The 57,671-nt window shown below is 54.1% G+C and carries 50 protein-coding genes, 1 tRNA gene and 1 pseudogene; 20 read left to right on the top strand and 32 right to left on the bottom strand.

The genetic code is table 11. The annotated features are described in order from the left end of the window. The first annotated feature begins 1,180 nt into the window (after positions 1 to 1,180). On the top strand, positions 1,181 to 2,377 hold the full coding sequence (locus IDM48_RS11485; protein ID WP_202939937.1) for a GmrSD restriction endonuclease domain-containing protein: 1,197 nt from the start codon (positions 1,181 to 1,183) through the stop codon (positions 2,375 to 2,377). Positions 2,378 to 2,529: 152 nt separating this feature from the next. Here IDM48_RS11485 and IDM48_RS11480 read toward each other — a convergent pair whose 3' ends face one another. Next, positions 2,530 to 3,171, bottom strand: coding sequence for a hypothetical protein (locus IDM48_RS11480; protein WP_202939936.1), 642 nt, complete (start codon positions 3,169 to 3,171; stop codon positions 2,530 to 2,532). 334 nt (positions 3,172 to 3,505) lie between these two features. On the opposite strand from IDM48_RS11480, the gene IDM48_RS11475 reads away from it, so the two are divergent. Next, positions 3,506 to 4,186, top strand: a complete 681-nt coding sequence (locus IDM48_RS11475) for a DMT family transporter (protein ID WP_274382304.1) — start codon at positions 3,506 to 3,508, stop codon at positions 4,184 to 4,186. A gap of 211 nt (positions 4,187 to 4,397) precedes the next feature. Here the strand turns inward: IDM48_RS11475 and IDM48_RS11470 are convergent, their stop codons facing one another. From IDM48_RS11470 to IDM48_RS11450, 5 genes are all read right to left on the bottom strand, one after another. Next, complete coding sequence (locus IDM48_RS11470; protein ID WP_202939934.1) at positions 4,398 to 4,694, bottom strand: hypothetical protein; 297 nt, start codon at positions 4,692 to 4,694, stop codon at positions 4,398 to 4,400. Between the two features lie 11 nt (positions 4,695 to 4,705). After that, positions 4,706 to 5,350, bottom strand: a complete 645-nt coding sequence (locus tag IDM48_RS11465) for an AAA family ATPase (RefSeq protein WP_202939933.1) — start codon at positions 5,348 to 5,350, stop codon at positions 4,706 to 4,708. A gap of 68 nt (positions 5,351 to 5,418) precedes the next feature. Beyond that, positions 5,419 to 6,603 carry a hypothetical protein gene (locus IDM48_RS11460; protein WP_202939932.1) on the bottom strand — a complete coding sequence of 395 codons (1,185 nt, stop codon included), beginning with the start codon at positions 6,601 to 6,603 and terminating at the stop codon, positions 5,419 to 5,421. Between the two features lie 155 nt (positions 6,604 to 6,758). Next, positions 6,759 to 6,962, bottom strand: a complete 204-nt coding sequence (locus IDM48_RS11455) for a hypothetical protein (RefSeq protein ID WP_202939931.1) — start codon at positions 6,960 to 6,962, stop codon at positions 6,759 to 6,761. A 609-nt stretch (positions 6,963 to 7,571) separates the two neighbouring features. Further along, positions 7,572 to 7,940 carry an ArsR/SmtB family transcription factor gene (locus IDM48_RS11450; RefSeq protein WP_202939930.1) on the bottom strand — a complete coding sequence of 123 codons (369 nt, stop codon included), beginning with the start codon at positions 7,938 to 7,940 and terminating at the stop codon, positions 7,572 to 7,574. A 110-nt stretch (positions 7,941 to 8,050) separates the two neighbouring features. Between IDM48_RS11450 and IDM48_RS11445 the strand changes: the two genes are divergently transcribed. From IDM48_RS11445 to IDM48_RS11395, 11 genes are all read left to right on the top strand, one after another. Continuing rightward, positions 8,051 to 9,148, top strand: a complete 1,098-nt coding sequence (locus IDM48_RS11445; protein ID WP_202939929.1) for a transglycosylase SLT domain-containing protein — start codon at positions 8,051 to 8,053, stop codon at positions 9,146 to 9,148. Between the two features lie 16 nt (positions 9,149 to 9,164). Continuing rightward, the gene (locus IDM48_RS11440) at positions 9,165 to 9,797 is read left to right on the top strand and encodes a hypothetical protein (RefSeq protein WP_202939928.1); all 633 of its coding nucleotides are present in this window, start codon (positions 9,165 to 9,167) and stop codon (positions 9,795 to 9,797) included. A gap of 35 nt (positions 9,798 to 9,832) precedes the next feature. Further along, entirely contained in the window at positions 9,833 to 11,002 is a 1,170-nt protein-coding gene (locus IDM48_RS11435; protein WP_202939927.1) for a MinD/ParA family ATP-binding protein, read from the top strand. Positions 11,003 to 11,036: 34 nt separating this feature from the next. After that, positions 11,037 to 11,399 carry a hypothetical protein gene (locus tag IDM48_RS11430; RefSeq protein WP_202939926.1) on the top strand — a complete coding sequence of 121 codons (363 nt, stop codon included), beginning with the start codon at positions 11,037 to 11,039 and terminating at the stop codon, positions 11,397 to 11,399. 65 nt (positions 11,400 to 11,464) lie between these two features. Then, positions 11,465 to 12,319 carry a hypothetical protein gene (locus tag IDM48_RS11425; protein WP_202939925.1) on the top strand — a complete coding sequence of 285 codons (855 nt, stop codon included), beginning with the start codon at positions 11,465 to 11,467 and terminating at the stop codon, positions 12,317 to 12,319. Positions 12,320 to 12,322: 3 nt separating this feature from the next. Then, positions 12,323 to 14,515 (top strand): hypothetical protein, encoded by a 2,193-nt coding sequence (locus IDM48_RS11420; protein WP_202939924.1) that lies wholly within the window; start codon positions 12,323 to 12,325, stop codon positions 14,513 to 14,515. Positions 14,516 to 14,521: 6 nt separating this feature from the next. Further along, on the top strand, positions 14,522 to 16,267 hold the full coding sequence (locus IDM48_RS11415; protein WP_202939923.1) for an SCO6880 family protein: 1,746 nt from the start codon (positions 14,522 to 14,524) through the stop codon (positions 16,265 to 16,267). A 16-nt stretch (positions 16,268 to 16,283) separates the two neighbouring features. Next, a complete protein-coding gene (locus IDM48_RS11410; RefSeq protein WP_202939922.1) occupies positions 16,284 to 17,963 on the top strand; it encodes an ATP/GTP-binding protein in 1,680 nt (559 codons plus the stop codon). Between the two features lie 22 nt (positions 17,964 to 17,985). After that, complete coding sequence (locus tag IDM48_RS11405; RefSeq protein WP_202939921.1) at positions 17,986 to 19,863, top strand: type IV secretory system conjugative DNA transfer family protein; 1,878 nt, start codon at positions 17,986 to 17,988, stop codon at positions 19,861 to 19,863. Positions 19,864 to 19,881: 18 nt separating this feature from the next. Then, positions 19,882 to 20,601 (top strand): DUF4913 domain-containing protein, encoded by a 720-nt coding sequence (locus IDM48_RS11400; protein WP_202939920.1) that lies wholly within the window; start codon positions 19,882 to 19,884, stop codon positions 20,599 to 20,601. 66 nt (positions 20,602 to 20,667) lie between these two features. Continuing rightward, on the top strand, positions 20,668 to 20,997 hold the full coding sequence (locus IDM48_RS11395; RefSeq protein ID WP_202939919.1) for a hypothetical protein: 330 nt from the start codon (positions 20,668 to 20,670) through the stop codon (positions 20,995 to 20,997). Positions 20,998 to 21,068: 71 nt separating this feature from the next. Here the strand turns inward: IDM48_RS11395 and mobF are convergent, their stop codons facing one another. Both mobF and IDM48_RS11385 read right to left on the bottom strand, forming a co-directional pair. Further along, on the bottom strand, positions 21,069 to 26,354 hold the full coding sequence (gene mobF, locus IDM48_RS11390; protein WP_202939951.1) for a MobF family relaxase: 5,286 nt from the start codon (positions 26,352 to 26,354) through the stop codon (positions 21,069 to 21,071). 691 nt (positions 26,355 to 27,045) lie between these two features. Beyond that, complete coding sequence (locus IDM48_RS11385) at positions 27,046 to 27,582, bottom strand: hypothetical protein (protein ID WP_202939950.1); 537 nt, start codon at positions 27,580 to 27,582, stop codon at positions 27,046 to 27,048. Between the two features lie 586 nt (positions 27,583 to 28,168). On the opposite strand from IDM48_RS11385, the gene IDM48_RS11380 reads away from it, so the two are divergent. Together IDM48_RS11380 and IDM48_RS11375 are read left to right on the top strand one after the other, a co-directional pair. After that, positions 28,169 to 28,534 carry a hypothetical protein gene (locus IDM48_RS11380; protein WP_202939949.1) on the top strand — a complete coding sequence of 122 codons (366 nt, stop codon included), beginning with the start codon at positions 28,169 to 28,171 and terminating at the stop codon, positions 28,532 to 28,534. Positions 28,535 to 28,598: 64 nt separating this feature from the next. After that, the gene (locus IDM48_RS11375) at positions 28,599 to 29,342 is read left to right on the top strand and encodes a hypothetical protein (RefSeq protein ID WP_202939948.1); all 744 of its coding nucleotides are present in this window, start codon (positions 28,599 to 28,601) and stop codon (positions 29,340 to 29,342) included. Between the two features lie 5 nt (positions 29,343 to 29,347). Here IDM48_RS11375 and IDM48_RS11370 read toward each other — a convergent pair whose 3' ends face one another. The 5 genes and pseudogenes from IDM48_RS11370 to IDM48_RS11775 all read right to left on the bottom strand — a co-directional run bounded on the left by IDM48_RS11370 (position 29,348) and on the right by IDM48_RS11775 (position 35,554). Beyond that, the gene (locus IDM48_RS11370; protein ID WP_202939947.1) at positions 29,348 to 29,827 is read right to left on the bottom strand and encodes an HNH endonuclease; all 480 of its coding nucleotides are present in this window, start codon (positions 29,825 to 29,827) and stop codon (positions 29,348 to 29,350) included. Positions 29,828 to 29,836: 9 nt separating this feature from the next. Further along, a complete protein-coding gene (locus IDM48_RS11365; protein ID WP_202939946.1) occupies positions 29,837 to 30,124 on the bottom strand; it encodes a hypothetical protein in 288 nt (95 codons plus the stop codon). An 87-nt stretch (positions 30,125 to 30,211) separates the two neighbouring features. Further along, on the bottom strand, positions 30,212 to 33,703 hold the full coding sequence (locus tag IDM48_RS11360) for an Eco57I restriction-modification methylase domain-containing protein (protein WP_202939945.1): 3,492 nt from the start codon (positions 33,701 to 33,703) through the stop codon (positions 30,212 to 30,214). Positions 33,704 to 34,293: 590 nt separating this feature from the next. Continuing rightward, complete coding sequence (locus IDM48_RS11355) at positions 34,294 to 35,214, bottom strand: IS3 family transposase (protein WP_310886190.1); 921 nt, start codon at positions 35,212 to 35,214, stop codon at positions 34,294 to 34,296. A 120-nt stretch (positions 35,215 to 35,334) separates the two neighbouring features. Further along, a pseudogene (locus IDM48_RS11775) lies at positions 35,335 to 35,554 on the bottom strand (hypothetical protein). 62 nt (positions 35,555 to 35,616) lie between these two features. Here IDM48_RS11775 and IDM48_RS11350 point away from each other — a divergent pair. Next, positions 35,617 to 37,161: a type ISP restriction/modification enzyme gene (locus IDM48_RS11350; protein ID WP_202939944.1), complete on the top strand. Its 1,545-nt coding sequence runs from the start codon at positions 35,617 to 35,619 to the stop codon at positions 37,159 to 37,161. Between the two features lie 69 nt (positions 37,162 to 37,230). Then, positions 37,231 to 37,467 carry an antitoxin gene (locus tag IDM48_RS11345; protein WP_144691027.1) on the top strand — a complete coding sequence of 79 codons (237 nt, stop codon included), beginning with the start codon at positions 37,231 to 37,233 and terminating at the stop codon, positions 37,465 to 37,467. Positions 37,468 to 38,019: 552 nt separating this feature from the next. Here the strand turns inward: IDM48_RS11345 and IDM48_RS11340 are convergent. After that, the gene (locus IDM48_RS11340) at positions 38,020 to 38,970 is read right to left on the bottom strand and encodes a replication protein RepA (RefSeq protein WP_099299418.1); all 951 of its coding nucleotides are present in this window, start codon (positions 38,968 to 38,970) and stop codon (positions 38,020 to 38,022) included. A gap of 111 nt (positions 38,971 to 39,081) precedes the next feature. Between IDM48_RS11340 and IDM48_RS11335 the strand changes: the two genes are divergently transcribed. Continuing rightward, on the top strand, positions 39,082 to 39,225 hold the full coding sequence (locus IDM48_RS11335; protein WP_202939943.1) for a hypothetical protein: 144 nt from the start codon (positions 39,082 to 39,084) through the stop codon (positions 39,223 to 39,225). 65 nt (positions 39,226 to 39,290) lie between these two features. Here the strand turns inward: IDM48_RS11335 and trxA are convergent, their stop codons facing one another. From trxA to IDM48_RS11245, 18 genes are all read right to left on the bottom strand, one after another. Next, a complete protein-coding gene (trxA, locus tag IDM48_RS11330; protein ID WP_099299417.1) occupies positions 39,291 to 39,614 on the bottom strand; it encodes a thioredoxin in 324 nt (107 codons plus the stop codon). A 94-nt stretch (positions 39,615 to 39,708) separates the two neighbouring features. Further along, the gene (locus tag IDM48_RS11325; RefSeq protein ID WP_180965366.1) at positions 39,709 to 40,323 is read right to left on the bottom strand and encodes a CueP family metal-binding protein; all 615 of its coding nucleotides are present in this window, start codon (positions 40,321 to 40,323) and stop codon (positions 39,709 to 39,711) included. Positions 40,324 to 40,443: 120 nt separating this feature from the next. Beyond that, on the bottom strand, positions 40,444 to 41,385 hold the full coding sequence (locus tag IDM48_RS11320) for a cation diffusion facilitator family transporter (RefSeq protein ID WP_151148006.1): 942 nt from the start codon (positions 41,383 to 41,385) through the stop codon (positions 40,444 to 40,446). A gap of 2 nt (positions 41,386 to 41,387) precedes the next feature. Continuing rightward, a complete protein-coding gene (locus tag IDM48_RS11315) occupies positions 41,388 to 41,771 on the bottom strand; it encodes an ArsR/SmtB family transcription factor (protein ID WP_228008270.1) in 384 nt (127 codons plus the stop codon). A gap of 146 nt (positions 41,772 to 41,917) precedes the next feature. Next, a tRNA-Cys gene (locus IDM48_RS11310) sits at positions 41,918 to 41,991 on the bottom strand. Positions 41,992 to 42,006: 15 nt separating this feature from the next. After that, the gene (locus tag IDM48_RS11305) at positions 42,007 to 42,525 is read right to left on the bottom strand and encodes a carboxymuconolactone decarboxylase family protein (protein WP_202939942.1); all 519 of its coding nucleotides are present in this window, start codon (positions 42,523 to 42,525) and stop codon (positions 42,007 to 42,009) included. Between the two features lie 234 nt (positions 42,526 to 42,759). After that, on the bottom strand, positions 42,760 to 43,164 hold the full coding sequence (locus tag IDM48_RS11300) for a DUF8185 domain-containing protein (protein WP_473938815.1): 405 nt from the start codon (positions 43,162 to 43,164) through the stop codon (positions 42,760 to 42,762). A gap of 333 nt (positions 43,165 to 43,497) precedes the next feature. Then, a complete protein-coding gene (locus IDM48_RS11295; RefSeq protein ID WP_070478524.1) occupies positions 43,498 to 43,803 on the bottom strand; it encodes a metal-sensitive transcriptional regulator in 306 nt (101 codons plus the stop codon). A 10-nt stretch (positions 43,804 to 43,813) separates the two neighbouring features. Next, the gene (locus tag IDM48_RS11290; RefSeq protein WP_070478523.1) at positions 43,814 to 46,051 is read right to left on the bottom strand and encodes a heavy metal translocating P-type ATPase; all 2,238 of its coding nucleotides are present in this window, start codon (positions 46,049 to 46,051) and stop codon (positions 43,814 to 43,816) included. 63 nt (positions 46,052 to 46,114) lie between these two features. Next, on the bottom strand, positions 46,115 to 46,723 hold the full coding sequence (locus tag IDM48_RS11285; protein WP_070478521.1) for a YdhK family protein: 609 nt from the start codon (positions 46,721 to 46,723) through the stop codon (positions 46,115 to 46,117). Positions 46,724 to 46,820: 97 nt separating this feature from the next. After that, on the bottom strand, positions 46,821 to 47,150 hold the full coding sequence (fdxA, locus tag IDM48_RS11280; protein ID WP_070478519.1) for a ferredoxin: 330 nt from the start codon (positions 47,148 to 47,150) through the stop codon (positions 46,821 to 46,823). 89 nt (positions 47,151 to 47,239) lie between these two features. Further along, the gene (locus IDM48_RS11275) at positions 47,240 to 48,424 is read right to left on the bottom strand and encodes an MFS transporter (protein WP_144690930.1); all 1,185 of its coding nucleotides are present in this window, start codon (positions 48,422 to 48,424) and stop codon (positions 47,240 to 47,242) included. A 3-nt stretch (positions 48,425 to 48,427) separates the two neighbouring features. Then, on the bottom strand, positions 48,428 to 49,573 hold the full coding sequence (locus IDM48_RS11270; protein ID WP_070478515.1) for an FAD-dependent oxidoreductase: 1,146 nt from the start codon (positions 49,571 to 49,573) through the stop codon (positions 48,428 to 48,430). Positions 49,574 to 49,620: 47 nt separating this feature from the next. Further along, a complete protein-coding gene (locus IDM48_RS11265; protein WP_083290896.1) occupies positions 49,621 to 49,974 on the bottom strand; it encodes a metal-sensitive transcriptional regulator in 354 nt (117 codons plus the stop codon). Between the two features lie 67 nt (positions 49,975 to 50,041). Next, positions 50,042 to 50,293 carry a YHS domain-containing protein gene (locus IDM48_RS11260; RefSeq protein WP_070478513.1) on the bottom strand — a complete coding sequence of 84 codons (252 nt, stop codon included), beginning with the start codon at positions 50,291 to 50,293 and terminating at the stop codon, positions 50,042 to 50,044. Positions 50,294 to 50,376: 83 nt separating this feature from the next. After that, positions 50,377 to 52,647 (bottom strand): heavy metal translocating P-type ATPase, encoded by a 2,271-nt coding sequence (locus IDM48_RS11255; RefSeq protein WP_070478511.1) that lies wholly within the window; start codon positions 52,645 to 52,647, stop codon positions 50,377 to 50,379. Positions 52,648 to 52,694: 47 nt separating this feature from the next. Next, positions 52,695 to 53,636, bottom strand: coding sequence for a hypothetical protein (locus IDM48_RS11250; protein ID WP_070478510.1), 942 nt, complete (start codon positions 53,634 to 53,636; stop codon positions 52,695 to 52,697). Further along, complete coding sequence (locus IDM48_RS11245) at positions 53,636 to 53,845, bottom strand: heavy-metal-associated domain-containing protein (protein WP_070478508.1); 210 nt, start codon at positions 53,843 to 53,845, stop codon at positions 53,636 to 53,638. The genes IDM48_RS11250 and IDM48_RS11245 overlap by 1 nt, the downstream gene beginning before the upstream one ends. A 374-nt stretch (positions 53,846 to 54,219) precedes the next feature. On the opposite strand from IDM48_RS11245, the gene IDM48_RS11240 reads away from it, so the two are divergent. Continuing rightward, positions 54,220 to 54,489, top strand: a complete 270-nt coding sequence (locus tag IDM48_RS11240) for a hypothetical protein (protein ID WP_136649424.1) — start codon at positions 54,220 to 54,222, stop codon at positions 54,487 to 54,489. A 682-nt stretch (positions 54,490 to 55,171) separates the two neighbouring features. Next, positions 55,172 to 56,653: a replication initiation protein gene (locus tag IDM48_RS11235; RefSeq protein ID WP_168615670.1), complete on the top strand. Its 1,482-nt coding sequence runs from the start codon at positions 55,172 to 55,174 to the stop codon at positions 56,651 to 56,653. Positions 56,654 to 57,671 lie beyond the last annotated feature (1,018 nt).

Here is a 57,671-nt window from a genome sequence, read left to right as displayed (position 1 = left end):
ACAGGGTAAAGAGCCGCGACAGGTTCTCGGTTAGTGATTTTAAAGAAGTATCTCAGACCGTGTTTACCTCATCCGCAGTATGAGGAAGCTTCGGGGTCCCCTGTTCTTCCATTAATGTCCTATTATCGGGTAGCTTCTTTGAAGTATTTAGAACACGATTCTGGGGTTAATTCTTGAGGCAAACTCCCTGTAAGGGTCATAAATCATCATATTATTCGATAAAGAACTAATACGTGTCGGATCTAATCTGACCATTGGACATCTTGCGGATTTTTGCAGAATTAACCCAAGAAATTTATTTCTTGAGGCAAGATTTACTCACCCACCCACCGCTCTCGGGCAAAACAATAACCCCGGCGATATACGCACAAGCGCAGGGAACGACCCGGGGTTTTCATAGCTAACTGTAATACTAGAAAACATGTAAAACAACCAGCATCTCACCACCCTCGAACACTGGTTTTCTGCGCCCAGACTCAGCAAATACTCTCACCACCCAGACCCTGAGCAGCTTTACATTTACAATGCCCGGATCACCAAAGAACTTCTTGTCGACATCGGGCACCTAGAGGTGCTTCTTCGCAACGCCATTGACCGCGCCCTCAGTGCCACCTACGGAGTCGGCTGGTTCTTATCCACACGCATCCCGCTAACACACCAAGCGCAAAAATCAATCACAAAAGCCCGCCAACGAACCCACCACACAATGAACCCTCCAGCTCTTCCAGGAAAAATCATTGCGGATTTATCCTTTGATTTTTGGCGATTTCTCTTTACCCGCACTTATCAAAGTACGGTATGGCCTAAAGTCTTAGCTTCTCTCACTCACAAGGTTTCTCGGGAAGATTTTGAATACCACTTAGAGAGGATTTACAAGATGCGCAACCGTTGCGCTCACCATGAACCGTTAATCCGATTAGATGTGCAACGTGAGAAAAGGCAAACACTAGCGGTTTTGGATTCCATCCATACAATAGCGAAGCTGATTGCCCCTGGTGCCGCGGATTGGATTGCAGCGCATTCAACGGTTACAGCGAGTTTGGCCAAAAGACCCTAAACACCTCACTTGTTAGCGAAGGCTCGGACACTCACACGTGTCTGTAAAGACTAGACGATTCACTATAATAGAAAGGCTCTCTACAAAATATGGATTGATATCCCCTTATTAGATAAGTACTTCATGCCTTCTCTCAAACTCCCCCAGACCAAGGTCAAACTCCCCCAAAACAAAGTAGCAAAAGGTGGAGTTCTCTCCTGCCTGGGATGCCTAGGAATCATCGTCCTCTTCTTTGCCCTAGCTATCATCGTTGGCATCGTCCAAGCCATCACAGGCAACGCTCCTGAGACCACCAACTCGGCAACTACCCCCTCGCCCACCGCTTCCCTCAGTACCTCAGCTACCCCCTCGGCAACACCCACGCCTTCCCCAACCACCACCAGCGCAACGCCTACCCCCACTACTTCCAGCCCCACCCCCACAGCCGTACCCCTGGCCGATGAGAAAAACACCGCAGCGGTGCCAAGATCAGACACCACACAATCCTCCGATGCCCAGACAGCCCTGGACACCCTAGAAACTCTTGAAGTAAAAGGGCGAGCACCGAAAACGGGTTACTCACGCGAACAGTTCGGGGCAGCCTGGGCAGATGTAGACCATAACGGGTGCGATACCCGAAACGACATCCTCCGCAGAGACCTCACCAGCATCACCGTCAAACCTGGAACCCACGGCTGCAAGGTGATGACTGGAGTACTCGATGACCCGTACACCGCAACCACCATCGATTTTCAGCAAGGAAAAAACACCTCCAGCGCAATCCAAATTGACCACGTGGTCGCTTTATCAGATGCATGGCAAACCGGTGCTCAAGATCTCTCAGTAACCGATCGGGAGCAGCTGGCTAATGATCCAGTGAACCTGCTTGCAGTGGATGGGCCGGCGAACCAGCAAAAGAGCGATGCAGATGCAGCAACTTGGTTGCCTTCAAACAAGGATTACCGGTGCACCTATGTCAGCAAACAGATTGATGTGAAAGCTAAGTATCGCCTGTGGGTCAAGCAGGCTGAAAAAGATGCGATGATTCAGGTTCTCGGTAACTGTGGTGCGACTCTACCTGAAAAAACTCAGGATCCTACCCCAGCAGCGGAAGAACCTACCCAGGCGCCGGTGCAACAGGCTACTACTCCGGCGTATGTTGCCCCTCCTGCGGAACAGGCACCAGCCCCGCAGGTACCGGCTCAGCAAGCACCTGCTACTGCTGTATTTGCGAGTTGTGCTGAGGCACGGGCTGCTGGGGCTGCCCCGCTGTATGCAGGTAGCCCTGGTTATTCTTCTAAGCTAGACCGCGATGGCGACGGCGTCGCATGTGAAAAGTAAATAAATAAAGAAGAGACCCTCTCCCTAAGTTTTAGAGAGAGGGCCTCTTACTATCTTTGGTGAGCATGCGTTCGTAGAACATATCAAGTGCAATTGACCTGTAGGTGGGTTATCAACTTCAGCTATACACAAAAATGCTAAGATACAGCCCACTACCCGTTCTGGGGAATCATCGAAGGATCAGTTTCGCCCCAATTACCTTCCGGAGTTACCAGAAAAGTACCTAGAGTCCCAGAACCTCCACCCTGACGTATAGAGTTTGACCGAGCCACCACTACATACTGACCAGGTGCTCCTTGAGCGTCTGGGAGAATCTGAGTGACAGCGGCTGTAATATCTGGATTGTTTTGGAATTTTTGTTCCAGAAGATATTCAGCAGCTTCTTGCTCATTATGCACAACGATGGGGTAGGTGGGTATAGGAGGGCAGGTTTCAATCGGTTCTACCCCTGGGCCACCTTGAGGATTGCACCATGAAGGATGAGCTACTGGCTCAGTAGCTTGCACTGAAGGCTCAGCGGCCTGCGTTGGTGTTGCAGAAGGCTGCGATTCACCTTGAGGGGAGTTTTCCGGAGTTGGAGAGGGCGTAGTAGCAGATGGGCTCGCGGTTGAAGACGGTGAAGGTGTTGCCTGTGATGACGCGGCTTGCGTCGGTGAGGCAGTAGCAGAAGCCGATACTGCGCTGTTCGTCGGTTGAGTATCTTTCGAGTCCGTTTTTTCTTGATTGTTACTACCGCATCCGGTGAATAGAGCAAGAAGAGCAGCTGCGGAGACAGCTTTTAGTGCATGTTTCATATGATTTTCTGAGCGGGTTGATAACTAGGTTGATGCTCTTCGAACTTACCTTCCATCAGAGACATGACTAAAGCCAATACAGTGATATTTCTGGAAATGACACCCAGACTCTGACTGTGGGGTAGTTCTTTCACGAACTAGGCCATACACATTTATTCTTTGCCTGTTGCTAGAGAAGGAGACACTTTCATGTGATTTCACATCACATCATGTGATATGAAATCACATGAAAACTTCTCCCTGCGCACTTGCCGTCTTTTTCACTTCCGAGCAACACGATGCGCACTTCACTCACACTTAAAATTAGCCAACCACCGCCTTCAACACCCTCACCATCTCAGGCTTCTTCATCCTTGTCTACATCTCCGGAAGCAGATTGCCTAGCAGCATCGCCTTCATGATCATGGCACTCTCCCCCATAGCCACCATGGCCATGGCCCACCTGCTCCTGAAAGAAAAAATAACGCTCCGAGCCCTCAACGGAGGAACCCTCGGACTACTGGGAGTATTCACCCTGCTAGGCGGAACAACAGGGCACCTAGACCTTATCGGTATTCTTGCAGCAGGAACTGGCATGCTCTCCTCAGCACTGGGGTTTATCCTGACTCGCCGATGGAAACCACCAGTAGGAGCAACAACATTCACCGCATGGCAACTCACATTTGGCGGGATGCCCACTTTGCCAATTGCGCTATGCACCGAAGGTGTTATGCCACCCCAGCCTTTGGCTACTACTGCAAGTTTTGCCTATATTATTTTGTTCGCTAGCATTATCGCCTACGCATGTTGGTGTACTGGAGTACCTCAGCTCCCAGACAGCAGTGTCAGCATTATTGGCCTGCTCAATCGTTTGACGGGTCTTTTACTAGGTACGGCTTTAGCGGATGAGCCGTTTTCACTGTTGCAACTTGGTGGGTGCACAGCATTCCTTGCCCGGGTCTTTCTTGGGATGAATTCTCCGCAACAACATCCTGCCCCCGTCTCTCTACTTCTTGCGCGAAGCAAGCGACGGTGATGCTATTTTGATTTATTTTCAGCCCATAGTCACTGTACTTGCAAATAAATTGCTCACAGAAGAAGAACAGCAACCCTGCGCTTACACAGCTTGAGTGGTCATGTAACCATCTCTAATAAGGTCATCTCAATGGTGAATCTTGTCAATACAACGAGCCAATATTCGAATATACGATTTAATGTGATATCGCATCATGTGATTTGATATCACATCACATTGGAACACTATCTCCGAATTCTTCTTCCAAGACTTCCAAGAGATATTTCTGGATTAACTTGTTCTGAGATATTCCATGTTTTTCAGCTGCGTATTTAATCAACCTATGTTGAGATTCTGTCCCTCGCAGGGTGTACAGAGGATAGTTTCGTCCTTCAGCACGTTTTTTCAAACGTTCTTCCGCAGATAGTCTCTCCAGGTTTTCCTGGGATGGTGATGGGGCGTCCGCTCCATTGATGAATGCTTCTACTGCTTGATCTTTCTTATCACTATTAGGTAGACGTAAAGCCATGGGGATTATCCTTAGAGATTAATGATTTCTTGTGCGAGTAGTTGTACCTCAGCTTTCGCCTTAGAGTCTTTAGACTCAACCACAGAAAGACCTTCGCTAGTAGTTCTATGAAAAACTGATCTCCTATGAATAACGGTCTCCGCAATCTTCATGTTCGGCGAATCAATCATTCCCAAAAAATTCTTAGCATCCCGAACATCCTGGCTATGGGCATGAGTAGGGGCTTTAGTCAGAACGGTGAGAGTCGTTAGTTTCTCATTTATTTCACTCACCATGTCAACAACTTGAAAAAAATCAAAAGTTGCTTCCAGGTCGGCCTGCTCGGCTGAAGTCGGAACAAGCAATACGTCTGCAACAGTCATGGCAGAGCGTAATTCTTTAGAGTCTTTACCCGCTGTATCTACTAGAACAATGTCATAGTTGTGGGATGCTTCTTTAAGGGTTGCACCTAAGACCCCGTCTTTCCGCACAGTAATAACAGGATCTTTATCCGTAAGTTCTTCTCTTGCATTTGCCCAACGTGAGCAGGTGCGGATACTAGGGTCTGCTTCAATAACTTGGATACTTTTCCCTAGTTGTTGAAATGCTACAGCTAGGTTATACACCAAGGTAGATTTTCCTACCCCACCTTTTTGATGACCAACACAGATAATCATATTTTCCCCTTTCACATCACATCACATCACATCACATGATGTCGTATCACATTATATATTGTAAATCTTTATGAGAATAATTCTGGGTATTGGTGCTTCGCCCGTGCCTCACCCAACAAAGCAACCTTAATACGGCGTTTCACTTCAACCGATGGACCAGCTACTTTCTTGGAAGGCTTCTGTGTAAGCAGAGCGCCAGAGGAAGAGTGGCTTTCTTGATACTGGCGATTCTCCACTGCGGTGCGGGATTCTAGAATTGACTCTTCTCGAACCCAAGCGTCCATACGCAAAGTAAGCCACTTCTTTACTGACCGCATTCCCGCAGCACCACGAGTGTTATAGGCACTGTTATCAGCTCTGTACTCCAGAGCGTAGAGAACATCTCTCACTGTCCAACCTGCTTCAAAGAAAGGTTGAACTACACCTGTAATAGCAGTGGCACTGAGAGAACGAAGATCAAAACAATGATGCTGAAGCACCCGCACAAGATGGGTTATTGCCTGTTGCTTCGCTTTGAGAGTGGGATATGAATCTTGCAGGCCTTGTCTCTTCTTCTCCAGGGCTCCTTGATGGGAATAAGCGTAGAGAGCATAGCGTTGTTTGCAGAACTGATCGAAAAGACCTTCGCGGATAGCGCGGTAATAGGAAATTTTTTCGTCCCTTAAAGGTGAAGGGCAGTCAGTTATAAAGAGGTACCCGTTTTCATCGTAAAAAGACTCATCGGCGTCTGGGGTAGCTGATGGGGGAGTGGGTACGGTGAGGCCGTAAACGGGTGCGAGGTTTTTCTTCTCTTGCCGTTGAGGGGCCATGGCGGCACTACGTCCGGATGCGATAACAGTGAGTAGCTGGTGCTCTTTGAGAAGTCGTAAACAGCGTTGCACGCTACTGATGCTAGTGGTGGCTAACTGAGCTAATGCACTCCATGTAATGCGAAGGGTTCCCGTATCAGGGTTGAAAGCGTAGGAGAGTGCCTCGCATACCTTGTCGAAAGTGTCCTGAAAGTCTGCTCTGCGGTGAGAGATATCAATGTAATCTCGTATTGCTTGGAGCCATTGGGCGGGGGAGCAGGTGTAGGTGTGGTCCTCTGGTAGGGCTGCAAGTCGTGCTGCGGTGGAGTTTTCCCATTGAATGGGTTGTGTTGCCGGTCGTTTGACGTGGTTTTTGCGGGCGCGTTCTTGTTTTTGGGTGCACTTGATGTGATGTTGTGCTGATGTACTTGCACCGTGTGGGGGTGTTGCTGGTATGCTAGACACCAAGAACACCTCCTGGTGGAGATGAATGGGAATTCATTTCTTCCTTGTGTGGGAGGGTTTCTTGCTAAGAATCCTGGAAAGCGGCGAAACTTTGGCCAGGGTTCACATAGTCTTTTGAGCGGGATAGCGTCGGGAAACGTTATCCCGCTCGACTTTTAAGTATTCATTTTTGTGTCTTCGGGGAGTTCAAGCCCTGGGATTTCTAACGTCTTAGCCAGTAAAGAAGCTACGAAGAAAGATTGGGAGACTCCGCGTTTGTGTGCTTCTTCTGCGAGGGCACGTTTCAACTCGGGAGTCAATCTGATTAACAGTTTCTCCGTACCTAAGGCTGGAGAAATTCTCCGTACTACTTCCGACATGATTAATACTGTATCTTAAGAACGATATCGCTACAAAGCTCTGAGCGGAAAAATTTTTAAAAGGCTTTTTATATTGCGTTACAAGCTGGCAATGACAGCCTCTATCCAACAAGGTTTGATCAAATTTCATCAACCGTTGACCGGGTGGATCCTCACCTGCAGATAGCATCATTTTCCTTCAATTCAGAGCTATTTGCTAAGGAAAATCAACTGGGTGCGTTTCTCGCTGGGGTGTCCAGAAAGTTTGTCCCCTAATCAAAATTACTGGAGAAGAAGAGGATTTTCCTGTGTTACTCTGACTGCGCATGGCGTAGAAAAACCCTGTTATTGCGGGAACAATAACAGGGTTCAGTGCCGTTTGTGATTATGTATAGTACAACGACAGGAAATTATGTTACACCGATATTTTGTTAAATTCCTCGGGATATTTGCTAGTCAAAGAACGTCGATATTTTACTTATCAATCAACATGTGTTGAATCTCTAGCTGAATGCCGTATCTTGCGCGTCAGTGGGCGGTAGTTTGCAACTGCCGAATAGGTTGAGGTTGTGCATCCACTATTGTCCCCACTTTGGGTGCGGGTGTGCATCTAATAGTTATTGTTTGAGGCTATTGGGTGCGTTTTCGATAGCTACGACTGTCTACCGCTGGAAGCGTAGTTTGGGTTTTGGTGGGTATAGAAAATCCGCGCCGATAATCATCTAGAACGGATAGTAGGTCATCTACGGCATTTGAATTGAGAGAGTATCTGACGGGTCTTCCTGTCCCCCTGAGGGTGGTGGAGGTGACCAGCTTGTGGTCTATCAATGTTGCCATTTGGCGAGTTAGTGCTTCTTCGCCAACTCCTAATGCTTTAGCGATATCGGCTCTATTATCTTTACCTAGCGATAACTGGCGGATGATGCCCAGGCGCAAAGTATTCCCAAAAATGAGTGTGGCATCTCGTATCGCCTGTGATTGGTCGGGGATCTGAATCATTTTAGGCACCTAGTTATTATTTCAAAAAAACACAATAGTGTTATGAAAGTGTAAATCATGCTTTAATAACACTAAACTATAAATAATTGCCGAGAGGAGGACGCACCAAGGTGGGCAATGCAACCAAGACCAGCACCATCATCATTGGATCTACCATCGCGCTCTTTCTAGGCGTCGGCACCCTCTGGCAACCGCCCCAAGAAACCCCCGTAGCGTGCAACGACACCACCATCAACGCAGCCAACAACAAAACCGGGAACACCATCAACGTCCCCGACGAATACAAAGAACCCATCAAAAAAGCCGCCCAAACCGCCGGTCTCCCCGAATCCACCGTCGCCGCACAAATCCAAGCAGAATCACAATTCGACCGCATGGCAGGCTCACCCGCAGGAGCCCAAGGCCCCGCCCAATTCCTCCCCTCCACCTTCGCCAAATACAGCAACGGCGACATCCACAACATCGAAGACTCCATGGAGGCCTACGGCAAATACATGGCCGACCTCAAAAAAATCGTCAAACCCTTCGCAGGAGATGACCCCAACAAACTCATCCGCCTTACCCTTGCTGCTTACAACGCTGGCCCGGGAAACGTCAGCCAGTACAAAGACGTCCCGCCCTTTCCCGAAACCAAAAACTACGTCGAAAAAATCACCTCCGGCGCCCAAATGAAATTCACCGGCGGCTGCAAACAAGTCTCCGGGGCCAAAGCCTGGAACGGCGACCTAGGCAAAGGCGAGTGGACGAATCCGCTACCTGGCGGGCAATTCACTTCCGGTTTTGGTCGCCGTAACGTCCCGGGGCTTCCGGCCTGGGCTCAAATGCACGCAGGCGTTGATTTAGCTACTGGCTCCGGGTACGGACCCCAAGGAACTGTCATTGCCCCCACTGACCTAAAAATTACCGGTATCTACGGCAAAGACGGCTGCGTTCTGGGAACCATGACCGCTGAACCTCACTTCCGTATGGCCTTTTGCCACATGGACGACTACCAGGTCAAAGCAGGAGATGAAATCAAAAAAGGTACCGAGATGGGACGCGAATCCAACCACGCCGGCTCCGTGGGGGCCCTGGTTATTTCCCACCTACATTTTGAGATTCACAAGCCCGGGGACGACTACACCGACTCGAATTTCAACCCCTATGACGGTACTGCTATTGACCCTGAACCTATCTTGAAAGAAAAAGGCGCCCTCGGCGGCAGATAAAGAGAAGGAATCACCGATGAAAAACTATCGAACACTCACCGCTATAAGTCTCACACCCCTGGCCTTAGCCACCGTCCTGGTCGGCTGCGGCACGCAACAAACCCAGAAAACTGAATCATCACCTGCTGCTGAGACCACAACCTCCGTCAGTATCAGCCCCAGTGTTACGGCCTCTCCCTCAAGCAGTACTCGCACTGTCGCTGATGGAACTTGCTATGACCTGAGCCAAGTAGACCGAACCAGCGCCACCGATGTAGCCCAAGCTTTCTCCGCTGTCTCCTATTGCTGGGACTCCACTCTTGATGGACGTACCACTGACGGGATGCTACGGGCTAAAGACATCATGTCCGAGCAGTTCTATCAAACTCAGGCAGAATCCCAAACACGGAACATGCTTCAAGCCCAGTTCAACGAAGCCTATAAACACGAGGGTTATACCAGCGTGAAAGTCTCTCAAACGCCAGGGGACACCAATCAAGATATTGACGGTGATAAAGCCGTGCGCGGTGTGAGCACTCAGTGGGAATGGACCGGGCGAGATGGACAGAATCTTCCCGGTGGACGCGCCCAAGACAACGTGTATTTAGAGAAACACAACGGGGTCTGGGAAGTAGTCGCAGTTGATAATTCCCTCTTTGAAAACGACTAAAAACCGTCAGCACTGGATTAGAAGAAGGAGATGTCATGAATAACCCTAGACCTCATAATCGGTCTTTGTCCTTGGATGCGAACACGTTCTCGGTCAAGACCACCCCTAAGCCCGCTCGTTCTATCAGAGAGGAATCAACCTCGGCAGAGGCTCCGGGGCATCCCTTTGAGCCAGCAGCTACCGAAGTAGCTGAGGCAGGGGAGGCTCCCTCCGACCATGTGAAGCCCCTAGCCTCTGCGCCTGATTCTTCATCTATTACGGATTTGGCTCTAGCTCCTGCCGAATCTGGGGCGGTGGCAACACGGCCGGCACAATATGGCTGGCAAGGTGTTATCAACCGGCTCACTTTCGGTGCGCTGAAGTTGAGTCCTTCCAAAGACGAGTTGATGCGTCGTCGAGGTATTGAAACCATCCAAGGTTCGCTGCCTCGTCCGATGACTATTTTGGTAGCTAATGCCGCTGGAGGTGCTGGAAAGACTATTACCTCTATCGGTTTGGCTGGTACTTTCGGTATTCACCGCGGCGGGGATGTGGTGGTGTGGGATAACAACGAAACCCAAGGCTCCCTGGCGTTGCGCACGAACTCGCAAGGTTCCACTCGTACCGTTATTGATTTGTTGGCTGCCGCTGCTGCATCAGGGGATATGTCGCTGGGGGAGTTAGCCCCGTTCTTACGCCGTCAAGGTTCCTCACGTTTTGAGGTGCTGGCCTCTTCAACAGACCCGACCGAGATGAAGCAAATCGGCCGGGATGAGTTCAATACGGTGCACTCGTTGTTGTCTCGTTTTAAGCAGCTGATGATTGTGGATTCAGGCAATAATTCCTTAGCCGATAACTTTGTCGCTGCCGCTGAATCTGCGGACTTACTCATTATCCCTACCTCGCTACAACGTGATGGTGCTCAGCGGGCCCTGTGGACTCTGAGGACTTTATATGAGGCGGGGTATGAGGATTTAGCGAATAACGCGATCATCGTCATCACTGAAGGTTCCAAACTCAAGGAGTCCGCCAAGACTGCGCAGGAGATTCGGGAGACTTTCGCGAAGAAGCTCGATGTGATTGATATTCCCTATGACCCGCATCTGGACCGGGGCACGGAGATCGACCTTGAGCTACTGGGTGATAAGACTCGTCGGGCTTACGAAAATTTGGCCGCGTTAGTGATGGTTCGCTTACGCGGTCTGCACCCAAAAGATAACCACTAAATACATACACACTATTTCTAAGGAGAGACACATTATGTCTGTTTCAACTACTCTTGCAGCTTTCAAAGCTGAGGCGATTATTGCCTCGGGCAACCTGGTTGCTGTTGAGAACCCCTTCCAGGGTGAAAACCCTGATTTTGAGTTCTTCGGAGTTCCGTTCAAGAACGCCCTGGTGGGGTTGGTGACTGGTCTGTGGGGCGTGGTCATTATCGTGCTGGGCGGTGCGTTGTTGTGGAATGCCGGTAAGTGGGGCTGGGCTCGTCAGCGGGGTATGTCTGATGACATGGAAGACGGTGCAACCGGCATGAAGCGCTCAGGCGTGGCTTTGCTGGCTGTGGCCCTCTTCGGTGTCATTATTGGTGCGATTTTGCAGGTCACCGGTAACTTCACCGCCTAAACACCCCTCGTTTTCTTAGTTTGTTTTTCTTATATCCCAGTCCTGTTGATTGAAGAAGGTTGTCCGTGATGGAAGATATTCGCTCGAACCGTAAGCTGTGGGCCGCTGGTGCGCTGGTACTGGTTGTTGTGCTGGTGCTTGTGGTGTGGTTGGCCCGTGGGGCCTCTGACGGTGAGGCTTCTTCTGAGTCATCGGTGTCTGCCGCTAATGATGCCTCTAGTGATCTTGGTGTGGTTGCCGGTGCTGGAGGTTCGAGGGTAGCTGATGATGGTGTGACGGGGCTGGGGTATGAGAATACGTGTAAGGGCGCGGTTGAAGCTGCTACCAGCTACGCGAAAGTATTAAGCACTCGCTCCTTAGACCTTCCCCAAGGAACAGATAAAACGATTGACGAGATAACAGTTGATTCGGATTACGCTAAAGCTCGCAAAGACTACACCTCAATGCAAGAAGTCCGTCAATCCGTTTCGTCCAAAGAGCTCAAAGAACTAACGGGAAAAAACAGCGAAACATTTCATCCCAACTGGTCTGGAAAATATCTAGTCCGCGATTGCCAGCCCGAACAAAACGCCAAAATTTCTGTTGCTGGGGTTTCTCATATTCAGGACTCCACCGGGTGGACAGCTCCCGATAGCTATTCCTACTATGCCGTCACTTACGACATGGTTTGGGTAGATAACGATTGGAAAATCCAAAAAGCATACGAACCAGGAACGGATGTTAAAGAGCCCATCCTCACAGAGAATCTACCCAAACCTGAAAAGGCCGATACAACGGTTGTTACCTGGTCTAAAGATCACTTCGAGACCAAGACCGAACAACAAGAACGCGTGGTCATGGACTCAGCCGCCTTTGAAAAAGCTTTCGAGGGCGTAGAGCCTGATATTACGCGCTGGTACAACTTTTCTGAGGCGAACTAATCTATGACGACACTGAACATCAGAAGCCTTCTCTCAGCTTTGGTACTGGCTCTAGTTTTACTTCTGGGGACTGGCTCAGCATTTACTACTGCTTTGGCAGAAGAAGCCTCAGGCAAAGTGAGCCAGGAACAGCTCGATAAGTTGGCTAAGGCAAGTCCTGAAGACCGCGAAAAGGTTCGCACGACTGCCGTGGATAAGTACACTCAAGAGTTCTGTTCAAAAATTGCAGATGATGCAGTAAACCTTCCAGGGCAAGATAAAAATCAAATCTGTAAAGATGAGATTGGTGCCAATATCAATAGAATTATTGATACTCCTGAAAAGGGCGTTAAAGGTGAAATCGATCTTCAGCAGATTTGTGGTGCCGCCGGTTCAGAGGTTTCGAACTGGGGGCTGAAGAAGCGCTGTATCTCGGATTCGGTACAGAAAGTTTTACCGGCTGCTCTTAAGGCAACTGCTGCTGGGTTGATGGTGAACCCAACCATCGCTGGAATCATCAACGCAGGAAAAGCCGCCGAAAAAGTCACCGAATACATCAAAGACCCCAAAGACCCCTTCGAGATGCTGGTCAACCACGCCCATGAAGAAGCCGTGAACTGGACCGTCAAAGTCATGGACACCGCCACCGGCTCCACCGACTTCGACCCAACCCAGACCTGGTTTACCCAATCCTGGGCAGGAGCAGCCGGTGTCGGTATTCTGCTCATGGGCATCATGCTTCTGCTCATGCTCAAAGACCTCGGCAACGGCGATATTGACGAAGACGAATTCCGCAATTCCCTACTGCGCTGGGGACCGGCTGCGGTGCTCATGGCAACCTTCGGCCCGGCCCTGATGGGCAAACTCACCTCCGTCATGTCCGCTCTAAATAGCGGGGTGATAACTGCTCGCGGTGATGACCTCACCTCCCGCATCATCGACTTCGTGAACACTCTAGCGGTTCTTGATTCAGGCTCTGGTTTAGGGCCCTTACTGATGATTATTATCTTCATCGTCATGATTATCGCCGCCCTGATGCTCTACGTGGTCTTCCTCATCCAGCACTTCGCGCTGATTATGCTGGCCTACGGTATCGCTATTATGCTCGGGGCACTCATGAACCCTAAATGGCGTCCCGGTCTACTCAAAGCCGCCTCCACCTGGATAACGGTACTGTTCTCTAAAACAGTGCTATTAATCATGATGGCTTTGATTTTCACCATTGATTTCGCCTCCATCGCCCCGGACGACGGTTTAGAAATCCTCTCGCAAACAGTCATTGTTATCTTGGCTATGGGCGCGGTGGCGTTCTCTCCGATGATTTTGCTCAAGTACGTGCCGATGGTTTCTTCCCCCGGCGCGGTAACTATGCCTTCAGACCCGGCGGTGGCTTCATACACTGGGGGTGGGTCAGGTGCTCATTCAGAGACTACCTATATGAATGAGCAAGTCACTCGCGGTAATGAGAAGGCCTCGGCGCCTGTTCCTGTGTCTACTGGTGCCAGCTCTACCGGTGCTTCCGGGGCCGGGGCTGCTGATACTGGTTCATCGACTGGTGCTTCAGCTTCAACCGGCGATGGCGCTACTGGTATTTCCTCCGGAGCTCCTGCCTCTTCCACCCCTGCCGCTTCTGGTTCTTCCTCCTCGGATACACCAGCGGATTCTACTGCTACGGGGTCGAACTCGAATACTGCACAAGCGCCAGAGAATTCTTCTGCCGCTCAGACAAGCCCTGCTGCCTCCACCACAGGTTCTAATGCTCCTGCCGTCTCAGGTGCATCCACTGGGGTCGGTGCTGGCTCTGCTGGTTCGGTAGCTGATACCTCCGGTGATACTGGCGCAATCGACGCTGGGGAGGATTACTCTTCGGTAAAACCCGCCGCCGATAGCGGTTTCACACCCGCCGGGTCTCCAGTGACCGGGGGATCACCTGCTGCCGGTGCACCTGCTTCGTCCCCGGTATCTGCCACTGCTGCACCAACTTCAGCCCCTGCCGCTGTTGGAACCTCATCCGGTGTGGCTAGTGGGTCAGGTGCTTCCGGCGCTGCTGCCAGTGGAGGCGGTGCCGCTGCTGGTGGTGCTTTCGCTGGAGTTCTCCTCGCTGCCGCAGCCACCAAAAAAGCCGCAGATGCGGGCAAAGACACCCTGGTTGGTCTCAATGCTGAAGCGGCAAACTTCCAAGACTACAACTCCGACACTCAACCCACTGGAAGGTAGACAGACATGGCTCGCACAGTCACCCTCGGCGGTGAAATCGAATCCCGCGGAGTCTTTGGCGGACGCACCGTCCTTGACCTCATCGTCCTTAGCCTTGCCCTGGTTGTCGGAACGACCGCTTTTTATACGGTGGGCAATAACTCCTGGGTCTCCTTCCTGATCGGTGGTCTTATTTGGGCGTTAGGTTTAGCGATTACCTATCCGGCTCCGGTCTTCTTATCGGGTCGGTCCTTGGTGAACTATTTCGCTCAATGGGCCGGACGCAAAGTTCGCCGTCTGGCGGGGCAAAACACTTTCGTGCCCTCCCAAAACCGTCAGAGCTGGGCCGATGAACAACGAGCTGCCGATGAGGCAAATCCCAAGCTCAAACCTGCTGCTGTACGGGCTCGCGCTATCACCCGGGCGCGCCGGTGGGGGCTAGAAACCCCTGTTTTTGCTACCCCGGCCACCAAGACCAAGAAAGCCAAAGGTTCCACTCGGGCTAAACCTCAGAATAAAAAAGCATCAGCGGCCAAGAAATCTTCTTCGGGGACACCTAACGCACCTGTCTTTGTTGGCTCGGTGCGCTGGTTTGAGTTGGAGACCACCGGCGGGAAAATGGTTATCTTCAAACACCGCAACCGCCCCGGTCGAAAATCTAAAACCTACTTCTCTGTGATTCTGGAAGTCATCGGCGTACCCGGTGGCATTATGCGCGATTACGAGGCTGACCGGCCCTATATGGGTTTCGGTAAGTTCCTAGCCAAGCTGGCTTCCCCCCAATCGCTGGTTACTACGCATCAGCAGATTTCTCGGACTTTGCCGGTGGATTTGACTGAACATGTGCAGTGGGCCATGTCTAATGTCTCTGCCTCAGCTCCTGGTGTCACGCTTTCTTCCTATGAAGAGCTCATGCAACAGGTGAGCGCTGTTTCCGAGCAGCACCGAACCTTTTATGTGTTGAATATGATTGAGGACGCGAAATTCCGCCGTCGTCGGGATCTTTACGGTACTGGGGATGAGGCTGATGCGCGCGTGGTCTTTGAGGAAGTTCGTAAAGCCGCTGCCTGGGCGCGTAATCTCGGGGCTGCTCAATCAGTGACCGCTTTGGATGAGTCTCGTGCTGCTGCTTTGATTCGTTCCCTGCAAGACCCCTCTTTTGATATTGATGACACTCTCTCTCATGTGCCGGGGCAAGAGACCGATTTACTCTCTCTTAAAGACGCCTGGCAACTGTTGGACTGGTCAAAGACCACTGATTACACCACCGCTAACGGAACCTGGCTGCACCGTACCGGTTGGGTTCCTGCTGATGGTTTCCATGCTGATGAGATGAGCGTGCGGGCTCTGAAGGGTTTGATTTCCTCTGATGCTTCTGAGCCCTCCTTTATTCGTAGCGTATGCCTGACGACCAGGCTCATTGATGCAAAAAGGGCTCGTATGATTGGCCGCCGCGATTTGACCTCCGATGTCGCCCTGAAAAAACGCAAAGCCAAAAAAGGGCAAATTGATGATGGTTCCTCCGACGTGAAGCTTTCTTCCTCCCAGCGGCGCATGGTGGATTTGGCTCCGGCCTCAGGCCATCACGGTGCCCACTATGGGCTGTTTATGACAGTCTCGGCCCGCAGTATTGATGAGCTAGAGTCCGCGACTCAGGCGATGGAAGCTAAAGCTAGTGCCTGCGGTATTGACCGCATCGACTGGCTCAACGACCAGCAAGATACCGCTTTCGGGCTGACCCTGCCGCTGGGCCGGGGTATGAGCGAGAAATAAGACGAGGGGATAACTGATGATGAAAACGTTGTTGAAGAAAAAGAGCCAGTCCGCTCGGATTGATGAGTTGTTGTCCTCCTCCTACGCTGCTCGTACCTCAGCGGAAGAGCGAAAACTAGAAGAAGTCTCTGATACCTCAGCGGTGACTGATGCGGCCCTGGGTGAGCCGGTAGGCATCGTCAAAGATGAGAAAAAGAAAAAGAGCAAGAAACCTTTCCGCCCCAACCGGGAACAAAAACGGTCTGCGGCCAAAGCCGAACGCAAAGCTAAAGCTGCGCAACGGGCCCAAGAACGACATGCGCAAAATGCCAACCGCTGGTACTCCGGTCAACGTAACCTCCTGCTGGATAAGCTAGGTACCTATGAGCTCTTGCGCCCGGAGATTCGCTCAACCACCCGGCAAATGGAGGCCGGTCAGTTAGCGGTCTCCCAGTCACCGACCGGCATGAACGGTCTGCTCATGGGCACCGAAACTGAGGGAGATTGGCCGGTCTGCCACGATACGTTCACCTCCTACGGGGTAAGTATCACCTCCCCCAATACTGCGGTGCTCGGCGATGTCGGCGCGGGTAAATCTTCCTTCATGAAAACCTGGTGTGTTCTACGCCCGCTGATGCTGGGCCGGCGCGTGGTCATTCTGGATAAGAAATCCCAGACTGACCACTCAGGCCAAGAAATTGGCGTGGGCGAATACACGCCTTTGGCTCGACGTCTGGGGGTTGAGCCGATTCGCTTTGTCATCGGTGGCGGTGAAAAGGCGACCTGCATCAATATTCTGGACCCTGCTATTACTGCTGCGGTGAACTACAACCCAGATAAGGCTGCGGCAACCCCTGAAGGTAACCCGGCCAACCAGGCCATGTTATTGCGTTCCATTATTGCGGAAGTGCTCGGGCGCCCCTTGAACCCTAAAGAGGGTAAAGCGCTGCGTGTGGCCCATAAGCGGGCACTGTATCAGGCCAAAGAAGCTGATCGTGTGGCGGTCATTAGCGACATTATTGACCTGCTCAAACATCCTCATGAGGAGGACGCGGAAGATTTTGGTGGTACCGCTGAAGATTTGCGACTGTGGGGCCTTGACCCTGCCTTTGAGCTAGAGCGTATGGTCGAAGACGATCTGGCCGGTCTCTTTGATGGGCCCACCACACAGAATGTTTCTCTGACCGGTGGCCTGATGGTCTTTGACCTCTCGGCTCTTCCTGAATCTGGCCCGGCGCTGTCGGTGGTCATGACGATTATCAATACGTGGTTGGCGAATATGCTGCGTCATCAAAAGCGTATTGTTCCCACTCACTTGGTGGTGGAGGAGGCCTGGCACTTGGTGCGGGGCTCTTTTGCTGAGGTAACTCGTCAGAATACTAAACTCTCGCGTGGTTTGGGTTTGTCCTCGAATTTCGCCTTCCATCACCTCTCTGATATTCCCGCTGATTCTCCGGCGATTTCGATGATTAAAGAGTGCGACACGATTCTGTGTTACCGCCAGGCTCGTAGTGATGACGGGCAGATGATGGAACGTCTCTTTGATTTTCCTGCCGGTACTGCTCAGGTTCTTCAGGTGCTTCAAACGGGTGTGGCTTTGTGCAAGATTGGGACGAAGAAGCCGTTTGTGCTCAATCACCTGCGTTCTGATTTGGAGAAGGTTCTTACTGATACTGATGCGGGTATGACCTCTACTGCGACAACGACTCTGGTCTAAGAAAAGGGACGGGTTATTTATCATGGCTTCGAATACTGCACGGCGGTCTTCTTCCAAGGGTATTCCGCCCTTTATGGCGCTCTTCATTCTCCTTGCTGGCGCTCTGTTACTTTTCCATCTGGCGGTGCTGGCTAATGCGGGTGTGAGCGGCGGGGTAGCGCCGACGCTGGCTGAGACAACTAGCGCTTTGATTTCCTCACCGACGAATCCGGTGGCGGGGTTCCCGGCGGGGGCGCAGGTGGGAAAAATGGCTTATGTCTTCTTCGCCCTGCTGATTGGGCTGCTGGTTGGTGTTCTCTTTCTGCTGGGACTACTGTTTTCTTCAAATGCGAAGAAAGGCAAGGGACGCACTCGACGGGAACAAACAGCGACCGCTCACCGCACCTCCTACGCTCAAGTCAAGGACACTTTGAGTAAGAAAGCTGCTTTAGAATCTGCCAAGGTGCCCTTGCGGTCCTTGCTGATTCCGCCCAAGGCCACTAAGGAAGAGAAGAAGGAACTTGCGGCCAAGATTGATGCTTTGCCTGAATCCATGCTGATTGTGCCTTTGGGTAAGACAGTGGTGGAGAAGAAAGAGCTCTTTGGTCAGTCTGAAGACACGACGGTTGTGATTGCTCCGCCTCGTTCGGGTAAGTCTGCCCGTCTTGCCTCAGGGCGTATTTTGGATACTCCTGCGGCTTTCATGGCTACTTCTACCCGTCCTGACCTGTTTGATATTACGGCCGGTTCTATTGAGGAGGCAGGGGACCGGAAGACTTGGGTTTTTGATGTCTTTAATATGTCCGGTTGGAACCGGGTAGCCCGGTGGAATCCTATTGCTGGTGCCGAAGATATTGAGGTTGCCCTGCGTCGTGGTAAGGCTTGGGCTGGTGCTCAGCCGATGAAGGGCGTCAAAGGTGGGGATTGGTTTAATACTCGTGCTGGCAATATCTTGGGTCGTCTTTTCTTCTTGGCTGCTGTCTCCGGTAAAGACATGGAAGATGTGCTGGAATGGGCACATAATCTCGAAAGCGATTCCATCACCGATATTATTCGCAACTACCAAGATACCCCTGGGGTGCGCGCCGTTGGTGCTTATATGGCTAACCTTGTCTCACGCGGTGGTGATGATGGGAACTTCGCCGTCAAACAAGCCCTCTCTGAGCTACTAGAGCCTCTGTCAATTCCACGGGTTATGAAACAGATGAATGCTCCCGCAGGTGAGGCGTTCGATTTTGAAGCCTTCGTCAATAGCCGTGATGGTCTGTATCTTCTGGCTGACCCTGCCGCTCATAAGGGCATCGGGCCTTTGGTGTCGATGTTCGCCGCTGAAGTCATTGAAACCGCCCGGCGTGAATCAGTGAAAAAACCAGGAGGCCGATTCTGGCCGCCCTTTACTGCGGTGCTGGATGAGGCCCCGAACCTTGCAGCTTTCCCAGAAATGGGCTCACTGGTGACTACCACCGGTGGTAACGGTATTTCGGTGATGATTTTCGCTCAGGACCCCGAGCAGATTGTGGACCGCTGGGGACAAGCACAGGCCAAGGAAATCATGAACTCAGCTAACGCTAAATATTATTTCCCTGGGTTGGGTATTAACCAGTACACCGAAGAATTAGCCAAACTCGTCGGTGAATACGATTTGGAACGTTCGTCTCGGACTCGTTCAGAGCGCGGTGCCTCTTCCACCTCATATTCATTGGATGAGAAGCAGGTGATGACAGCCAAAGATATTAACGAGCTTCCTGCTGGTACGGCGCTGCTACGTTATCGCAACCTGGCCCCTATCCATGTATCTATGAATGCTTATTGGGAGAGGGAAGACGGGGCACATATCCAGGCTTTGCGGTATGAGACTGCTGTTTCGTGTGGTCGTGACCCGAAATTGAACGAGTTGAACCTCAACCTGAACCAACAATAAGGTACGGAGAAATCACTGATGAATCCTTATGAGGATGAAGACCTATCCTATGCACCAGAAGAACCGGACTTTTTAGCCGATGAGGTTCACCCTGGCGAGCATCTTCCCCCGTATCAGGAAAGAGAGGAACCTCCCTACGATTTTCCCTCTGATGAGCAAGAACCTGAAGAGGACGAGACGGCGGACCTAGGAAACACGATGACCTCAGATTCTTCTCCGGCGATTCCTGCGGTCATGCTAGAAATCGTGCAAACAGTCGCTGCCCATTCGGGACAGCTACAAGAGCAAGAACAAAGCATCACATGGCTATTAGATCAGTTCAAGGAAAAATCTGAAGACAAACCGGTGTTCTGGTCCTGGCGTTATGTCACCGGCGAAGACCGCACGATGCTCTGGGAAGAACTAACTAACTTCGTTTCGTGGATTAACCACCGATATTTTGCGGATTATCGCAGTAAACAGATTATCCCGTGCTGGTATCGGCATGGGGCTATCGTCGAAGAGCTGACCGGGTTGTGGGCGGCTTGGCGGGCGGCCTCGTTCAACGCCAAGAAACCCAATGCGAAGATGGCCGATTTTCACCGCCGTTATTTTTGGCCCACGATGGATAAGGTAGCGCTACTCTCAGATTCTTGTTCTAAGAAGGGTGAGCATACGGTATACGGGGATGGTCAGGTACGTGATGATGATGCGGGGATGAGTCAGTTTATGGCACAAGATGTTGAAGCGAATTCTTAACGCCTATAGACCGATAAAACTTCCAAAGTTATGATTGAAATCACACGATAGAAAGGTGATGTGAAGATGGTTTTTAAAAACTTTTCATCCTTTGAAACTTATGCATCAACAAAAGAGTTTTACGATGCATATCCCGAGTTAAAGAAGGGGTGGGCTTTTCCAGAGGGAGATAATCATCCTCCTAAAGGGGCTGACATCTGGGAAGCAAAAGATATAAACGGCAACTTGGTAAAAGATCAGGAAGTAGTAACTGTAGCTTTCCCTGAACATGAACATCACCGTTTGAACATTGAAGATGCATCAGGGGTTCTGGTGTCCTGGAACCGAGATACAGAATCTGTCACGGTGCTCAGTAAAAACATCACGGTAGGAGATGCCGTCAAGCAGCTTAGCTAACTAAGTTTTTATTGTAGAGAAAAGGGTGAACCCCTCTGAGGGTTCACCCTTTTCTCTACAATAAATGTGTTTTAACGATGCAAACCTCGGCTTGTCTGAAGCTCGGCATCCCATGAATCCTCGTGCTGTTGTTCATGTTTCTGCTGGTTAATTTGAGCTTGCAAATCCCTCACCGAAACCGGGTGTCTTTGCTTGTTTTCTTCTTCATGAAAAGTTCCAGAGGAACGCGAGATTTTTGCGAAGTCAGGTCGAATACCAACACCGAGTAGAGTCTCATCCACACGCCAACGAGAAGAACGAAGCTCTCTGACCTGAGCAGGAGTCATATCCTCGCTGACAATAGCGGTCTCCGGATTACTATCGCGGACCTGAGCATAATCGGTGTACACATCCTCACGACGAGCATGAGCAGACTCAAATACGCCCTGCACCGCATCAACATCAGCCTGGGTGCTCTTCACCTGTGAACCCAAGTCCTCCACAGTACGAGAAGCTGCCGCATACTCAGGGTCATTCATCATCCAGGAACGCTCTCCCTCACCAGGTACTTCAGTTACACCATACTTTTCAGCAAAAGCTCGTTGGGCTGCCTCAAGCTCACGCTCACGACCACCACGAGTGAAGAAACTAGCATCCTCGACCCGCGCCTGTGCTTGCTGCACTGGGGCATAATCAGAGGCCATATTCTGCATGAGCTGTTCTGCGCGTGCTTGGGCGTTTTGCTGTGCTGCACGGTAGGAGGCTTGGGATTGTGCCAGTGCTTCGGTGGCTGAAGCAAGTTGCGCTTTAGCTTGTTGCTCTGCACGGTAAGCATCCTCTAACTGACTCCACAGATTATTAACCTGCTGCATGTTCTCACCTTTTGCTGGTGTGGCTTGTCTGATGCCGCGTTGTCCCATGAGTTTTTCGGCTTGGGTAGGTTTCTCTGCTGCCCGCACCTGCATTTCAGTACCGGATGCGGAGAGCTTGTTCTCCACACTAGATTTCAGAGTCGAAGACAGACGAGAGCGCTTATGTACCTCAGTGACCTGCTGGGCCAGGTAGTCGCCCCTGTTTCCCGGACGAATCAGAGACTTTGGCACAGTCTGGCGGTCACCATCGGGGACCTTGTATTTCTGCCGGAAAGCTTCAACCTCAGCGGCAACCCGATACCAGTGCTTAGCGTTGCGCTCATGAGCCGGTACTTCACCCAAGCTCTGTGCCCAGGCGGGTTTCTCCGCCGCGATCTGCTGACCCCGCAACTGCACCAAATCCTTAACCTGTGCGTGCTCAACTTTGAGAACACGCTGCATAGACTCGGGCGTATAGCGGTCGTATTCCCAGAAGGAATCCAGGGAATAGCCACTCACACCCTTAGTAACCCGCTCAGGCTTGAAGTCTTTAGTTTCAACGGTGGGGACAAGTACCTCATCACGAACGGTCTTCTCCCATTGCAAGGCGTTCAGAATCGTGAAGTCATGGCCCGAACGGGGTTTCTCACCTCGGACGATAGCTTCCACATGTTTCTGTTCGGGGGAGGACCAGCGGCGGCGGGTGATCTCCGACTGCATGAGATTCATGTTCTCGGTGATGTGGGCGGCGGTCTTGGGGTCGGTTCGCTCGTTCGCCTCCAAGGCTTTGTTGGTGGTGGTGAGCATTTCGCGTAACCGGTCAGTTTTCACTAGAGCGTAGTCGCGGGTTGCCCAACGCTTATCCTCAATCTCTATCTCAGATAGGGGAGTAGTGCGCTTTTTGGCTGTTTCAATCAGCTTCTCTAAGGATTCGTCGGGGATATGAGCCAAGGGGCGCACGTCTTCACCAAAACGCTCTCGCAGGGATTCATCTCGCTCACGGACTCCGGCCACGCGCCATTGAAGAACAGCGGCAATATCTTCGGCGTCATCGAGTGGGTTCTGCTGCCAGGCGCGAGTGAAGACCGCCTCGGGGTCGAGTCCGCCCCGGTAAGTTTTAGCGAGTTCGTTCGCTAGTGCGCCCCATCCATCAGCGGTATAAATAGGCTGCGCAGCGTCCTCACCAATGGATTTGATGACGACATTCTTCATGGCTGATTCCATCGCCCCGGTTGCCAGGTCATCGTAACGAGCTAAGCGGGTTGCCACGTTCCGTTCGGCTGTCCGCTGGGCCGCTGTCTCTTCGTGGAAGGAGAGGTTACGGTCAAAGTTAGCGGTAATAGCAGCCAGTACGTCGTCGCGGCTAGTGCTCTCATCGGTAGCAACGTAGAGCTTATTGGATTCCCTGCCACGGGAGAGCGCAACATAGGCGGCTGCTCTATCGGTCGAAGCATCGACCACGGCGTGGGTGGTGTCCACGGTCGAACCCTGGGCACGGTTGATAGTAGATGCGTAACCCAACTGGACGTATTCGCCGGCGTATTCCGCTGGCACACCCACCATGCCGCGGTGGTTAGTATGCTGAAGAAGTAGAGCTCCGTCTTCTGCGATAGCCCGGATTTCCCAGAGGTCTCCATTCTTCACGAAGTCTTTGCCCTGGTTAGTCTTCAGCTGGTAGTTGTTCTTTCGAGTAAGAACCTTATCTCCTACATATGCGCAGGTTCCGTCATCCAGTAGCACACTCTTAGACTCGGATTCCTGCACTGTTCCAGCGGCTATCGCGGCGTTCTGCCCTAGAACATTCAGTGCTTTAACATCCTCATTAGTCCCGGCCAACATGAGCGAGTTCTTACCGTCCGCAACATCGGCAGTATAGGCGGCGAAGACATCAGCCACCATGCCTTCTTTGTTACCTGCGGTAATACGCCCGTTGTCCAGATACCAGCTAAAGGGCTTGTCCTCACCCACAAGGGATGGTTCACGGAGCGCAAGAGAGGCCGCTGCCTCCTCCTTATTCTTGAAGCGGAAGACGTCTTCGAGATAGATAGCCCCGGCCTTGGATTCAATCAGTCGCAGTGCTCCGCCAGAACCGATAGCGGAAAGCTGGCGGTAGTCACCGATGCCACGAACGGATGCGCCTTTGTCGCGGGCGGTATCGAGAATCTTGGCTAAGTCGGGTGTGGTGGCCATGCCGATCTCATCAATGAGAATCATGTCCCCAGATTTTACCTGGGAAGAGATAAGAGAATTGTCTCCCACGAAAGAAGCGATTGTGGACGCTTCAATTCCCAACTCATTCTTCATCACTGACGCTGCAACTGCTGTTGGTGCTAGACCAAAAACGCGCTGGCCCGTGGCGTGCACGGTGTCTACAGCAACCTTCATGGAGGTGGTCTTACCTGCACCAGCGGGGCCGATACCCACGACTAAGAGACGTTCGTCAGTGACGAAGGCGCGCGCCATACCTTCCTGGGTAGAGGAGAGCAGACCACCCTTTGCTTTGAGGTAATCACGTTGAGCGTCAAAGAGGTCATTCGTTGCCGCTGGGATAATTTTTTCACTGGTTGCGGCCGTAACAACGTTTCGTTCTGCCTGGTAAATACCAGTGGAGGAAAACAGTTCGGCATCCGCCCGGCGGTAGACGCTGGACCCGTCTGAACGCAAAGAATTATCTGGTAGATGCTTATCTTGTGCGAAGTCGTTGAGGGCTACTGACTGTTCAACGGTGGCGGCAACGGTGTTCTTGAACTTGGTCTCGTCTACACCAGGACCACTGGTCACGTCGCGGAAGTAGCGGAGGGTTTCTGCTTCAATGTGGGTACGTTTCCAGGTCGAACGGGTCTGCTCTAGGCGTTCAATGATGTTGGCCGCGTGTTCCATATCGGAGGTGGCGAGGGCTTGGGAGACACCTTCAATCACGGCTGCTGCGTGCTGGGTCGATGCGCTTTGAAGATGAGGAAGAAGGGCTTCGTTAGTAGGAAGATTCAGTCCCTTATCAGAAACGCTCTGTGTCCATACATCGTGCAATTCAGCCAAGGAACGCGCTTCAGATTTATGCGGACGAGTAGCCAACGTTGCTCGCTGAGAGAGCTTAATCCGTGCCTTTTCATTGGGTGCGTAACCGTGCTCTTCAATGTATTTTTTCTCTAACTCAGCCAAGGTTTTCTTCACCTGAGTACGACGAGAAGAGAAGGCGTTAATGGTCTCTGGGTTGATACCTGCCAGTTCGTAAATCTTCCGGCCCTTACGCTCATTGCCCACAAATTCCAAGCCAAGGTCAGCGTGAATGTACTCAGCAATCTTGGAATTATAGAGCTCAGAAGCGGCAACATTATGAGCGTAGAGCATCCGCCCATCAAGGGTAAGCCAACGACCGTCCTTGCCTTGTACCTTGTTCGCAATCACCAGGTGGTCGTGTAGGTTGGGGTCGCCTTCACGGGAATCATAATGACGGAACTTGGTAGCAATCAACCCTGATTTTGTTTCTTCCTGACGAATACCAGCGGCACCACGACGAGTGTACACAGCGTTATCTTCCAGGTAGGTCAGTGCATCAGCGATAGCCCTCTCATGCGCTGCTTCGATACCTCTGCGTAGACGTTCATCACCCAATCCCCAAGCGATAGAAACCGACTTAGTGGGGGTGAATACCAGGTCAAAACCGGCAACAGTTTGTTGTTTGGGTTTGCGTTGGGACGCTACCCAACGGGTGAATTCTTCGTTGGTTCTGGGGGAGCGGCGGTGCTCTTCCCGGAACATTTGCCCGCCTACGCGGTTGAGGATTTCACGCTTTTCACCCTTATTAGGTTCACGGGAGTTTTGCCGGTTAAAACGTGCGTGTTCTTCTTCAAGACGTTTGATAAAAGGTGTTTTGGTCTCAAAAGTGTGTGGGGTTTCTGCTGCACTCTTTAGAGATTTTGCGGCTTTGACTTCGCGTTCAGCGGTGGTTCGTGCGCGGGCTGATTCAGCCTCAGTCATCGAATAGTTGGCTATAAACTCACGCTTGAGTTCAGGTAGAAGAGACGCATCAAAGTACCGCTCATCAGTTCCTTTAGCGAAGTCGTTACCAGCATTTTTGTATTGCTCTAGACGATAGCTAACAGTGCGTGGTGCGCATTTCTTCTCTTGAGAAATTTCTTCTGAGATCTCATTTTGGTTCTTACCTTGGCGCAATAAAACATGAATTTTCCATGCTTTCTCTGCTGCTTCTACCCGTGCTTTTTCCATGACCGTATGACGGATAAATTCAGACTGATTCGGCGCAGAAGCTAACAGTTGTGACAACTCATGGGTGGTTATTGGTAGCGCGTTTCCGGAGAAAAGAGCGCCCATCTGTTCTTCTGTGACTTCACCGCTTAGGGCTAAAGATGCAGCACCAGAGCCTAGCCATTGACCCGGCGGCATGCCCTCGACCGTGTAGTAATCACCCAGGGCGCGGTTAGGGTCGCGTAGTACGTCGCCAGTGGCTACTTCACTGGTGTAGTACTTAAACCCCTCTCCGGCTGAGAGCTTATGCACGGTCATCATGGCTTATATTTTAGCAGGTCGTTATTCTTACTTAATCATAATAGCAGTTCCTGATTTATTGGATGCATGAGGTGTAACGATAAATAGAGCGAGAAATGAGTGATGCTGTGCTCGAAAAGAGCAGACACAGGTTCTGAGGAGGAACGACGAAGAAACGTCTGCGAAAAGAGGGCAAGTGCACAGCACCAGGCGTTGGTAGCTTGTTTGATATGCGCGCCATGTAATGTGCCAGTGAGGAACGAACGACGCACAAGAGCACGGCGCATATCGAAGAAGATATGAAGCTCTAAGAGTCCGGAACGATAGTGACGCGATTTTGCACCAGAGGCCAGCCTGTGTGCACTGAGAGCGAAAAGAGAATCGAGTGTGGAGGAGCTTGCGGGGGAAATACGAGAGGCTCTTTGAGATCGCAGTTGTGCATCAGGGCTGAACGGTGCGTGTGTGCAACCTGTGGGCAGTAGCAACCAGGGAACGTGCGAGGAACGAGCACAAGAGTGAACTGGTGCTGTCCATAGGTTGTGCACTACCGCAAAGTGTGCCGACTGTGTAAAATCGAACACGCGAACGCGAAGCGTCCGCCCCACCGATAAGGTGGGGCGGACGCCGTGACCGCTAGGTATGTTCCGTTGTTGAGAGTTATAGATACTAGTTCTATCTGTAAAACTTAGCCCGGAACATACCTTTCTTATCTTTAGATAGAGTTCTGAAGAATTGTGCTCCAGCACTTTTGAGAAGTACCCGAAGACTTATGAAACTCTCGTAAGTCCTGCTTCAACTCCTGAAACTCAGACTGAGACATTTTCCACTCTAACCCCTTCTCGACATCTTCTTGGGTGAAATACCCACACCCTAAAAGATTGAACTTGGTAGCTACCGCAGAAATAAAAGCGTGTGCATCATCTTCCCAGCACATTGTCTCTACCACTTCATTAATCTCTAACCGGCTCGCTTGCTTATGAAGGTCAAGAAAAATATCCATTCCTTCTTCCACCTCATTGCCCACCGCTAAAATTTTCCGGGTCGGAATATCAGCATGAGCACCGGACAAAGTAACTGAAGTGTATTCACCGACCCAATGGGCGTTAAGCCAGAGGCGACCTACCGATGAATGAAAATAAGCCACGCCCTGTTCTGGAGATTTCAGGATCGCCTTTTGTAGCTGGTAGCGCAATGAACGAACAACGAATGCACTGGGGTGCATGGTGCGGGAAACAATAACCTGAGTCATGGTGTTTTCTCCTTGTTTCTTGTGCCGGCGGGAATGGTTGAGCTGTTCTCAACCTGTACCGTTTCCCTGCTGGCAAGAAAAGTGCGAAGCTCTAAGACCGATGCACTGCAACCCGGATGGGGAGTGCCGGGGCGCAAATATTCTGAGGAAATAAGCGAAGCGCCGAAGAATATTTGTCCCCTGGTGCTCTGCTGGAGATGACCCCGCCGTGTCCAGAAATTATTCCCCCCTGGGGTGCGAGGAACGAGCACACCGAGATAAAGGGACGAATAATTTTTGGACACGGCGGGGGTATCGAAGGTATTGCGGTGTGAGGGCGTGAGCGTACACTTTGATGCCAGCAGGTGGGACCCGTAGCGCACACGGTTTTCAGCCCGAACCTTTACCACCGTGGGTCGTGCCGTGACCTGTGGTCTGTGAGCCGGGGCTGAAAAGCTGTGCTTGCTACGGCAGAAGACACAGCCAGCTGAGCTTGCGAAGATGCCCTTTTCCCTGGACTTCTTATCTATTAATCAGCAGCAGTAATAGATAGAATCAAAAGTAAGAACGAACAGTACTTCTAGATCACTCAAAGGATTTACTCGTCATGGCAGAACGTAAGAGTACCCGCGCTATCAACGCACGCAAAAAAGCATTAGAGGCAGCGAAGGCCTTCCAGGAACGTGAAGAACGTCTGATTTCTTTAGCGGAGGACTTCTTCAAGATTTTTGAGACCAATGGGTCTGCTGCTATTGAGAAGAAGATTGCAGAGTACGAAGCAAAGATTGAAGAGTTGCGCGCGCAGTTGGTTCAGGTTGAGAAAGATTCTGAGGTTGAACAGGCGAAGGTGGTTTCTCGTTTCAAGGATGAGGGCGTGAATAATTCTGAGATCGCCTCACGTCTAGATATTTCCACAGGTGATGTTCGTAAGCTTGCTAAAAATTTTGTAGACAGGAAAGACTCCGATGACTAATTCGTTCGGCTTACAGGAAAATGCGACTGAAGAGACTTACAAAGATCTCTTCCATAATGCTTAAATGGCATGGGAAACTTTTAATAAATTAAAAAAATCTTTACAAGATAATGGGCTGGATAGAAACTCTCCTGTATCTAGTTTAGTGAATAGTTCGTCATTCCAGCCCGACGCCGGGAATATTCTGCTTTCTTCAGCTGAAACTGCTGTCAGCAATCTGACGTTTCTATGCAATTTAATGCACCGCTGCATCCACGAAGAACTAGAGATGGTTCCTCTAGAGAGCATCGCTGCTATCTCGCGTGTGGTTCTCATTTCGTCTTCGCCTATCTTGTATGTTTTGCACCCAACTGACGAGGGAGAACAGAGAGATCACCTTAGAGAAGTGCAAGCCGCTAATTTTTATAGTGAAGATATGTACCTCAAAAGGGCAGAAAAATTTGCGGTACTTCTGGACTATAAAGAAGAAAGACGTCCCCGTAGCGAAAACCCCGGGCAAAAGATTACTGACACAGCAATGCTCAAGCGTGCAATGGATTATGTTATCGATCATGTTTACGGGTCGGATACAGATTCCATAAAAGATAGTACGGGTGAGGAAAAAATAGCTTGGATGTGGAACGTCTGGTCGGGACAAGCACATGGTTTATACTGGCCATTGATGCGTCCTAATAGGACTGGATATGTCTCTTCAGAGATCATGCCTGGTGAATACCCAGTGGATCTAAATCTGCTCACGACTCTGACTTGGAGAGCAATGGAAACACTACGAGATGCTTGCATGCCTCCCACTTCTAATCAGCAATAGGTGACTTAAAAAAGTAGTTCTTGACCCTCATCAAGATCACGCACAAAACGCTGCACCAACTCATGGTCATACCCACCTGACAGCACAGCATCACGAACCGAACGCGCCGCTGCGGCGCGTTCCTTCTTACTTCCCGAACGAAGAGCCTGAAAATTAGACCGACCACGCGCCGACCGCTCCACCATGTTCACAGAATGGTCCCCTAACCGCAGGTGCGTGGAATCATCCCCGGTTGCTTTCACACACAGGGGGTTATCACACCGATGAAGCACATACTCCTGTGCCTCTAACTCCTTGCCCACCACAAGCTGCATAGCAAAACGATGAGCACGCAACACACGCTGTTTACCCGTTACCGGGTCTTTGACCCAAAAACGGCCGTACCCGTCATCGCCCACAGCACCGCACCAGAGCCAACAATGATGAGACTTCGGGCCCTTGAGCACATGAGAGAAAAACCGATCTGCTAAAACATCAGAGACCATAAGAATGTTCTAGCGTCCCTCTAAGGTTGCTTCGACCGCTTCTAAATGATTCGTAATCTCGGCCACCTTAGCTAACTCCAAAGAATGCTCAACCCCTCCCATACTCAAATGCCCTGAGGTGGTTTCCTCCATCAACTCCTCTAACCGGGAACTCAAATATAAACAGTGCTGATCTAAATCATCTGTACTCAGTCTTTTACGGATTTGCTCAGCCCAAAAATCAAGATCATCGAACTCCGGCCGGACCGAGGAAATCATCTTTTCAGTCTCTTTCGCTCTATCGTAAGAATAAATCACAGTGATTAGCCTTCTTTCTTTCCAATCTGCCTAAATTAAAAAGTCAAGAGCTTCACCAATCTGCTAGATTGGTGAAGCTCTTTTAGCCTAAAATAGAGGCGCGTTAAAGTCTTCCGTGTTAGGTTTTCTTCTATCTATTTTTTTCGAGCGTTTCTCAGCTGTAGGCTGAGGTTCATAGCCTTCGAATTCATCGATTATTTTCAGAACTATCTCGTCCATTTCGCGCTGAAGAGAAGCCAAATTTTCTTGCACTTCGTCTCTAGACAAATGCCCATTTGGATTAATTGCATCCGATAATGCTACGAGATCAGACATATGTTGATTAGACGAATCATAAAGTGGGATGGGCAGCCTATTCAAGGATTTAGGTGATACTGAGGTCGAGCTTATAAATGAAACGAGTAAATCCTGCATTGGTGTGGAATTGTGCATAGCAACTAGATATAGGCCTTCTTCTCTACTTCCAACAGCACAGAAATTTAGCTTGTGATCTACCAATGGTTTGATCACACGCCCAAGTTCTTCGTTATAGGTAGCCTCAATCAGTGCGGCTGAAGGGCGTTCAGCAATTTCCCTCACGCCTACAAGAAATTCCTGCATCATATGCTTTGAAACGCCTTGTACCCTATAACGATCTTTACCTTCCAGGGATAAATCCCATGCTTTGCTAGGGGGGTTTCTATTGCCCATTACTTCATCATTTGAGCTTAACCACTTATACGTTTTTTTGTATTTTCTCGATAACTCTCTTCGTGTAAAAGCATGAGTTATTTCCTCAGGGTCATGCGGGATAACTACATGAGCCGAAGGGGATACATGCCATGCTCCGAGGTCTCTACCTAGAGCTAGCGGGTACACGAGGTCATTCTCGATGAAGCTACTTTGCTTCTGTACTAAATTATTTCTTCCTCTGGAAGGTTCATTTTCAACTCTTACCAAAGATAGGTCTGTTTTATGACGCCTAACTTCAACAAAAAGTACCCCGTTAGCCCCTCTAGTATCGAGACCCTTGCCAAAAGTATAAGCATTCGTCCCTGAGTTGATGAGTGCCGCCGTTGAAGCATTATGGAAACTAAGAGCAGAGGTTGGATCTGTCTGTGACACGGGCATAAACTTACCAGCCGTTTCCACCAAACTAGGCCGGTAGCTTTTCCAGTTAGATTTATCTGCTTTAATAACAGATTTAGTGTTCCTACTCCATTTTTTACCCTCAATAGGGAATGATGCAGCTTCTGCTGTTTTAGAAATCAGAAAAATGGGAGTAGTTGACGCGTCCGGCTTAAATGGGTCGATAGCAGACCAGTCAGAAATAGACACTGGGTTGAACGCAACGTCAAAAGAGGTCGGATATAATTCCATGTCCCTTGGAGACGGTGCAAGGTGGAACTGCCTGAAAAGTTTACTCCCCGGATCAGCGATGGCAAGAGCTCTAGGGACTAAGAGACCAACGTATCCTCCAGGTTTAGCGTATCTAGATACGGAGATAGCGTAAACCAAAGTTGCTATATCTCCGTTGGGCGTGCTGTAGTTTTCGCCAGGCTGTCGTGCAACTTCCCACATGCCGCAACGGCGCCAAATATCTTCTGTTTGATTTCTCCAGCTGGCCGGTAAATTTTTCCATGAAATCCACGGGGGGTTACCTACTACAACATCAAATTTTCCGGCGAAAACAGGTGCGTATGCATTTTCAATAAGACGTGCCCAGACACCGTTGCGTCCTTGTTGCGCGAGGACAGCAATTTGCTTGAACAAATTTTTTGCAACAGTAATGTCATCTTCAAAGGAATAGTCTAAATCAATCGGCATATCACTTTCTGAAAAGTGATATTCGTATTCCTCAACAAATCGCTCCAGTGCACTGTTAACACTTTGGTTAGACTCTTCAACATCTTCCTCAAGCAACTTCACATCGCTAATACAGGATTCGATGATGTCACGTAGCTCAGCCACTTTGTGGCTGTTCTTCACAGAAAGCGGGATGGTGAAAGGCTCATCCAAACTAGTGTTCAACAAATTATGCTGTGGTAACGCTTCGTTACCACTAATAGCAGTCTGGTTTTTAGTAAGCTCTGGAACAATAATGCTATCAGCTCTCCAGATTGGGAGGCTGAGAGGGCCATTAAGGGACAAATCGCCTAGCGCGAGCACAATGTTAACACGGCATGCAGTAACCGCGACCGGGTTAAGATCGATACCGGCAACTGAATCCAAAACAGCCTGAATATCCTCAGCTGTAATAGTCTCTTGAGTCTTAAGTTCTCTTAACCGTTGACTAATAATGGGCAGAAGAAAAGTACCGGTGCCACAAGTTGGGTCAAGAACACGACCAGATTTAATCGGAGCACCTGCTTCTACCAAATCTTGCAGAGAGGCTTGAGCAAGCCAATGCGGTGTCAAGAACTCACCTAAAGACTTGCGTAGTTGACGAGGTATCAGACTTTGATAAAGTTCTCGTAAAACGTCTCCAGCTTTTCCTGGCCCAAATGCAGTTCTGGGGAATGCTAACTTATTGAGACCGGACACAAGTTCTCTCAACTCAGTTCTTAACGAATTATTGTCAGCTGCGCCTTCTGCCCACCAAGAAAAAAGATCAGCTTCAAATAGGTTAATAACCTGAATATCTCCTGGAAGCTGCCCATTCTCTAATGACTGTAGTTTTGCGATAAAAGCGTCATCATCTAGAGCACCCCAGGTGGAGGGAGCTTCCTCGGGGCAGTTTGCAGACACTGCAAGTAACTCTGTGGCAATCAACCTGCCTACTAGGGCGAAATATGTATGCAGGACAAAGAGCTGTTCACCTAGTAAGCTCGCTGTGGGGAACTGGTACGCAGCTTTTACAATATCTGCTAAATCTGACTCTCGGCTATCAAGGTTTCCGTAAATGATGTCCAGGGCACGACGCCATTCCTGGTACAAGGTCGTTGTTCTGTCACCATCAACACGAGTACCGGCTGCTTTAGCTAAAGCAGCAATATTTCTTTTGGCAATAGTTGATCCCGGCCCAAATAAGGCAGTTAATGATTTATCTGTAATTGGTGTCTTTTGGTGTGAACCTACTAACTCGAGGAACTGCCTGCAAGCAGAGGGGGAGTTTTCGACCCACCGGAATCGTTGGATGGCGGGTAAATCAACTTGAGGAGCAAACAAGGTATCTTGATGTTCGTCATCTGTGCTATCAACGATGAGAAATCCCCATTGCGAACCGTCTGAAACAACGGCTGTAAAATAGTCATCCCTAGTGGAGGCATTGCGTCGCTCATTTTCCAGATATTCAAGAGCTTGGTTTGCAGCATGCTCTTTATGTCTGGGAGTGCTTATGTCTTTTTCCCATTCGACAATCACACCGCCATAAGATCTGTCTAGTCTTCTGGAAGGAGCGCCCTTCAATGAAGTATTTTTTTCAGCCCTAGACGCTTTAAAATCCATTCCATACAAATCCTTGAGCGCTTGTTGGATATGACCGTGGATTTCCTCGCGGATTTCCTGTTCGTTTGATGCCCAGGCGCTAATTTCGGAAAATTTATCATACAGAGATTCCGCCAGCATGTTGAGGGTATCTCTAGCGGGGTGAGAGGGCATTTACGTTCCTAACAGTTCAAATAATGCAATATTCCCCTAACTCTATGCGGAAATCCCTGCGTTGAGAACCTGTAAGGAGCGCTCCCGCTGATTTTGGTTTAAAACTGATTCACCACTTTGGTTTTGATCGGATCTTGTCTGGTAAGTGCTATGCCAAAACTCATCTTTTACCGCTTAAGAAGCCATCCTATTCCTTTTCAGAACCCTGATCATTCCATTTGTCAACCATGTTCATCGGATAAAGCTCAATCCTTAGGACGGGTAGGTAGAAAATACAGCGGCAAGGCCTTCATTAAGCTCAAAGTTTTCTATTGCCGAAGCGAGGTTTAATCCGTTAGCGATTGTTGGTTTCAGCAAGTCTTAAACCTCATCGCCGTCCGAATCCCTATCTTCTGCGTGAGATCTGGATTTACTTTGGTGTCTCAGCACCGAACGCATATACACACAGGAGGTACAACATCATCAAAAAGCCATAATGAGTTAGAGCATCAAGAACAACATGGAAACTTTGAAGAGGATCTGTGAACATTTACTATCCTGTAAGGATAGTTAACGACAGGTCTAAATATGAAGTGCCCCGGGTTTTGTTCCTAGGCGTTTGCCTTGATTTCTATTATTGCTTGCGGCGGGTGCTGGTCCCAAAATTCGGTTTCCACTTCGACCGGGGTTCGGTATCCCAAGCTTTGGTGAAGCCTCGTCTCGTTCCACCATGACACCCACTCAAACGTCGCGATTTCCACCTCGACAACCTCATCCCACCTGCGAGTATGGATCAGCTCGTTTTTGTAGGAACCATTAACGTTTTCCGCCAGCGCATTGTCATAGGAATCCCCGACAGTTCCGGTGGAAGCGGCAATCCCGTGCTGGGCAAGACGCTCGTTGTAGACAACGCTGACATACTGCGAGCCGTGATCCGAATGATGAATGAGACCTGTTGTTTCCTCAGCAGACGCGATCGCCTGGTTGAGAGCTTGCAGCGGCAACGCTTCGGTGCGCATGGAATCTGATAACGCCCACCCAACGATCCGTCGGGAGTAAACATCGGTGACAAACGCGGCATACACAAAGCCTTTCTTCGTGCGCACGTAGGTAATATCAGCCACCCACAGCTTGTTCGGGCCTTCGGCTTTGAATTCTCGCTCCACCAAGTCCGGGCGCAAATCCGGCCTTTGAGGTGTGCGAGTGGTCATAGGCGAGCGGCCTTTGCCTTTGCCTGATACACCGGCTAGACGCATCAGCCGCGCGGTTTGTTCACGACCGATATCGATTCCGTCACGATGAAGAGCATGCCACATTTTCCGCACACCGTAGATGCCGTAATTATCCCGATGGATAGCACTAATGCGTTCAACCAGCACAGCATCACGAAGGCGGCGAGCACTTACCCCACGGGCCTTGGACTGACGATACCCACGCGAGGTGATGAACCCACCAGCGCGGTTATTTTTCAACGTCTTACAGATGAACTCGACAGAGAAACGATTCCGGTATTCATCGATGAACCGGATCATTTCCGACGTTTTGGACCTGGTTCCGACGCGAAAAAAGCTGAGGCAGCCTTTAAAAGTTCATTGGTGTCGCGTAGCTCTTGATTTTCACGGCGAAGCCTCGCGTTTTCGGCGGCCAGATCTTCAGGCACGGGTTCTGGGATGTTTCCCGCACGGCGGGCCTGCCAAAGTCCATTGACGGGCTGTGTGCCATGACACCCCCAGCTTTGGGGCTACTGCCTGGCACGCGGCTTGCATCGACATATTTTCCGCCAAGATGCGGTCCTCTACAAGACGGACCACACGATCCTTCGCATCCTGGTCAAATTTTCTTGGCATATTCCAGATTTTCCCATCTACTCAAACGGAACAAAACCTGGGACACTTCAAGCGACCGGATATCTTAACGGCCCTGGGTTTAAAGGCATGCGCGAATGGATACGCCGTAATACCTCACGCGGTTGGATTATTAATCTCACCCCAGAAGGCATGCAACCACCTGCAAAAAACGCCGTATTTAACATCGAAACGCCCGTAGGTATCGGCCTTTTTATCCGCAATAAAGAAAACGACGAAGCCGAACCAGCTGAGATTAAATACATCGACCTACATGGCACTCGGGAAGAAAAGTTCAGTGAACTCAGGGACCTTGACCTCGACAGTGACAGTTTTCAAGACACTGGTGATAGTTGGGACGCTGGATTTACTCCTAAAACTAATGAGCAATGGGGACATTACCCAGCGCTCAACGATATGTATCCATGGACTGCGCCTGGGGTTAAACCAAACAAAACCTGGGTGTACGCACCAGAACGCGCCATCCTAGAGCAGCGTTGGGATGAACTCATACAAGAAACAAGCCTGGAGAGAAAACGAGAATTATCCAAAGAAACTAGCTCTACAAAAATTGATGCTTCAAAATCTCCTTTACCTGGTTTAGATACTGAACAAGACACTGGACACCCCTTGGTCAGTGTGGAGTGGCCAAGCCGCCCAACAATCGTTGAAGTGGGGTATAGGTCTTTTGACCGCCAGTACATCATTGCCGATAGTCGTGTCCTGGACAGGGCAAGGCCAGATCTATGGGCGGCACGCTCTTCAGAACAAGTATTCCTAGTTGAATTTCATTCGCGTCACCCCAAATCTGGCCCTGGCCTTATGTTTTCTAGCTTGATCCCCGATATGAACAGCTTCAAAGGAAGCGACGGTGGGCGAGCGCTTCCTATGTTGCACCCTGATGGTCAACCTAACGTTGCTCCTGGGCTGCTAGCAGCATTATCGGAGCGCTTCGGTAGAGAGATTACGGTACAAAAACTTACTGCTTATATTGCAGGTATTTCCGCCCACCCTGGATATGTAGAAGCATTTGATGAAGAACTGCATTATAGCGGCAATCGTGTGCCACTTACCGTCGATGTAGAGCTGTGGGATAAGGCTGTAGAAATTGGTCAGTTCATTATCTGGCTACATACTTTTGGCGACCGTGGGCACGCACCGAATAACGCAAAGAGTCTGTTTGATGTTGAAAGCACGCTGCCGCTGCCAACCTATGACACTGCCGTTGGTGTTGGAATGCCGGACGATGTTACCTACGACGAGACAACCCAAACTATTTATCTAGGCAAGGGCAGCTGGTCGAATGTGTCACCAGCCGTGTGGAACTACACAGTGGGTGGAAACTCCACAATCAAATCCTGGGTAGGTTATCGCCGTAAAAAACCTAAAGGCAGAAAGTCCTCACCACTCGATGACATCATCACCACAAGCTGGCCGACACAATGGTCAAGACAGTTTCACGAACTGCTAGTTACGCTTACCCATTTAATTCAGCTCGAAGCTGAACAGAAGGAACTCCTGGAGCAAATCATTGCTGGCGAACAACTAACTAAAGACGAATTAGCCTTTCATGGGGTGCAGTGGCCAGCAGAAAATAAAGATCGGAAACCACACTTTCCAGGCGATCTATTTTAAAATTCTGGCTATTAGACATTTGTTCGAAAGCCAGGAGATTATGTCGAAGCAGTGTGCAACAATAACGTCATGACTCGCCCAATTGATGAGCTGTTGCGCCAAGCTGGTGTGCCGTCGTTAGGGTCAAACAACGGCACACTCAGTGGTGGAGAGATGGCAATCGCACGTATTGTCAGTGCTCTGCGAGCAGATTGGGACAGGCTCGATGGTCAACAACAACGTGCGCTTATTACAGCGCTGGAAGCGTCCACACAGGCCACCGAAGAAGCCGAAGCATTCGTGCTGAATCAACTCAAGAAGCACTAAATCGCTCAAGCCCTGCCTGAGGGGCTAGAGGCAGGGCTTGAGTGTGACAGTGACCGTCCGGGGGGGGGAGGGAGCGGTCTACAAACTATTCTGCGGAGCTTCGACAAAAGTAACAAGGGCGTGCCCACTCCAGTGAGCATTGACAGTAAGGATGAAATTATTGGGGTTCCTTTGTGAGAGTTCTCTTTAAAGATTCTTTGGTTATCTGTAGTCCTGGAGGCTGTGGTCAGTGAGTAGTCCAGGTTGTCTCGGTGGCAACCAAATCTTTGATTTGGGCGGCAGCACAACCGAACGTTAGTGAGGGCGTGAGCCACGATGGAATCTTATTTACTAGTTAGCGTTAGCGTTGACTGGTTGGTTTACCCCTGCTGGATATAGTTCTACAGTTTATAGTTATAAGCGACCAGGGGAAATAGATAAAATCCCAGTTCAAGCCCTGTGGATAACTGCTTGGATATTGGTAAATATGCGCAGCCGTATTGGTAAATATGCGCAGCCTGACCAGGGCATAAAGAAAGCGCCCACAAGGGGGCGCTCACTCGTTGATGAGTATTAATCCAGCTGCGGACGTGGCGGTTTTTTCTCAACTGAGGGAGATGTCTTAGTGACGGTGACTCCATCGAGGTCGGCTTTTATTCCACAATTACGCCATATCGCCTGAACATCGTGGATGGCTTTCTTGATTTCGTTGCGGAAGTTCACCCAGTCTTGCCCTGATACTAGCTCTTTGGTGGCGAAGCTTTGTGCCATCATGTCCCAGGTAAAAAGGTAGGAGTCTCGGTTGTTTTTGCTAAGCCAAAACTGCTTGACCGTTAGCCAGATATAAATGTCCATTGACCGTGGCTTGGTGAGCTGGCGTAGTACAGCAAGGTCGATAGGGATGGGGGCTTCGACAATGTGCTGGAAAAATTGTGGCGTGAGTTTGATGTAGGACTCGATGAAGCTTCCCTGATTAGGGTCGCGTGCATCAAACCATAAGTCCCATTCATCCATAATTTGAGTGTGTTTACCACGTGCGCGTACGCCATCGTCCTCTTTGACGGTCACGCGAGCATCAGCCAGGCGCAATAATTGCTCGCGGATATTGGCCAAGTTCCCTGTTGCGCCACCTGTGCCGCGTCCAGTTACTCCGATGGCTTGGAGGAAGTGGTTCATGGAGTGTCCGAGAGGGATGCGGACTGCTTGCTCAAGGTCTATTTTGCCTGCTTTGAGCTTTCCTGCGTTTTCCACGGCACGGGTGACGATGTAGGCCATGATTAGTCGGGGATATTTGCCGTAGGGCAATCCTCCATCGGCGTAGACAACGATTCGGCCTTGTGCTGTCTCTATGACTCGTTTTTCTTCGTCGGTCTTGCGGTATGGAAATAATGCTTGGACGAAGAGTTTGGATGTGTAGCCAATGTCTTGGGCGTTTATAAGTTCTTTTGCTTGATTAACTTCTCGGTCTTGGGCAGTCTTTTGGGCTGCTTGAAGCTGAGCAATTTTTTCTGGTGGCAGTGCCATGGAAGAATCCCTTTTCTGGTGACACTGCTTAATTTCTTGCAAACCGTGTATTTGGTGTATATGAACGAGGACAGAGGGCCACGCCCGTCGCCGGAGTTCGTGGAATGGCTTATGGATCTGCCAGTCAGATGGATTACCGACACGATGGGCGGACTGACTGCAAATCAGCAGAAGACCGCCTTCGGTAACGGGGTCCTGCCACTTCAAGCGCTCGTTGCACTGCGCAGTCTTGCATTACGTATGCAATCACGCTGAGTCGGGCGACCATCAACTGCCGCGCAACGGTCGGCGGAGTTCGGGAACGGTTCGACGGCCGAGCCTCAGATAATGCCTTCGAGGCGTTGCTCGATCTGCGGCTTCGGCATCGCCCCAATGATCTCGCGCACGATTTCACCCTTGTCGAAGACCTTCATCACAGGGATCGAACTGATGTTGTAGCGTGAGGCGATGTCGGGGTTCTCGTCGACATTGAGCTTGGCGATGAGGAGCTTTCCATCCTGCTCAGCTGCAATCTGGTCCAGGACCGGCGCGATCGCACGGCACGGGCCGCACCAGGCTGCCCAGAAGTCCACGAGAACGGGGACCTCGCTCTGGAGCACAACCTCTTCGAAGGCCTGGGTGTCGACGGTGGTGACTTCGCTCATGGGACTGCTTTCCTTCCTATTACACGTCGCGTGCGATAGACCGCGCGCACATCACAACACCCTACCCGGTGGGGGTATTCCCGTGGTGCTAGTTTTAGACCAGTCGCATCGTGGTCAGGCAGGTTTGCGCATCGTCGCCGACGGTCGAAAGTTCGGAGGTGACGGTCTGGCCGTCGTGGGTGATCGAGATCGATGTCTCGATGCCTCGGGGCAGCCAGATCCCGACGAAGCCGTTGTCGAGGGTTCTCAACTCCTCGTCGACGATCGTCTCGCCGGTCGTCGCATCCGTCACCGTTACGGCCACGTCTGCGTTGCGCAGCTCGCCCAGGCATCCGGTCGGGCTGTGGTAGTAGCAATCATGGGTCTGCGACCGATACGGGGCAACGGATACGTAGATCTCGTCACTGGGCAACCGCACCTCTGTCGCGTGCTCGTGCTGATCAGTGAGCGTGACCATCTCCGCAGTGATCGACGTGGTCAAGGTCTCCGTGCGATCGTCCAGCGGGATCGCATCGAGCGTTTCGACCAGCTCCCGCACGTCGAGGCCTTCGAGACCATTCTCGACAAGAATCTCGGCTCCGCTGGCCGAGGTGGCTGAGGGTGAGTCGTTGGCGGCCGCGCATCCGGTGAGCAGGAAAGCGCCGATCACGACGGTGGTTGCAGCGGTTTTCTTCCCGCCGTACTTCGGCAATGACCTGAGGTTTTTCATGGGATTCCTTCTCGTGCCTGCCCGTGGTGCCAATTGGCCATAGTACCCCATAGGGGTAGTGCCTACCTGTGTGATGCGGAAGCGCCCCGCCCGGTACGAGCCCGGGAGGGGGCGCTGCGTTCAGTCGTGCTTGCTGACTTCCGGTTCATGTTCGGCAATGTGCTCGGTCTCGATCTGGAAGGTTGCGTGATGGACGGAGACCTCGAAGTGTCCTGCGACGCAGTCTTTGATCTCTTGGAGCATCTGGGCGGCATGACCGTCGGTGAAGCATTCGTCGTCGACGACGACGTGGGCGGTCAGGGTCGGTAGGCCGGTCGCCACAGTGGAGGCGTGCAGATCATGAACATCCTGGACGTGGTCGAGTTCGAGGATGTGTGAGCGGACTTTGTCGAGGTCGAGGCCCTTAGGAGTGAACTCCATGAGGACGCCGGTGGTCTCGCGCATCAGCTTGAACGCGCGAGGCACCATCAGGGTGGCGATGAACAGTCCGGCGATGGCGTCGGCCTGCATGAACCCGGTCGTGGAGATCACGATCGCCGCGATGATCACTCCGAGTGAGCCGAGGGCGTCGTTGAGGACTTCGAGGAACGCGGCACGCATGTTGAAGTTCGAACCGCGGCTGGAGGCGAGGATGGTGATGGCGATGATGTTCGCGACCAGGCCGATGATGCCGAAGATCAGCAGTTCGCTTGCGGGCACCTCCGGCGGCTCGAACAGTCGCCGGATTCCTTCGATGGCGGCGTACGTGCCCACCACCAGCAGCAGTGCCGACTGTCCGAGGGCTGCGATCACCTCGATACGTCGGAACCCCCAGGTGCGCTTGGAGTTGGCGGGCTTGAGCATCAGCGTCCCGGCGATCAGTGCGACCAGTAGGCCGACGGCATCGGTGATGGCATGGGCGGTGTCGGTTAGCAGTGCGAGGCTGCCGGTGATGACCGAGCCGATGGCCTGGGCGACGACGATCGTCGCGTTGATCGAGAATGCGATCCAGAGTTTCTTGCGGAAATCTCCAGGGTGCCCGGTCTCGCTGGCTGCGGGGCCGTGATTGTGTCCTGCGCCCATGTCTACTTCTTCTCCGTATCTGTCGCGTGGTGGGTATGTGGGAGTCGCAGGTGCGTGCAGAGCAGGGCCTGCGTGCCGGTGGCATCGAGGAGGCATTCGGCAGCGGCGACGAGGGTACGCAGGAGTTCGGGCTGTGTCAGCGAGTACCAGGTGGAGCGCCCTTCCGGGCGCATCGTCGCCAGGCCGCACTCAACGAGAAAGCCGACATGTTTGCTTACCGTGGACTGGGCCAGGCCCATGTGCTCGACCAGATCGCGGACCCGGTGCTCGCCCGAGGCGAGGTGCTGCACGATCGCCAACCTCGTCGGTTCTGCAAATGCCTGGAACAGGTGGGCGTACGCTGCTGTCGCCACCTCGTCGAGGGTTGCCCCCTCTTGTTGATTCATAGTCATATAGCGATTATATCGCTCTATGACGATATTGTCGAGTGTGATCTGTCGCTCGATGCGAAATGAAGCTCAGAGGTTCCGGCGCGCCCGAGGGTGGACTGCCCGCTTCCTGCGACGCGTGCCTTATTGGATTCGGCGGAAAGTGGAGGTGCCTACGGGACTCGAACCCGTGTACAAGGTTTTGCAGACCGCTGCCTATCCTCTCGGCCAAGGCGCCAAGTCGCCGGCAAGATCAGTCGCCCGGCGTGAGGCTGGCAACCAGGTTGAAGGCGCCGGTGAGAATGTTCAGCGACACGACCCCGACGACATCAGAGATCTCACGGTCGCTGTACCCGAACCCCCGAAGCTCGTCGATCTGCTCGTCGGTGATCGACGCAGGCTCACGGTAGACCTGGAGGCCGAGCGCGATCATCGCCGCGACCGGGCCGGTCATCGCCGTACCCTGCTGGGCGAGTGCGATCTCGTTATCGCTGACCCCGAGTGATCGTGCCGCGCTGATGTGCGAGGCCAGGCACATTCCGCATCCTTGCTGCGACTGCACGGCGATCGAAACGAGCTCGCTGACCTTGCGGTCGAGCTTGGCGCGACGCATGGCTTTGCTCAGCTGGAGATAACCGCCGAGCACCGCCGGGGAATGCGCCATCGTCGAGACCATGTCTCCGACCTCGCCGTGCCGCTCGACGAGATCGCCGAGCAAGTCTCGTGAGCTCCCCACTGCGGTCTCAGGGGTCAATCGGGAAAAACGGGGCATAATGCCTCCTTAGTCAGTTTGGTCGCGAGTTCGAGGTTGAACCCGCAGGGATGCGTTCCTGCTGCTGATGCCCGGCATGTACACCGGTCAATAGGTAGAAGTCGCCGGACTCGCGTTGCTGCCGACTCACGATCCCGGCCGCATCCAGGTGCGGTGTGTCATACGTGGCGTGCGCGTGTTCAGCCTCTCTCATAGTCACCAATCCTACCCTTTACCCCTATGGGGTATCAAGTATTATCCGATTGGTTTGAAGGACTCGGAGACGCGTGGCCGGGTGCGGCGGATTGAGGTGAGGCCAGAGACGACGGGTCCGCGCAGGAGTACGTGTCCAGTCGGAAGGGTCAACCGCGTCCAGCGGCCGGCGGTGGAGATCGCGGCCTCTCCTTCGGAGCTGAGGAACCCGAAGACGTAGGCGGCGAACGCGACGCCTTGTGGCAGCGACGCGAGGGCTGTGTCCGGGGTGCCCCAGACCATGCCCCGGATCTTGCGGGCGACATCGTCGCCGGGTTTGTCGGGAAGTGCTTGGGCCACGGCCTCGATGCCGGCACGGACGCTACGCATCAGCGTCAGACTGGACACGTCCGCAATGTATCTCCACCCGTGTTGTGGGGGTTCGACGCTGGTCCAAGCGGGTGCCAGCGAGGTCTCCGGCAGTTCGAGGGACAGGGGGTCGACGGTCGCGGTCAGGGTTTCGACGGTGACGTCGCACTGCAGCTCGGGGTCGGAATGGAGCGTGCGAAGGACGAGGATCGTAGGGGTGCGGTCGAGCGGACCACGGGGCGTTGGTACACCGCACTCATGCGCAGCAGCCCGGCCGCGGCCTGCAAGCGCACGCCGTGGGCGCCGGCTCGCCTGGCCCGTTGAGCGAAAGTGGGCGCATCGCGGGCGGACGGCGTGTCGGTGAGGATCAGGCGTGGAGGGCGTCGTGAGGGCTTCCCGCCGTGTCCTGGAACGCGGCCTCGGGGTCCGGGATTAGGAGCGGACGAGTCGGTTGATGGCGTCGGTGGCTTCCTGTATCTTCTCGACGGCCGCCTCGTCGCTGAGCTTCGCTGCGTCGAGCACACAGTGCTTGAGATGATCGTCGAGTAGACCGGTCGCGACCCCCTGGAGGGCGCGGGTCAGGGCGGATACCTGGGTGAGGATGTCGATGCAGTATTTCTCTTCATCGATCATCTTCGCGATCCCTCGGGCTTGACCCTCAATGCGCTTCATACGGCCGAGGTAGCGCTCCTTGTCGTTGATGTATCCGTGCTGATGAGAATCGGTGTCGACAGACATGGGCATGTCCTTACTTCTGGCGTTCCAGGACGGAACGCGTGCTGGCTTCGGGTGTGAGGTCGATGCGCCGCAGGAGTTGGGCGTTGAGCGCGACGACCACGGTGGAGGCCGACATCAGGATCGCGCCGATCGACATTGGCAGGACGAATCCCACCGGTGCCAGGATGCCGGCCGCAAGCGGCACGGAGATGAGGTTGTATCCGGCGGCCCACCACAGGTTCTGCTTCATCTTACCGTATGCGCGTCGTGAGAGCTGGATGATGGAGAGCACCGACCGGGGGTCGGAGCTGGCCAGGATCACCCCGGCCGAGGCGATGGCGACATCGGTGCCGGCGCCGATCGCGATGCCGACGTCGGCCTGGGCCAGTGCCGGGGCGTCGTTGACGCCGTCGCCGACCATGGCGACCTTCTTGCCCTCGTGCTGCAGTTGGGCGACCTTGGCGGACTTGTCCTCGGGGCGGACGCCGGCGAAGACGCGGTCGATGCCGAGCTCCCGTCCGACCTCGTTCGCCACGGCCTCGGCGTCGCCGGTGATCATGACGACCTCGACGCTCAGGGCGTGGAGGGCGTCGACGGCGTTGCGGGATTCGGGGCGGATCTCGTCGGCGAGCTTGAGGCCGCCGACCACCTGGCCGTCGCGGAGGACGTGCAGGATGATCGCGCCCTCAGAACGCCATTCCTCGGCTGTGCCGACCTCGTGCTGGCCGGTCTCCTCAAGCAGCCGGGGGCCGCCGACGCGGACCTCCTGGCCGGCGACAGTCGCGGTGACTCCGACGGCGGGCGAGGATGAGAAGCCGCTGGCCTGCTGAAGGGCGAGGCCCTTGTCCTTGGCGGCGGCGACGATGGCCTTGGCGAGCGGGTGCTCGCTGTCGGCCTCGGCCGAGGCCGCGAGGGCGAGGACCTGGTCGGCGTCGAGGTCGCCGGTCGGTTCGACGCCGGTGACGGTGGGCTCGCCCTTGGTCAGTGTGCCGGTCTTGTCGAAGAGCACTGCGTCGACCTGCCGCATCGACTCCAGGGCGAGGCGGTCCTTGACCAGCACGCCGCCGCGGGCGGCGCGCTCGGTGGCGATGGAGACCACGAGCGGGATCGCCAGGCCGAGGGCGTGGGGGCAGGCGATGACGAGTACGGTGATGGTACGGACCACGGCCTCGTCGGGCATGCCGATGAGCGTCCAGACGACAGCGGTGACCAGCGCCGCGCCGAGAGCGAACCAGAACAGCCAGGCCGCGGCCTTGTCGGCGATCCGCTGGGCGCGGGAGGAGGAGTTCTGGGCCTCGGTGACGAGCCGGTTGATCCCGGCCAGGGCGGTGTCGTCGCCGGTGGCGGTGATTTTCACCCGCAGGCCGGAGTCGGTGGCGACGGTGCCGGCGGTAGCTGTCTCGCCCTCGCCCCGAGAGACCGGGCGGGACTCGCCGGTGATCATGGACTCGTCCATGTCGGCGCGGCCGTCGACGATGGTGCCGTCGGCCGGAACGCTGCCGCCGGGGCGCACGATCACGACGTCACCCACAACGAGGTCGGCTGGGGCCACCTTAACGACGTTCTCGCCCTCGACGCGCTCGGCCTCGTCGGGCAGCAGTGCAGCCAACGAGTCGAGCGCCGAGGTGGTCTGGGCCAGGGAGCGCATCTCGATCCAGTGGCCCAGCAGCATGATCACGATCAGCAGCGCCAGCTCCCACCAGAACTCCAGCTCGTGATGGACAAGCCCGAGGGTCGCGGCCCAGGAGGCGAAGAAGGCCACCGTGATCGCCAGAGCGATGAGCAGCATCATCCCGGGCTTGCGGGACTTCAACTCGCTGACGGCGCCGGTGAGGAAGGGCCTGCCGCCCCAGACGTACATGACGGTGCCCAGTACCGCGGCGACCCAGCCCGCCCAGCCGGGGACCTCGTAGCCCAGCAGCATGGAGAACATCGGCGAGAGGGTGACCGCGGGGATGGCGATGACGAGGTTGATCCAAAACAGCCGGCGGAACTGGCCAACGTGGTCCCCGTGGCCGCCATGGCCGCTGTGATCTCCGTGGCCGCCATGGCCGCTGTGATCTCCGTGGACACCGTTCTCATCGAGGCCCGTGTGGTCTGAGTGCTGCCCGTGGTTCATGGCGTGGCCCTGGTGTCCAGTGTGCTGGCCCTCGTGCGTGCCGTGCGCCTCCGCCGAGGCGTGTGCGGACACAGACCCGTGGTGATGCTCGCCGTGAGCGGGTGCATCGGTTCCGTGACCGTGGTGCTGGTGTGAGTTCGGGTCCGTCATCGTTCTTCTCCTTCGTCATCGAGCCATGCCGCTCACCCGGTCGCCGGGCAAGCGAACGTCGGCTCAGGGCGCTGGTTGGATCTCGCTCTCGACGACCCACTTGTGGTTCGTCATCTTCATGCCGTCCGTCTCGTAGTCGACCATGTAGACCGTCTCATCGGTGGACGAAGCGATGGTGGCCCTCGCGCCCTCCATGCCCTCCATGTGCTTGGCGAGCAGCGTCACCGCTGTGCCATCGGTCAGGCGCTCGTCGCCGGCATCCTCGATTTCTTCCTGCACGACCCACTTGTGGTCCGTGACGGGGTCGCCGCCACCTGCGTTAGTGTAGTTCACGGAGTACGTGTACGTGTCGAATGCGCCGGAGATCGTCGCTGTCGCACCGTCCATGCCTTCCATGTGGTCGGCCGTGAGCTGTACCTCTGTGCCGACCGGGTATGTGGGGTCACTGGCTTCGGCGATACCCTCGGGTGCCGGTCCGCCGTCCATCGGGTGCTCCATCGAGTGATCCATTTCCTCATCTCCGCTTTCTGCATTGTCGCCGCCGTGGCCCTGCTCCTCAGTAGCCGAAGGGTCGGTCTGCTGGTCTTCGTCTGCTCCGCTGCTGCAACCGGCGAGCACGAGTGTCACTCCGAGCACTCCTGCTGCCAGCCCTGCTCGCAGTCTCCTCTGCATGTCAGCTCCTTTCATCATGACACCTACCCTATACCCCCCAGGGGTACTAGTCAAGGATTGCGCGTTGTACCGGCGTGAATCGATCGAATTGTCCTTCTCAGAGGGACTGCTCATGTTGGATGGGCAATGCGGCGATGAGGGGATGGTCGAAGCCCGCCGGTCCGATCTTCGCGGCTCCACCGGGAGAACCAAATTCGTCGAAGAACTCGACGTTGGCCTTGTAGTAGTCAGACCATTCGTCGGGCAGGTCGTCTTCGTAGTAGATGGCCTCGACGGGACAAACCGGTTCGCAGGCTCCGCAGTCAACGCATTCGTCGGGATGGATGTAGAGCGAGCGTTCGCCCTCGTAGATGCAGTCGACAGGACATTCGTCGATGCAGGCGCGGTCCTTGACGTCCGCGCAGGGAAGCGCGATCGCATAGGTCATGGCTGCTCTTCTTGGTCGGGTGCGGTTCGGCGGCGAGAGTCGGTGGGGAGTTCGGAGAAGTCGTCAGTCTCTGCCGGATCTGCGGCCGGCTAAGGAATGCGCAGGCGTAGGACGGTGGCTGCAAGGCTGAGGGCGATGATGATCGCACCGAGGACTGTCATCGTTCCTGACAGGGTGAGTACCGGCACGAGCAACCCGGCGACGATGGTGGGCACGCCGAATGCCAGGTAGGCGACCGTGTAGATCACAGCCATCACGGCGGCGCGTTCCGACGATGCCGTGTGGGGCATGAGTGTGCGCAGCACCCCGAGGAACGCTGTGCCGAACCCGGAACCGACGATCGCGACCGACACGACGTAGGCCGGGTAGGAACCGAGTGCGAGGGCGACGATGCTCGCTGCGGTGCCGAATGCCAGGGCGCTGGTCGCATACAGGCTGATGGTGCGGGCGGAACGCCGCTGCAGGACGGACGAGGCGGTGATTCCGGAGATCGCCAGTGCGAAGATGACGATGCCCGCGTGGGTGTGCGTGGAGCCCCCGAGCTCACTGCCGACGAGGCCGGCTCCGAGCGCGAGGAAGAGTCCGTTGGTCGCCCACCCGGCGATAATCGCGGGCACACCGGCGGTGAACATGCGGCGCAGGTGCAGTGGCACCATAAACCGCGGGCGGAGGTCGCCACGTCGTATCCGGGTCTTGGGGACCAGTTCCGGTGTGCTCCACACCGTCGCTGCCACGGTGAGGAAGGCGAGCACGAGCGGGCCGAAGACCGCAGCTGTCGGTTCGGGGGTGAGATCGAGGAGCAGCGCAGCACCGAGTGCCCCGGTCCCGAGACCGATCATCGGCCCGATCGTGTTCCACAGGGCTGCGATGTTCGGATGCGACGGCGGCTCGAAGTCGATCATCATCGCCGACAGGGCCGGGATGAGCAGACCCGCTGCGAGTCCTTGCAGAGCGCGGGCGACCAGGAGTGTCGCGAGGCTGTCGGCGAACCAGAACATGGCCAGGCTGAGTGCCAGCGCCAGGGAACCGGCGGTTACGACCGGACGTCGGCCGATGTGATCGGAGAGCGGTCCGAGGTAGAGCAGCGCGGCCAGGAGGGTGAAGGTGTAGACCGCGAATACGAGTGTGGTGGCGACGGGGACGAGTCCGAGCTGTTCTGCGATCTGGGGGTAGAACAACGACGGCGCGCTGGCAGCCGCCATCATGAGAATGGTCGCTGCCATCGCGAGCGCGAAACCCCGCCGCGGGATCTGCCTCGTATAGTCGCCCGCCATCGTCTATGCCTGCAGGCCGTGGAGCTGCTGACCCCACTGGTAGACGGTGCCGACCGCGTCGATGCCGGTGACGCCGACGACGGTGCCGTCGGTCTCGTGGCGCACGATGAACTCCTCGCCGGCTTCCACCTGGGCGTCTGCACCAGCGGTGTACCCGACTCCGGAGATCATCTGACCGTAGACCAGCGCCATGTAGGGGCTGCGCGGCAGGTAGGTGCCCGGATCGTCGCTGATGTCGAGGTCGTGCAGTGCGGCCTGTGCGGCGTGCGTGCCCTGCGCGGCGGCGTCTTCCCAATGGTCGATGCGCCAGACGCCCAGTGCTTCGTCGTGATGCGTAGCTACACCTCCGGCGGCGTAGACGTGGTCTGCTGCGGCACGGAGGCGATCATCGACGTCGATGCCGTTCGTCCACGGCGACGGGGCTGCGGGCGTCGTGCCGAGCGCAACGAGGAGTAAGTCGGCCACGATGCGTTGATCGTCGTCGAGGGTGATGGCAACACCGGATTCTGTTTCGTCGACATGCTGGAGAGTGCGACCGAATCGAGTCTGCACCTTGGCGGCATGGTCAGCGGCGAGGCGCTCAGCCACCGGCGCCCCAAACGCTCCGATGCCGGGAACAGAACTGCGAGAGACCAGCATGACCATGTGTCCGTCGGCTTGCAGCGACGAAGCGGTCTCGGCTGCGATGATTCCGCCGCCATAGATCGTCACTCGCGCCGGCCGTGCCAGGCTGGTCAGCAGATCGCGGATACCCATGGCATCTTCCAAGGAGTGCAGAGCAGTGACCCGGCCTTGTCCGACGTCGTCGCCTTCGAGTACACCCGCGGGCAGAGAGCGGGGCACGCTCCCTGTCGCGACAATGAGCGCGTCGTAGGAGACCTGCGCGCCGGAGGTCAGTTGGACCCGCTTCGCCGTAGTATCGACATCGAGCACGGTGTCGGCGATGACCTCAATCTGAGGTAGCGGGAGCTTGATCATCTCCGGCGGGGTCGGGCCGAACGCGATTCCTTTGATGAGCATTCGCGTGTAAGGCGTCTCCCCGGTGCGGGTCACCATCGTCACCCGGACGTCGTCACGTGTGGCGAGAGTGCGGGCGGCTGCGGCTCCGGCTGCTCCTGAACCGAGGATGAGGACGTGTTGTGTGGTCATAGGGAAACTCCTGGGCTGCAGGTCGTGATCGATTTGGTGTGCGGGCGTCAGGAGCGAACGAGACGGGCGATGGCCTCGGATGCCTCGCCGAGCCTCTGCTCGCTGACTGGTCCACCGGCGAGGGCGGCGTCGAGGACGCAATGCTTGAGGTGATCGTCGAGCAGTCCGAGGGCGACGTTTTCGAGTGCCCTGGTGGCTGCGGAGATCTGGGTGAAGATGTCGATGCAGTAGCGGTCCTCATCGATCATCCGATCGATGCCGCGGATTTGGCCTTCGAGGCGCCGCAGGCGATTGCGGTACGTCGCCTTGTCGCTGATGTATCCGTGGACGGACGGATCGCCGTCGCCTCCCGCCGGGCAGGTGTCGATGTGAGGTTCGGTCATTGAGGTCGGGGTGGTCATGTCGGTTCGCTCCGATCAGGTGCCGGGGTGCCGCAGCGGTGCCGCGGCACCCCGGCACGCTGGTGGATTACGCCATGTTGGCGGCGTATTTGGCGGGGTCCGAATCAAATGCGGGGCCGCAGCCGGCGCAGCAGAAGTAGTAGCGCTCGCCCTTGAAGTCGCGGTAGAGGCCGGCGGCCTCGGCGGTCTTCTTGCTGACCGGGGTGCCGACCATGACCGGGCAGGTGGTCATGTCATCGGCGCCCCCGCCGAGCAGGTTCTCGCGTCCACCGTTCTCGGCGGCGGGGTTAGTCTCGTTCGTGCTACAGCAGTTGCTCATTTTCTGGTGTTCCTTCTGTATCGGATTCGTATGGATGGGTGGGTTCTGTATCGGATTGGTATGGATGGGTGGGTTCTCGTTCGTCACTTCGTGGCGACGCTCTTGAACCCGCGCAGGCGGAGGCTGTTGCCGACGACGAAGACGCTGGAGAACGCCATCGCCGCGCCTGCGAGCATGGGGTTGAGCATGCCCAGCGCTGCGACTGGGATCGCGGCGGTGTTATAGGCGAATGCCCAGAACAGGTTGGTCTTGATCGTCGAAAGTGTCTTCCGAGACAGACGGATCGCGTCGACCGCGGCCCGCAGGTCGCCGCGGACCAGGGTGATGTCGGAGGCCTCGATCGCGACGTCCGTGCCGGTGCCCATCGCCAGGCCCAGATCGGCCTGCGCGAGCGCGGGGGCGTCGTTGACGCCGTCGCCGACCATCGCGACGATCTTGCCCTCGCCCTGGAGACGGGTGACGACGTCGACCTTGTCCTTGGGCAGCACCTCGGCGATGACCTCCTCGATGCCGACCTCGGCGGCGATCTGGCGGGCCACGGCCTCATTGTCACCGGTGAGCAGCACCGGGGTCAGGCCGATCTCCTTGAGCCCGCGGATCGCCTCCGCGCTCGTGGGCTTGACGGTGTCGGCGACGACGAGGATGCCGCGCGCAGCACCGTCCCAGCCGATCGCGACGACCGTCTTGCCTTCACCCTCAGCTTGAGCCTTCGCCCGTGCGACCTCCGGAGAGAGCTTCTGTGACCAGTCGGCCAGCAGCGACTCGCGTCCGACGACGACCGGGGTGCCCTCGACGATGCCCTGCACGCCCTTGCCTTCAACATTGGCGAAGTCCTCGGGCGTGGGCAACTGGCCGACTTCCTGGGTGGCGCCCTTGGCGATCGCCTGCGCGATCGGGTGCTCCGAGGAGTCCTCCAACGCACCCGCGAAGCGCAGCAGCTCGGCACGGTCCACACCGGATTCGGTGATCACATCTGTCAGGGTCATCTTGCCGCTGGTGACGGTACCGGTCTTGTCGAGCACGACGGTATCGACCTTGCGGGTGGACTCCAGCACCTCTGGGCCCTTGATGAGGATGCCCATCTGCGCCCCGCGGCCGGTGCCGACCAGCAGCGCGGTCGGAGTCGCGAGTCCCAGCGCGCAGGGGCAGGCGATAACGAGCACGGCGACCGCTGCGGTGAACGCGGCGGCGACGGGGAATCCGGCTCCCAGCCAGGCGCCGAGGGTGATGAACGCGACGACGATGACGATCGGCACGAACACGCCGGAGATCGTGTCAGCCAGACGCTGCACCTCGGCCTTGCCAGTCTGCGCATCCTCGACGAGCTTCGCCATCTGCGCAAGCTGCGTGTCCGAACCGACACGGGTCGCCCGCACGACAAGGCGGCCGCCCGCGTTGACGGTGGCACCGGTGACCGAGTCGCCCTCGCGGACCTCGACCGGTACGGACTCGCCGGTGAGCATGGAGGCGTCCACCGCGGAGGAGCCGGAGACCACGATGCCGTCGGTGGCGATCTTCTCACCCGGACGAACGATGAACTCGTCGCCGACCTGGAGGTCAGAGGTGGGGATCTTCACCTCAACGCCGTCGCGGAGCACGGCGACTTCCTTCGCGCCGAGCTCCAGGAGGGCGCGCAGCGCGGCCCCGGCCTGGCGTTTGGAGCGCTTCTCGAAGTAGCGGCCGGCGAGGATGAACATCGTCACGCCCGCGCCAACTTCGAGATAGATGTTCGCCGCGCCATCCGAGGGAGCGATCGTGAACTCGAACGGGTGCGTCATCCCGGGTGTGCCAGCGGTTCCGAAGAATAGTGCGTAGACGGACCACAGCAGTGCGACCGAGGTGCCCATCGAGATGAGTGTGTCCATCGTCGCGGTACCGTGCTTGAGGTTCGTCCATGCGGCCTTATGGAACGGCCAGGCTGCCCAGATGATCACCGGGGCGGCAAGCGCGAGTGAGGCCCACTGCCAATATACGAACTGCAGTGCGGGGATCATGGCCATGGCGATCACGGGAACCGTGAGCACAATGGCGCCGACTAGCCGATGGCGCAGCGAGGTGAGCTCAGTGTCTTCCTCCTCCCCGGCCTCGGTCTCCGACGTGTTCGCCGTGGTGCCCTTGGGCTTGGGCAGCGCAGCCGTGTAGCCGGTCTTCTCGACCTCGGCGACCAGCAGGCCCGGATCGTAGCCGGCAGGCACGGTGACCTTGGCCTTCTCGGTGGCGTAGTTGACCGTGGCCGCGACGCCCTCGAGCTTGTTCAGCTTCTTCTCGATCCGGTTCGCACAGGAGGCGCAGGTCATCCCGCCGATCTCCAGCTCGATGTCCGGCCCACCGATGGGGGGCGCTAATGTACTCATCCTCTTCCTTCTCTCTTCATCTCTCGTGCGACGCCAGGCCCTGCGGGTCAGTGGCCGCCGGTATGCGAATCGTCTGTCTGCGAGCCGTCACCATGCTCGGCGTCGATCACGAACTCGGCGGTGTGCACCTGCCCATCGACCTGGAAGTCCAGGTAGAGCAGGTAACGGTCGGCGGTCGGGGCCTCCGCTGCGAATCCGATCTCGGGTCCGGCCGTGTCCCTGGCCTGGGGCTCGTCGCCCTCGGCGTGGACGTGCAAGTAGGCGAGGTCGCCTTCGCGCAGCGCCACCAGGTGGCCAAACGCGCCCAGGTAGGGCTCCAGCGTGGTCACCGGCTGACCGTCGCGCTCGACCGAGATGGTGAGCTCGCTTGAGGTGCCGGCGGTAAGGTCGCCATTCAGGGAGACGGTGTATCCGTCGACCTCGTCGGTGGTCTGTGACTCGGTCTCAACAGGGGCGAAGTCGCCCGCCACCTCGACGGCGCGAGTCAGGGTGATCCCTTCGGCTCCCTCGCCCTCGGGTGTGAAGTCGGCGTACACGCGGTAGGTGCCCGCCTCGTCCCAGGTCCACGGCACCGACCAAGTGCCTGTGCTCGTGTCAAGCTCGGGGTGCACGTGCTGGAAACCAGTACCATCGGTGCGAACGGCGATCAGATGCAGGTCCTTCTCGTGCGCGGTAGTGTACTCGGTCACCGCTTCGCCGGACTCGTCGAGGATCTGGAAACTCAGGTCTCCATCCTCGCCTGCAGCCGTGGGAGCCTGGACTGGGGAAAGTACGAAGCCGTCCGCGCTTGCGGAGACCCCGTTCAGAGTGGGCTCCGCAGTTTCTTGCGCAGCGCCGCCGTGTCCTTCACCGTGTGTGTTCACGTCACTTCCTTCTGCCCATGCTGCTACGAAGCTGTCAGGAATGACGGCGCCGGCAAGGCCGAAGGCCCCGCCGAACGCCACCACCAGCCCGGCCCCGTAGAGCGCAAGCCGTCCTCCGGCCTTCATCAGACACGCACCGCCGAGTAGCCGGCCTCCTCGACCGCCGCGAGGACCTTGGCATCGTCAATCTCGCCCTCGGCGGTGACGTTAAGCTTGCCGGTCTGCGCGCTGACCTGGATGTCCTGGACGCCGGGGATCTCACCGACTTCCTCGCGGACCGACATCTCGCAGTGCCCGCAGGTCATGCCCGTCACCTGGTAATTGTTCGAAGCCATTATGTATCCTCCTTGTGTCTCTGTAGTACCCCTACCGGGTACCTGTACAAGTCAACAGTATACCCCTGGCAGGTATTCCGCAAGAAGGGGGTGGTCGTATGAGCCACATCGCACGCGTGCTGCAGACGATGGCTGGAGCGTCCGACATGCGCCTCGTGGCGAAACGATGCTGCGGGGCGACCCGCTGGACGGTGTCGCTGCGCGTCGGAGAGTAGTGGTCCCGGTCTAATGAGAACCGTGGACTTCCTTGCCACGTCGGCGAAGGCAGTGACGACCGGTACGGGCCGGACACCACCAAACACCGATCAGTCGCTGGTGCTCATGGTACGAAGCCGGCCATGTCAACTGGATTCGCAGGCGTTCGAGATTGGTGAGTGGAACAGACGAATCCCAGCTGGAGTGCTCAGTTACGCCGGAGACAGTTAGCAGCCCCTGTGCAGGCATTAGTCAGGAAAAATAACCCCTCACAGGTTGCTGGCACTGACGCTTTTAAAAACAAAGGGTTCGGCGCACTCGTGCAGGCGGCCCGGGAGTCTCAGGAAGTCTTCGAAACCATCACGGCAGATCCAGGCAACCTCAATAAGTTCCTGGAGGTGCTAGCGCACATGATTGTCGCCGCCAAGGACGAGCAGCAGTCAAAGTAATCATCACGATAGGCACCCTGTATTAGTGATTACCGGTAGGGGTGCCCTCATCTAGTAGTTACGTGGCGAGAACGGATGATTACCGTAGGAGTTGCACTCTTAGTACTCTGAAGTGTTCGTATTCGATTGACTCAGAAATCATTAACGAGTTCTAGCCCTGCCTGAGGGGCGAGAGGCAGGGCTAGAACTTATACATAGTGGCCGTTCGGGGGGAAGCAGCCTATAACCATTGTGCGGAGCTTCGACAAAAGTCACAAGGGATTGTTCACTCCAGTGAGCATTGGCAGTGAGGAAGAAAGTACTGGGGTTTATCTATGTGGTTTCTCTTTAAAGGCTCTTTGGTTATCTGTAGTCCTGGAGGCTGTGGTGCTTGGAGTAGTCCTGGTTGCCTCGGTGACAACCAAGCCTTTGATTTGGACGGCAGTACACATGAGTACCGCTAACCCCTATGATCCATAGTCGATGTCTTGTATCTATGCAGGATACTCTGCGGTTTTAGCATTTGTTGCAATATATTTCAAACACTGTTACTGCAGGTAAAACATATCTTTATGTGTGTCTCGCACAAAATGACAGTCATGTGTTTTACAGTTGAGAGATACTAAAGACGAAAGAAGGCCACTCGGCGGCAACCAAGTGACCTTCGCTTATCACCCAGTAGTAGCTGGGGGAAAGCATGTGCATGATTCTATCTAATGATTCCTCTCCGGGCACTTTGACCGGTGCGCGTGTTGGTACGCCATCTAGAGTGCGCCAGGATTGCGCAGGTCTAGATGATACTCCGGCAAGTCAGCTTGACCGGGAAAAACTTCTCCAGCATCTTGGGCGTGATGCGCTACACGGTTCTATCAGCCGTGACTTTCAAAGTGCTTACCGTGTCGTGGTAGATGAAGAAACCGGTAAGAAGCGCAGCGTTCCGAGACTTTATCGCACTGATTCGGAGAAACTCGGTCGATGTGAATACGTCATGCTGACGAATAAGCAATATTCTGCGGTTATGGTTATTGATGTTGACCAGCCCGGAGAATCTGGAGGCCATCCAGTTCATCTCAATGCTTATGTTAAAAGCGTTATCTTCGCCCTTGTCCAGCGAGGCATTGGGCCAGCATGGGCCGGGATTAATCCGCTAAGTGGTAAAGCTCAGTTTATTTGGCTGATTGACCCGGTGTATACCGGCAAAAATAAGCATTCCAGCAATATGGAGCTGCTAAAAGCTACGAGCCAGGAGTTAGGCGCTCTTCTCGCACATGACCCGCACTTTGCGCACCGTTTTAGTCGTAGTCCTTTTTATACTGGTAAGTCAGTAGAGGCATATCGCTGGTATCACCAACACGATCGCGTCATTCGCCTCCAGGACTTTCTAAGGCAGGTGCGTGAGATGGCTGGACACCCTCAGTACGGTAAAAACATGCGTCAGCAATTTAGCTCTGGTCGTGAACTCATCAATGCAGTGAAGGCTCGTCGAGAAGAAGCCCAAGCCTTCAAAGCTCTTGCAGAAGATGTTGAAAACGAAATAGGCGCAGGACTTGATCAATATGACCCAGAACTGATCGACGGCGTCCGTGTCCTTTGGATTAGTCAAGGGTGCGCGGCCCGTGATGAAACGGCGTTCCGCCATGCTTTAAAGACCGGACACCGGCTCCGTGCTGCTGGACAACGCCTCACCGATGCGGCCATCATCGATGCCTATGAGCATGCGTACAACATTGCGCAGCACGTGGGCGCGGCAGGACGGCGTAGTGAGATGCCGCCTATGCGTGACCGCCAGACGATGGCTAGACGCGTTAGAGGCTATGTTACCCAATCTAGGAACAACGCATACAGCGGTTCTCATGCGCCTAGAAAGACGAGCAGTAGCGAACGCAAAGCATTAGCCACTATGGGGCGTAAAGGTGGCCAGAAAGCCGCACAACGCTGGAAAACAGATCCACAGGGCGAATATGCGCAGCGCCAGATCCAGAAACTTGAAAAGACACATAGGTTAAAAAAAGCACAGGGACGTTCGACGAAGTCGCGTATTAGTCAGATGGTCAACGACCAGTACGTACAAACAGGAACCCTTCCTTCTTGGTTAGAGATTGAGAAGGAAATCGGAGTATCCAGAGCGACGGTAGCGAGGCATGTAGCAGCGCTCAAAAAGAGTGGAGATTATCCAGAGCTTTAGGGGTCTCATACCGTAAGCAATATACGGTTCCCCTGCCGGTAGGCAGGTAGGTAAAAACCTCACTTAAGAAAATCTTGAGAACTAGAGTAAATAGGAACTTTTCCTTCTTGGTTAGAGATTGAGAAGGAAACTGGAGTATCCAGAGCGACGGTAGCGAGGCATGTAGCAGCGCTCAAAAAGAGTGGAGATCATCCAGAGCTTTAGGGATGCAATGCCGTAAGCAATATATGGTTTCTCTGCGCAGCAGTAGAGGTGGACTGCTTCTCATCTTTGCACGACACAAAAATCTCGGACGTTTGTATAGTCTCTGCGGCAGTACTCGCTGTCTGGTTGACGGCGTCATCCCACTAGGCATGCTGCGTTCAGCATGGTCCAGCGGATGATTGCTTGCAAGGCTTCAATGCGCGGCGGACTCGCTACTTAGTGGCGATAGTCCCAGCCAGGGTGTGTTCGGTATAAGCGCGAGGGCTATCGACCCCCATGGGGGGTGCCCAAGCAAAGCCAAGACAACAGCACCATAGTCAGAGAACCCAATGTGCGCATTTTGCTTTTCAGGTTTCAAAAATGCGCACAAAATGCGCACATTGGAAAATCATCATAAGTACAGGTCAGATGGTGTAAATAATTGATAAGTTTTTATAATGTATGTTATTTGAAATAAAAAGCGCACATCAAATACCTATTACTACCTGTGCTTATTATAAAATGTGCGCATTTTCAGTGAAAAATAGCTAACCCTATATACGAGAGAGACATTTTCTTTAAAAGATCGCGATCACGTACGTGTTACGTATAAAGGTTTCAAGAAAAATGCGCACATCGGCCTAAAATGCGCACATTGTTGTCTTACTGCAGCTCAACGCTACTTTTTTATGTGCGCATTTTTCTGCGTTCTGTGCGCATTATTCTATTCCCCCAGGTCAGATGTGCGCATTTATGTGCGCATTTTTCTAGAGTATAAACCTCTGTGCGCATTTTCTTATCAAGAAAAGTAAAATGCGCACATAAAAAACAAGCC

Origin of the sequence: Rothia amarae (assembly GCF_014705945.2) — a bacterium.
GTDB classification, from domain to species: Bacteria; Actinomycetota; Actinomycetes; order Actinomycetales; family Micrococcaceae; genus Rothia; species Rothia amarae.
The sequence above is the reverse complement of the archived record's forward strand: the minus strand, read 5'-3'. Positions and strand labels throughout refer to the sequence as shown.

What these genes read in the sequence shown, in the direction of transcription:
- IDM48_RS11315 (WP_228008270.1), bottom strand. Translation starts at nt 41,771, where the DNA reads ATGAATCAACAAGAGGGGGCAACCCTCGACGAGGTGGCGACAGCAGCG.
- IDM48_RS11285 (WP_070478521.1), bottom strand. Translation starts at nt 46,723, where the DNA reads ATGCAGAGGAGACTGCGAGCAGGGCTGGCAGCAGGAGTGCTCGGAGTG.
- IDM48_RS11345 (WP_144691027.1), top strand. Translation starts at nt 37,231, where the DNA reads ATGACTCGCCCAATTGATGAGCTGTTGCGCCAAGCTGGTGTGCCGTCG.
- IDM48_RS11395 (WP_202939919.1), top strand. Translation starts at nt 20,668, where the DNA reads ATGGTTTTTAAAAACTTTTCATCCTTTGAAACTTATGCATCAACAAAA.
- IDM48_RS11370 (WP_202939947.1), bottom strand. Translation starts at nt 29,827, where the DNA reads ATGGTCTCTGATGTTTTAGCAGATCGGTTTTTCTCTCATGTGCTCAAG.
- IDM48_RS11400 (WP_202939920.1), top strand. Translation starts at nt 19,882, where the DNA reads ATGAATCCTTATGAGGATGAAGACCTATCCTATGCACCAGAAGAACCG.
- IDM48_RS11260 (WP_070478513.1), bottom strand. Translation starts at nt 50,293, where the DNA reads ATGAGCAACTGCTGTAGCACGAACGAGACTAACCCCGCCGCCGAGAAC.
- fdxA (WP_070478519.1), bottom strand. Translation starts at nt 47,150, where the DNA reads ATGACCTATGCGATCGCGCTTCCCTGCGCGGACGTCAAGGACCGCGCC.
- IDM48_RS11435 (WP_202939927.1), top strand. Translation starts at nt 9,833, where the DNA reads ATGAATAACCCTAGACCTCATAATCGGTCTTTGTCCTTGGATGCGAAC.
- IDM48_RS11340 (WP_099299418.1), bottom strand. Translation starts at nt 38,970, where the DNA reads ATGGCACTGCCACCAGAAAAAATTGCTCAGCTTCAAGCAGCCCAAAAG.
- IDM48_RS11405 (WP_202939921.1), top strand. Translation starts at nt 17,986, where the DNA reads ATGGCTTCGAATACTGCACGGCGGTCTTCTTCCAAGGGTATTCCGCCC.
- IDM48_RS11320 (WP_151148006.1), bottom strand. Translation starts at nt 41,385, where the DNA reads ATGGGCGCAGGACACAATCACGGCCCCGCAGCCAGCGAGACCGGGCAC.
- IDM48_RS11430 (WP_202939926.1), top strand. Translation starts at nt 11,037, where the DNA reads ATGTCTGTTTCAACTACTCTTGCAGCTTTCAAAGCTGAGGCGATTATT.
- IDM48_RS11485 (WP_202939937.1), top strand. Translation starts at nt 1,181, where the DNA reads ATGCCTTCTCTCAAACTCCCCCAGACCAAGGTCAAACTCCCCCAAAAC.
- IDM48_RS11250 (WP_070478510.1), bottom strand. Translation starts at nt 53,636, where the DNA reads ATGAAGGCCGGAGGACGGCTTGCGCTCTACGGGGCCGGGCTGGTGGTG.
- IDM48_RS11385 (WP_202939950.1), bottom strand. Translation starts at nt 27,582, where the DNA reads ATGACTCAGGTTATTGTTTCCCGCACCATGCACCCCAGTGCATTCGTT.
- IDM48_RS11355 (WP_310886190.1), bottom strand. Translation starts at nt 35,214, where the DNA reads ATGATCCGGTTCATCGATGAATACCGGAATCGTTTCTCTGTCGAGTTC.
- trxA (WP_099299417.1), bottom strand. Translation starts at nt 39,614, where the DNA reads ATGAGCGAAGTCACCACCGTCGACACCCAGGCCTTCGAAGAGGTTGTG.
- IDM48_RS11375 (WP_202939948.1), top strand. Translation starts at nt 28,599, where the DNA reads ATGGCATGGGAAACTTTTAATAAATTAAAAAAATCTTTACAAGATAAT.
- IDM48_RS11380 (WP_202939949.1), top strand. Translation starts at nt 28,169, where the DNA reads ATGGCAGAACGTAAGAGTACCCGCGCTATCAACGCACGCAAAAAAGCA.
- IDM48_RS11235 (WP_168615670.1), top strand. Translation starts at nt 55,172, where the DNA reads ATGATTCTATCTAATGATTCCTCTCCGGGCACTTTGACCGGTGCGCGT.
- IDM48_RS11470 (WP_202939934.1), bottom strand. Translation starts at nt 4,694, where the DNA reads ATGGCTTTACGTCTACCTAATAGTGATAAGAAAGATCAAGCAGTAGAA.
- IDM48_RS11335 (WP_202939943.1), top strand. Translation starts at nt 39,082, where the DNA reads ATGGATCTGCCAGTCAGATGGATTACCGACACGATGGGCGGACTGACT.
- IDM48_RS11465 (WP_202939933.1), bottom strand. Translation starts at nt 5,350, where the DNA reads ATGATTATCTGTGTTGGTCATCAAAAAGGTGGGGTAGGAAAATCTACC.
- IDM48_RS11480 (WP_202939936.1), bottom strand. Translation starts at nt 3,171, where the DNA reads ATGAAACATGCACTAAAAGCTGTCTCCGCAGCTGCTCTTCTTGCTCTA.
- mobF (WP_202939951.1), bottom strand. Translation starts at nt 26,354, where the DNA reads ATGATGACCGTGCATAAGCTCTCAGCCGGAGAGGGGTTTAAGTACTAC.
- IDM48_RS11265 (WP_083290896.1), bottom strand. Translation starts at nt 49,974, where the DNA reads ATGACCACCCCGACCTCAATGACCGAACCTCACATCGACACCTGCCCG.
- IDM48_RS11255 (WP_070478511.1), bottom strand. Translation starts at nt 52,647, where the DNA reads ATGAGTACATTAGCGCCCCCCATCGGTGGGCCGGACATCGAGCTGGAG.
- IDM48_RS11290 (WP_070478523.1), bottom strand. Translation starts at nt 46,051, where the DNA reads ATGACGGACCCGAACTCACACCAGCACCACGGTCACGGAACCGATGCA.
- IDM48_RS11415 (WP_202939923.1), top strand. Translation starts at nt 14,522, where the DNA reads ATGGCTCGCACAGTCACCCTCGGCGGTGAAATCGAATCCCGCGGAGTC.
- IDM48_RS11245 (WP_070478508.1), bottom strand. Translation starts at nt 53,845, where the DNA reads ATGGCTTCGAACAATTACCAGGTGACGGGCATGACCTGCGGGCACTGC.
- IDM48_RS11325 (WP_180965366.1), bottom strand. Translation starts at nt 40,323, where the DNA reads ATGAAAAACCTCAGGTCATTGCCGAAGTACGGCGGGAAGAAAACCGCT.
- IDM48_RS11350 (WP_202939944.1), top strand. Translation starts at nt 35,617, where the DNA reads ATGCGCGAATGGATACGCCGTAATACCTCACGCGGTTGGATTATTAAT.
- IDM48_RS11420 (WP_202939924.1), top strand. Translation starts at nt 12,323, where the DNA reads ATGACGACACTGAACATCAGAAGCCTTCTCTCAGCTTTGGTACTGGCT.
- IDM48_RS11450 (WP_202939930.1), bottom strand. Translation starts at nt 7,940, where the DNA reads ATGATTCAGATCCCCGACCAATCACAGGCGATACGAGATGCCACACTC.
- IDM48_RS11295 (WP_070478524.1), bottom strand. Translation starts at nt 43,803, where the DNA reads ATGTCTGTCGACACCGATTCTCATCAGCACGGATACATCAACGACAAG.
- IDM48_RS11360 (WP_202939945.1), bottom strand. Translation starts at nt 33,703, where the DNA reads ATGCCCTCTCACCCCGCTAGAGATACCCTCAACATGCTGGCGGAATCT.
- IDM48_RS11410 (WP_202939922.1), top strand. Translation starts at nt 16,284, where the DNA reads ATGATGAAAACGTTGTTGAAGAAAAAGAGCCAGTCCGCTCGGATTGAT.
- IDM48_RS11275 (WP_144690930.1), bottom strand. Translation starts at nt 48,424, where the DNA reads ATGGCGGGCGACTATACGAGGCAGATCCCGCGGCGGGGTTTCGCGCTC.
- IDM48_RS11440 (WP_202939928.1), top strand. Translation starts at nt 9,165, where the DNA reads ATGAAAAACTATCGAACACTCACCGCTATAAGTCTCACACCCCTGGCC.
- IDM48_RS11455 (WP_202939931.1), bottom strand. Translation starts at nt 6,962, where the DNA reads ATGTCGGAAGTAGTACGGAGAATTTCTCCAGCCTTAGGTACGGAGAAA.
- IDM48_RS11305 (WP_202939942.1), bottom strand. Translation starts at nt 42,525, where the DNA reads ATGCCCCGTTTTTCCCGATTGACCCCTGAGACCGCAGTGGGGAGCTCA.
- IDM48_RS11270 (WP_070478515.1), bottom strand. Translation starts at nt 49,573, where the DNA reads ATGACCACACAACACGTCCTCATCCTCGGTTCAGGAGCAGCCGGAGCC.